Below are 57671 nucleotides of genomic sequence, written 5' to 3'. Positions count from 1 at the left end.
TCTGCTCAATTATCAATGCTAAGTCGGGGCGCTGCTCAGAAAATTGTAGTTTCTGTGCACAATCATCGCACCATCAAACTGACAGTCCTGTTTACCCGTTAAAATCTGTCGCGACGATTGTCCAAGGGGCGAGGCAAGCGCAAGAAGAAGGAAATCACTGTTACGGAATTGTTACCAGCGGGACCCGGATAGAGCCTGGCGAGGAATTTGAAAGTATCCTGACGGCCCTGCGCCAAATCAGGCAAGAGACAAAAATTGCTCCGTCGGCGTCGCTTGGAATTCTTGATGCTGATGCTGCTAAAGCGCTAATGGATGCAGGATGCAAAACATACCACCACAACCTTGAAACCGCCTGTTCCTTCTTCCCGGAGATCTGCACGACTCACGACTATCAAGAAGATATTGATACCGTACGCTGTGCAAAATCAGCAGGGATGGAGGTTTGTTGTGGTGGTATTTTTGGCCTTGGTGAGTCGACAGACCAACGGATCGAATTGGCTCTCACCTTAAAAGAGCTTGATGTCGACTCTGTCCCGTTGAATTTCCTCAACCCGGTCCCTGGCACGCCACTACAGGATGCACAGTTGCTGACGCCGATGGATTGCCTGCGTATAATTTGCCTTTATCGATATTTACTACCGACCAAACGGATTACTGTTTGTGGCGGTCGAGAAAAGAATTTACGCGAATTCCAATCGGCCATTTTCATGGCCGGAGCCAGTGGCACTATGGTCGGTAATTACCTGACCACGACTGGACGAAATCGTGAAATAGATTTGCAAATGCTAAAGGATGCCGAGGTAACGATAAATGCCTGCCACTAACAAGCCCAAAGGACTCTTCATTACGGGGACCGACACCGGGGTTGGAAAAACTTTATTTGCGGCCGCCCTAGCTAGGTTTATCCGCGACCGTAACGTCAAGGTTGGTGTTATGAAACCCGCCGAAACCGGGGTTGATGACCCGCAACAATTGGGGCCGGATGCTAAATTGTTAAAATGGGCCGCAAGCAGCAATTTAACTGACGATCAGCTTTCACCTTATCGCTTGCGTGCACCATTGGCACCGGCGGTGGCCGCCTCAAAAGAGCAAGTCCGCATTGATTACAGCAGCTTGGTAGCGCAAACCCAGCAATTAATAGCAGAACACGAATTCACCATCATCGAAGGCGCTGGCGGCTTGATGGTCCCTCTGGCCGGGGGGCTGCTGATGGCCGACTTTGCGCGTGCGCTAGGACTGCCCTTACTCGTGGTTTGCCGCCCAGGCCTGGGAACCATCAATCATACGTTGCTGACGTTATTTTCTGCCCGCAACATGGATCTGCCAACAGCTGGATACCTCATAAATAACATGCCAAGCAGTAAAAGCCTGGCCGAAGAAACCGTGGCCCACACCCTTGCCTCTTTGACCTCTGATGAATTGTTAGGGGTATTGGACAGCGTTACCGGGGATGAACAGCAGAAGATCGAGCAATTAGCAGAACAACTTGCGGTGCTGCCAACCCTGTCACTGTTGGAAAAATATCTCCCCTGATTCGGCGGGACAGATAAAAAATCGGACCAGTTTTTTTAGCAATTTCGGCCCTGCCCGCATGTCGGGCAGTGATTCCATTGCTTACGCAACAATGCCCCGCAATGACAGTACTGTTGTCGACGTAATTGTTTGTTTTTGACTTTTACGATTAAGAGAAAAACTGCTGCGATAAGGATACCGGCCAGCAACAGCAGTGCCGGAGGACTGAATGATAGTAAAGACGAAATCGTGCAATAGCCGCAACGGAAGGACCAGAAGTTATAACCAATAATGACCAGTAGCAGCATTGACATGAAGAGATAAAAGAATAGATTTTTATGTCGTGCCTTCATTACCCCCCCCCCTGCGCTGACCCACAAAAAGGGCAATATTGATGATTGATCAATTTACCTTTGTGGCATTGGCTACAGGCTTCACGCAAACGTTGCTGACAATACGGACAAACCATCCAGTCAATTTCTGTCGGCCGACGACATGCCGGACAGGACGTCTTTACCTGTTCCTCAGTTTTACTCTCCGGCTCAACTTCAGCTTGTATTGACCAAAGCACCACGGCGAGAATAACCAACAGTAGTAAAATCATTTTTATCCTGCTTCTGCGAGTATCTCGACGCTATCAGCACTGTCGGTATCGATACGTCCGTCACGAAGAATCAGGGTACGACTAAAATAGTCGCGTATTTCATCATTGTGCGTCACCATGACGATGGTCTGCCCTTCCCTGTTAAGATCCTGAAAAAGGTCCATAATTTCTTTACTGGTCGCACTGTCCAAACTTCCGGTTGGCTCATCAGCCAAAATCAACGGTGGGGCATTGACCAGCGCCCTGGCTATCGCGACCCGCTCCTGTTCTCCCCCTGACAGTTGACTGGGCAGATGATTGGTGCGTTTATCCAGGCCGACACGGTGCAAGACATTTAGTGCCATTTCTCGTTTTTCTTTAACGGGCATTTTTTTTACCGCCAAAGGCAACATCACGTTTTCATGTGCGGTGAGGTATGGAATCAGATTGAAGGATTGAAAAACAAAACCGAGGTATTCACGGCGAAAATCAGCACGTTTTTCACTACGGAGAGAATATAGGTCAATATTATCAACCTGCACTTGCCCCATTGTCGGATGACACAAGCCACCCAATATCGACAAAAATGTGCTTTTCCCCGAACCGGAAGCCCCCATCACACCTAAAAATGCGCCTTCATCAATCTGTAAACTGACAGAATCGAGTGCGGACACTTCAACGGCACCATTGTGAAAGGTTTTGCCGAGCTGGGTTGTTTGAATAAATGACATGAAGACTCCTATAAAGCGCGCAGTGCTTCGGTTGGATCGAGCCGACTTGCTTGTAAGGCCGGATAGAAAGACGCCGCGCAACCGATCAACAACGCCAGCAACATCGCAGAACCAGCCAAAATCGGATTCCATGACAAGTGGACCTGGTGTTCGGTCATAAACGGTAAGATGATTTCTGTCGCTGTCATACCAACCAGAAAACCAAGCAAGCCGGCGATCAAGCTGACGACTGATGATTCGAGCAGAATCAAACGGATAACATGGGAGCGTCGAAAGCCGAGAGCACGAAAAATACCGATTTCGCGGGTACGCTCATTGACAGAGCCCATCATAGTGACAAAGACGACCAAAGCACCGATCAGCAGGACCACCCCGGCAATAGCCAGGGAAAAGGTACGAAATTGCTCGAGGGTGTGCATCCGCGTCTTAACGACTTGTTGAATTGCACTTACTTCAACATCCGGCAGCACGGTACTGATCTGCGTGACCATGTCAGTCACCGGACAATCGGCGCATAAGGCTGCCACCTCGACCAAAGAAACCGTATCTTCTTTATGCAGCAGGCGTTGAGCCATTGGCAGGGAACCAATCAGCAATTGATCATCTTGAGAACCGGTCTTGCTGAGGATGCCACTGATATGAAAAGTTTCACCTGCTATATCCAGGGTCGAACCAGTGACGAGACCAAGCTTTGTCGCCACTGCTTGACCGGCAACCAGTTGTGAATCTTCGGTTACCGGTGCGCCGGAGATGTTCCACCACCGTTTAAGGTGAAATTCTTTATCGATATCAACCCCCATAAGCAGTAACCTTTCATTGCCAACAACAACTGCGCCGAGAACTTTCGGGGCAACTGCGGCAATGTTTCGACTATTGGGAATTGTCATAATTTTCGCTAAATCCGACTGTCGGATTTCATCGCTACTGACGGCTACGCCGCCCAGAGTGATGCCACCATAGCTCAACGAAAGAGTGTCGCTCTTTGGGGTGATCAGAATGTTGGCCCCATAATTTTCCATCTTGTGCTGGATGTCTTCAGTTAACGCATTGGACAGTGAAATCAAAGTAACAACTGTGGCAACACCGATCATCAGACCAATCACCAGAAAAGCCATGCGGCTTTTTCGGCGACGTAAATTATTCAAGGCAATCGATTCAAGTTTCATAAACAGAGTTCTCCGTGATTAACCACCAAAATACCAAGCCCCATTAAGGAGATCAGAGTCGGTAATAACCAGTTGCTTGCCTTCGATGCGTCGGTTGAGTGGCGCCGGGTTGCAACCGCCTTTTACCTGATTGATCATGTCAGAACGAAATTTCATATTACAGTTATTGCAAACCATCATGTCCCCTTCCTGCCGATAACCTTTTTTCTCTCGGTAGCAGACATCGCAAGCGTCAAACGCAGCGCGCATCACGCCATCAACACTTTTAATGACGAAAAAAGGAATCTCCCCTGTTGAGGATGCATAACTGAAATAATGCGCTTGTCCGTCGTCTATTTTATTCAAGTCTATTCGGATTTCACCGTTCACACTTTTGAGGCTGGCGTTTCCTTGCGTTGCGCCGCCTGTCAAAAGAAACACGCCTACGCCGCCGAGCAACGCGACGATCGCGAGCAAGGCGAAAACCTTACCGCCAAACTTCTTATGTTTCTGCTCCGAAAATTGTTCTCTTTTGACTTGTCGTTGATCACTCATGCAATTGCTCCTTGATATTTAGACACATAAACCTCAGCCACAACAACCGCCGCCACTACCACATCCACCTGCTGAACTGGCTGTTTGCTTGAGTTGCTGATCGTAAATAATGATCGAGGTATTATCGACCAGTCCCTGAAACCATTTATTGTAATTTTCCTGTCGCTGGCGACCGTCCTTAATCTGCGCAATTACGTTTTGTTCGATATTGCGGTTGATCACCATATCTTCCTTTAATTGCTGGCGAAATTTTTTAGCGGTTCCATAACGGCTGCGAATAAAGTCATCCATCTTTGGCATCCCTTGCTGCATCCTTTGAATCCGCAGGTCAACCTCACCATTTTGCACAATAACCTGATTTCCCGCAGCTGCCTGCAGCAACAAAGTTCTCTGCACAACCGTCTGCCAAACGGAGCCGATCACCCGTACACGGGCTTCTGGACTGTCTTGCTGGCCAGTCGATATGAAATATTTTTCTATCTCTTGATTGAAATGAGTTCGGGAAACTAATTTCTCACCAATACGGGCGACATAATCAGCTGACAACTTGGATTCTTCTGATTGTAGGGAGTGATATTGTTCACTGCTAAGGAGCTGTCCTACTTTTGCAGGAAACCCAATCGACGTAACCTTTGCGGCTAACTTTTCGGCATCGATAAGCTGTGGATCAAAGGTGATCTTACTGGTCCCCGTAGTGACACTGACATCGACCGATTGTACTCCGGATAATGACTTCAATCCCGCGGTGATTTTTGCCACACAAGAACCGCAAGTCATATTTTCTACTTGCAGTTCAGTCATTGCTAACCCGGCGGGATCAACGGTCCGTGTTGTCATCACACCGTAGGCAGTCGCAGCAATAACAGCAGATACGCAACACACAGCAACACACATATTTCTCAAACTCATGGATGGATCCCCTTCATCAATTAGGAATATATTCTTGATTTTTAATAAACAGGATTCGTGCCAACGGTAACTAGCTGATAATTTATAAGATCCTATTGGTAAGATTAAGAAAAGCGAAGAATATCCAACAGTGACGCTGTAGAATTTTCTACACAATGGGAAGCTGGGGGGGGAATTAACAGGCAGTTTTGTCTTGGTTTAGATCGATGGTTTCGCGAATTTTTGTCAGCAATAACAGGGGGGCGATTGGCTTGTTCAGGAGGATAATATCATCACCGACCAGGCCCTGGTCGCGTAGTGTATCAAAGGTGTAACCACTGATAAATATCACCGGGACACCGGTTCTATTCCTGATTTCCTGGTAAAATTCGCTGCCCTTAATCCCTGGCATAACAACATCGGACAGGATCAGATCAATTTTTTGCGTTTTACTGTCGAGAGTTTGCAATGCCGAATCAGCACAATTCCCTGTGATAACCTGATAGCCGACAGAAATTAAAATATTATAGGTAGTCTCAAGGACCTGCAAGTCATCTTCAACCAATAAGATTGTTTCCTTGCCACCGGGAAGCTCTCCCATGACAGGAGTGTGTTTCTGCAGTGGTTTACGTTTTGTCAGTGGTAGGTAAATCCTGAATATTGAGCCCTTGTTGTACTCACTGTCGACCAGAATATAGCCTTTGTGTTGCTTGATAACTCCCCACGCGATCGCCAAACCGAGCCCGGTCCCCTTACCTGTGTCTTTGGTGGTATAAAAAGGATCAAAAATATTATGTAGGATTTCCTTGGACATGCCGATTCCGTTATCTTCTACGGTAATCAAGGCATACTCTCCAGGCTCGCCATATCCATGGGCGGAGCAAAAATCCCGGTCAATTGTTGATCTAGAAGTCTTAATCGCCAACACCCCACCACCGGGCATGGCATCACGCGCATTGGTCGCCAGGTTGACCAGGACCTGTTCTAGTTGGGATGTATCAGCAAGAACAAATAACTTTTGCTCGGAAAGGGTCAGCTGTTTTTCGATGTGTTCACCGATCGCTTTACCGAACAGGTCTTGGACTTGAAGAACCAGCTGGTTTAAATCTACCGGCGTTGAAGGTCCTGATTTTTTACGGCTGTAGGCAAGTAATCCGTGGGTCAGTTTAGATCCGCGGTCGGCAGCCTCGGCAATCTTACTGATTTTCGGTAACAACTGTTTATCATCAATGTAAAGCGACTGTAACAAACCGGCATAACCAGAGATAACCGTTAGGATATTATTGAAATCGTGAGCAATACCGCCGGTCAAGGTGCCGATGGCCTCCATCCGTTGCGAGTGCTGTAATTGCTTTTCAAGGGTCCTGCGGCGAGAAATATCGATAAAGGTAATGACCCCACCGACCAGCTCGCCATCGCGCAACATCTGGTGGCCCCAGTATTCAACCGGTATCTCCTGACCATCCTTGCGCAACAGGACGCCATCGGCTCCTACAACCTTTCCCTCACGTTCAATCGCCGTCATAAAGGGACAATCACAACCAGTGGCCGTCATCTCGCGCAGTTGATCGTTATCAACCAATTGGTAGAAACTTTGACCGATCAATTCTGATTCATCATCGTAACCGAGAATGTGCAACGTTGATGGATTGCAAAAAACACAGTCACCGTTCAGATCGATGCCGACGATGGCCTCGGCAGTTGAGTTGAACAGAGTCCGCAACATCTCTTCGTTGTTCGCCAGTTCACGGACGTAGTTGAGCCGTTCGCATTCAGCCGCAGCCCGAGACGCAATAACAGATAACAACTCTTCAACATGTGGCACCGCACCCATCGCCCGACGGGAAAAAGCGCTGACAACACCCAACACCTGTCCATCGTGTCCGATCATCGGAATCCCGATAAAGCTCTTAATTTTAGTCAACTTGAACTGGCTTAACGCCGGAAACAGCGTCGAAGAGTTTTCTGTGTAAAAACGATACTCTCCAGCCAAAATTTCAGCATAAGGTGTTCCTGTAAGCTGTAACGAAAAAGGTGATTTCAGCTGGCCGTTTAAATAACTGGATTGGATCTGCAAACGATCACCAGCAACAATACCGATGCTGGCGCCATCAGCATCCAACCAATCACAGAGATTCTGGACAATTTCATCCAGGCAGGCCTGTCCCGTCAGTCCGACAGTACTGCGAACCAGAGTTTTGATAGAGGTTTCATATTTCTCACGCAAGGTAATGTCACGCGCTACGGAAAAATAGACTTGCTGGCCATCGAGTTCGAACAACTGGCAGCCTATTTCAACCGGCAGCCATTCACCATCCGCAGAAAACAGTTCCGTTTTAAACAGAGTCTTATCGTTTTGAGATATTTCATCAAGAATCAACTTGAATGCTTGAGGGTCATCCTGACAGATTCGATTGGTGTTATAAGGAGTAAGGGCTTTGAACTGCTCCCGGGAATAACCGAGCAATTGGCAGGCCACATCATTGACTTCGATGAAGTTGCCTGGTGTGCCATTCGGGTTGCGCTTGGAAATCAAAATGGCATCAGCGACCCCATTAAAAAGGCGCGAAAAATACTCTTTGTTCTGTAGAAGCGCTTTCTCCCGTTCGTCAATGGTTTTGCGCATGCTACGGAAGCTGTCAGACAGATTGTCTATCTCAAGGTGATTGCCGTAAGGCAGAGGATAACGATAATCCCCAAGTGCGAAAGACTCAGCGCTTTCTGCTAGGTCCGAGATTGGCCGAACGATTTTTCTAGCTAAGGATCGTGCCCAATAAATACTCAAGAGAAACGCAAGCAGCAGAGAACTGATAAAAACAATTTGCAGGCGGGAAACGATATTCGATAACCCCGAGCGCTCCTGACCAAACAGAACGATCCAGTCAATAGTCGGGATAAGGATGGCGGTTCCTAAGTAGGACTTACCGTTTAATTCATAGCGCGACGTCTCAAGCTTACCGCTCAGCGCCGCTGAAACTGGTTGTAAATGATTCAGATCAACCAATTCCGGAACAGCCATTTGCGGTAATTGAAAAACCAGCTTCCCCTGTTGATCAAGAAGCAATAGATGCGATGGCTGATCGCCAAGCATCGGAACAAAGCGCCGATGCAATTGTTCAATATTTATATAAGCTATAACCAAGCCATCGTTGATTCGGCTGGTGATAGCGAGTGAAATTCGTCCAGTAAGTTTCGAAAAGAAAGCTTTGGACCAATGAACACCGACACGTGTTCGGGCATTTCTAACCTGCGGCAACAACGAGAAATCTTGGCCAAGGTAATCATCATTGCTAACACCAAACTCGTTCGGTATACCCGTTGCGACAACATGGCCACCTTTGTCCAGGACAAAAATCGATTCAATCGAGTTGTTGTCTATAATTAAATCGTTGAGGTAGTTGTTGAACTCTGCCGACGCGGGCGACATGTGCGAGTACATGCGAGTAAGCTCGCGAATCAGGATATGTGCTTCCTGTAACTCCAGAGAGATCTGAGCGACTATCGATTCGGCCGTTGAGAAATTTTCACGAGACAGGCGATGTTCGGTTTCGCGGATAAAGTAATTAAAGGAAACGATGCTAACAATCAAAAGGGGAAGAATAGCGACAACCACAAATCGCCACGCTAATGCATCTTTAAGGCTGAAATCGATTCTCATGGAGACCAGTTATTTCATAGAAAAGTTAGCGGATCGTTTTGGTTAGCATGTCTTTATCAAGCGATTATATGAAGGAATTTAAGACTTTACAATGATTTAATGCAAGGGCCGGCCTAATTATGGACCTTGGACAAAAACTTATTGAAGCGAATTCCGCGGAAGGTAAAAAGAACGTGATCGGGCATGATTTCTACAACATGCGCCCCCTCAATATCAGTTCCTTCCATCACCGGTAAATCGTTGATGACCGCCAGGCGCGATTCTGCTTCCTGGTGATAAACAATTTCATCGACACGAAGCAGTGGAATGTCTATCGGCTCTGATTCGGCTACGGACGCATTTGATAGTGTTTTTTTGTCGGCGGCAAGTCGGTTCTGGATTTCAACTATTTCGCCTTTGGCCGCCACCGATGGCCCGGTCTCAAGCACAACGACCTCTGGTATGGATGGCTGTTGCTTCAACCCAGCCGATTGCTCAGTCGGAGAAGAGACAGGAGCCGCTCGGGGAATTGTTTGTATTTCTACCTGAGAGGCTGACGGTAACGAGGCTGGAACACTAAGACTGGACTGATAAAACCACCAACCACCGACAGAAGCAATAACCAGTAGCGTGAAAATCGTCCCAAGAATTGACCAAGAGAATGTGCGGCGATCATCGTAATTACGTTTAAGGATATCGTGAGCCAAATCAACGCTCCCCTCCCCTAGCGTTGCTTTTTCATTCTCAAGTTTCCGTAACGCTTTGAGTATCGAACTCATAGTCGATCTCCGGTCGTCAGTCGGGGCATGTCTTTTCCTGTCTGACGATAAAGCCAATACAGGGTATGTGCACCAACACGCCCATCCGGTGCCAATTGCATGCGAGCTTGAAAACGGGTAACAATGTTGATGGTTTGCTCGTCGTAGACTCCGCTCGTAACGGAAGGTTCACCCTTGAGACGGGTTAACAGTTGTTGAAGGGCAACAACGTTATTCCCTGATGCCTTAGGTTGATCAATTAAAGGGATGTTTTGATAATTGAGATAAGGCATTAAGGCCCGACCAAACCAGACTTTATTCAATTCAGCTATATCCAGCCAACCGGAATCAGTCAAGGCCGGAACCGTCTGAAATTGTCCATCGCGATAACGGTTGACGCAGAAAAAACGTTTCCCGGTCACATTCGGCAAGTTAATCTCTAGAATGACCGGAGCGTCCAACTTGATTAGATCTGCAGCCGTGCCCTGGATATCAACCAGATCAAACCCGACCCCGATAAGCAGATCCTTCAACCCTTTACGACTTCTTATCGCAGGCATCTTTTCTAGCAGTGGTTGCTGCCAACACTGCGCAATGGTCATTACCGATTGCAAGCCACTCTGCTCGACTGACAATTGAGCGATTGTCTGTTGTAGTTCTTTGATCCTTCCAGCGCTGACATTGTCGTTTACAACGGACGATGACTTTACGGCCAACGGTAATATCTGTTGCAGTTGCCGGTTTACTGTAACAGTCTGCTTGTCATCGGTCTGACCAGAATTGCTCTCTGGGGCATTTAATATTTTCGAACCGACAAAAGAAAGCAACAAGACGGCAAAAAAACCGTAAATAATGGGAGATAATTTTCGTTTTTGAACAGAATTCTGTTGCTGCAGTTCTTTTTGCGCAACCCGCACATCCCGTTTGTCAACAAATTGAGAATCGCGACTGTAGGCAACCAGCAAGGCACGATCACAAAGAATATTGATTAATCGTGGCGTCCCACGAGAAAAACGATAGACCTGCGCCAAGGCCTTGGCTGTAAATAGAGCCGTCTTCCGACAACCAGCAATCTTAACCCGATGCAGAACATAGCGTTGTGTATCATCCATATCCATAGGTTGAAGCCGGTAGCGAACGGCCATTCGTTGACGTAATTGGCGCAAATCGTTGCGCTGCAGAATCTGATCAAGTTCAGGTTGTCCAACTAAAACCATCTGGATTAATTTTTCTGTCTCCGTCTCCAGATTTGAAAGCAAACGCAACTGTTCCAGAACTTTCGGATCAAGATTCTGCGCTTCATCGACCACAAGAACAACGGTTTTACCCATTTCTCTTTGCTCTAGCAGGAAACGATTAAGAGATTCGTGTAAATCAATCAGATGGGAACGCTCCAGATCAACCTCAATGGCAAATTCACGATGGATGGTCTGCAACAGTTCTAGTGACGTCAAACATGGATTGAAAATCAATGCAACACGATATTCGGATTCTGCCAACTGCCCAAGCAAAGTCCGGAGTACCGTTGTTTTACCTGTGCCAACCTCACCCGCAAGGGACAAAAAACCGACCCGCTGTTGGATGCCATAAAGCAGATGAGCAAAGGCTTCCTTATGATTTTTACTCAGGAAGATGAAGCGTGGATTGGGAGTTATGTGGAACGGTTTTTCATCAAAACCGAACATCTCAAGGTACATATAAATTCCTGTCATTAAACATTTTATATCTTAGCCTAATCTTTCACAGCAGGGCCAGTTATTTCAAGTACTAAATCGGTAGACGAGTCAACGCCTTCTGCTAAACTAAAGAGTTGTTACGCTAAATACATTCAGGAGGTTCTGTCGATGGAAAGCTGGAAACGCTTTACTCAGAATTCGCGTATCGCCTATTTTTCAATGGAAATCGGCCTCAAAGCAGAAATCCCAACCTACAGTGGCGGCCTTGGCGTACTTGCCGGAGATACAATAAAAAGTGCCGCGGATTTGAAGATCCCGATGGTCGCGGTCACCCTGCTCTACCGAAAAGGCTACTTCCAGCAACACTTTGATGCGAATGGGTGGCAACAGGAGAGCGATATCTCCTGGAAACCAGAAAAACACATGCAGCGTCTGCCGACAAAAACCTTGGTAACCATCGAAAACCGGGACGTAAAGGTTCAAGCTTGGCTTTACAACGTTAAAAGTCCAACGGGTGGAGAGCTTCCAATCCTGTTCCTCGACACCGATATCCCCGGTAACGATGAAGAAGACCGAACAATTACCCACCACCTCTATGGAGGTGGACTCGACTTAAGGTTGAAGCAGGAAATCGTTCTCGGTATCGGTGGAGCGAGAATTCTACGCGCTCTTAATTTCGACATAAAAAAATATCACATGAATGAGGGGCACGCCAGCTTACTGACGGTAGAGTTGCTCAACAACGCCCGCCTGTCTGCCGAGGACACATGGGACGAACGGAACTCATGGAACACCAAAAAGGTCATGGATCAATGTGTCTTTACGACCCACACTCCGGTCGAAGCTGGCCATGATCGCTTCCCTTTTGATCTTGTCGAAAGGATAATGCCTCCCGAGGCGCCGATCAGTCTTTTAAAGGAAATTTCCGGACCGGACAATCTTAACATGACTATGCTGGCATTGAAGTTAAGTAACTTTATTAATGGTGTTGCAAAAAGGCATGGAGAAGTGTCGCAGAATCTATTCCCCGGATTTGAGATACATGCCATTACAAACGGTATCCATCCGTTTACATGGTGCTCTCCCTTCTTTGTTAACCTGTTCGATAAACATTTGCCGGGCTGGGCAAATGAACCAGAATTGCTTGTCCGCGTAGATACGATCCCAGACGATGAAATCTGGGAAAACCATTGCGGAGCCAAGGCCTTCTTCTTTCAGTACGTGAAAGAACAAACCGGAAAAGAACTTAATCCTGATCTGCTCACAATCGGATTCGCCAGACGAGCGGCAACCTACAAACGGGGTGATTTGATTTTCTACGACATCGATCGTCTGCTGGATATTGGCAAAGGGAAACTTCAGTTCGTGTTTGGTGGCAAGGCGCACCCAAAAGATGAAGAAGGGAAAAAGGTTATCCAGCGGATCATTAAGCAGGTGGAAAGAATGAATGGTGAAATAGATCTGGTCTACCTGGAAAACTACAATATGGATATTGCATCAAAATTCATTCCTGGGGTCGATATTTGGCTAAACAATCCAATGCGGCCCCTAGAAGCGTCAGGAACCAGCGGCATGAAGGCAGCTCTTAATGGTGTTCCGAATTTCAGTGTCCTCGATGGCTGGTGGATTGAGGGGCATATTGAGGGAGTCACCGGCTGGTCGATTGGACCACCGCCAACCGAAATTGATCAAGAAACTGGTCGGGCGGCAGAGGACCTCGATGACATGTATAACAAACTTGAAAAGGTCATCATCCCCCTGTACTACGAAGACCGAAAGGGATGGATTCAGGTCATGAAAAATGCTATTGGGAAAAATGCCTATTACTTTAACACTCACGTCATGATGCGGCGATACGTTACAGACGCCTATATCCATTGATAATATCAGCGGTTTCACAACAAAAAAAGCCACCCTGCAAGTGGCTTTTTTTGTTGAGAAACCGCTTTAAAAAAAATACGTTCTATGTTAATTTGCTGCGGTTCTGGATTACGATTGACCAAAGGAGATACCCTGTATGACCACATTACTGATAACACTTCATGTCACTGTTAGCATTGCACTGATCATCATTGTCCTTCTGCAGATGGGCAAAGGAGCCGAAGCTGGTGCCTCTTTCGGCGCTGGCGGTAGCCAGACTATTTTCGGCGCATCCGGCGGCGGCAGTTTTATGGGTAAAGTCACTGCTGGCGCAGCAGTTATTTTCATGCTGACCAGCCTGACACTCGCCTATTTCTATGGTTCACCAAGCTCGCAAAGTGTCATGCCAAGCTCGGTCGCAGCGCCTGTTAGCGAAGCTCCGGCTCCAACAGTAGAACCGGCTCCAGCTGCTCCTGTCGAGCCGATTGCTCCTACTGAAAAATAATAGTCTTGGCCGTTTTAACAGTTGACAGAACTCAAGGATTTTAAGTATATATACAACCCGCTGCCGAAGTGGTGGAATTGGTAGACACGCACGCTTGAGGGGCGTGTGGCTTACGGTCGTGCGAGTTCGAGTCTCGCCTTCGGCACCAAGTTTTTAAAAAAAGTCTGACCTGATCTGGTCAGACTTTTTTTATTTATCCCATCGGTTCTAGCCTGCCAAAAATCGCTCTGCCGTTTCTCCCAACAAATAATATCAATGACATGACAGGCTCAAAAATCCTGATATCCTAAAGTAAGTATTTTTACCGTTGGAGAACTGTCATGATTCGATATTTTGGCTATACCCTTTTCTTCATTTTTGCTCTGAGTTCTGTTGTTTTGGGGAATGACTCTTCAGGAAAGAAACTATTCAACTCAACAGAATTGGGAAGCAATGGAAAATCCTGCCAAACGTGCCATGCACACGGTGGGAAATTAGACCATATTGATCAATATATGCCGATAACGCTTCGTGGCATCATCAATATCTGTATTCACGATGCTTTAAAAGGCAAGCCGCTGCCAGAAGAAGATGCAAAGTTGTATGACCTGGAAAAGTATATTCGTCAGTTCAAGCATCAAAAATAACCACTGTGCTTTATGAATTAATCACTGCAGAACATAACAACCTTTTATCTATTTGCGATAAATCGTTAAAATATCTTGAATTTGTGCAAGGTTTTAGTTTTAATGTGCTCTAACGTTTACAGGAACCCACGTCTATACCATTAATTTTAGAGAGGGATGTCTGACAATGCCCCTAACTGGCGAACTTGAACATCTGCCGATTGTCGATGTCATACAGTTAATACACTCGACCCGCAAATCCGGAACCCTTAACGTTTATAGTCGCAAGGGTGAAGGGAAATTGGTTTTCAATAATGGCTATATCGTTGGTGCGACCCACTCGAGTGAAAAACTACGTATCGGGCAGATTCTCTGTGAGAGTAAGATTGTTTCAGAAGCAGACCTCGAAAAAGCACTTAAGATTCAGAATGATTCCGCCTCCGAACGTAAACCGCTGATTGCTACCCTCCTTGATCACTGTGGGCTCTCAAAAGATTCGGCTTTTAAAGCATTAGAAACTTTGATTGAAATGACAGTGGTCGAAATGATCAGTTGGACAAAAGGCATCTTCACTCTTGATATGGACAAAATAAACATTTCCGATGATTACCGTTATTTGCCAACCCAGTTGCAGGAGATCAATCTCAACACACAAATGGTCTTGATGGATGCTTTACGCATTTTTGACGAAAAGGTCCATGCCGGCGAGATAACAATTGTTGATGAACCCATGGAAGAAGAACCTTTTTCGCCGCTTGCGACACAAGATGAGCTCGCGATAGAAGCGGATGAAGAGTTGATTGTGTCCGAGGACATACTCGGACTCGCCGATTTAGACAAAGTTGAAAGAAAAAAACCTAAAGTATTCAAAAGCTTGGAAGCATTCGATCCGACTGAAATCCACCGTCAGATTATCAATAAAACCATTCCCGAATTGACCGATGACGAGAAAAATCAATTGGCCGACTTTCTTGCCGAGGTTTCCAAACCGTTATATGACGTTGCTGGCACGACAATTTCGGCAAATGCGCAAGCGATCATCATGTACACAAGTGATGAGTTTATTCAGCACGCGGTCATGACGGTATGTAAAAAAGAAGGAAACCGGGTTTTCACCACAACCGACAGCAAGGAACTTGATAGTTTAATCAATCGGACTCTCGATAAAGGTCTTGAACCTATTTTAGTGTTCGGCTGCCCCGATGACAAAATTGATGGCTTTTCTAGAGAACAGCTGACCGAAGTCCGGGCTCGAAAAATGGCCGTCTATCGGGAGATATCATTTGTCCAGTTGGCTTCAGCGCACGATTATACTTTTTCTTTACAATCCTTAAATGATGGGATTCGTGCCGTCCTGCCAAAACCATTTTTAACAGAACAGCGAGAGACGTATGTTGCGGATATGATTAATTTCCTCGACACATTTCAGACCTACATTCGTAGCTGTTTTAACGCAGAACGTCGACAATACTTCGCAAAGCTTCGTAACAGTTTGTCCGGCTTAAGACTCATCAACAAGGCTCCTGATATTTCACTTTCTGTGCTGCAGTTTGTGGGTGAGATTTTTGAACGTTCGGTCACCCTGATCGTCGACAAATCAGATTTAATTGCTGAGCGCAGTATCGGGATATTAACCGATAAAAAGCAAGGAGTCGCTGCTGCGCAGAAGTTTCGCCTGCCATTGGATGGTGACTCTATTTTCCGGCAAGTTATTGCCGACGGTAAAGCATTCTATGGCCCGGTAAAAGACAACTGCCTGGAAACTTCTCTGTTTTCTGAAATTGGCGCGCCATTGGAATCGACAATCTTCTTGATCCCGCTTAAATGTAATGACCGAATCATCACTTTGACCTATGCTGACTTTGGTAAAAATAAAACCAAACACATCCCTCTTGATTTTATTGACTTTTTTGTTGCCCAAGCCGGAGTCGCAATGGAAAATGCGCTTTTCCGTAAGCAATTAGGTAAATCATCCCAACCACCAAAAAAACACTAAGGTACTTTTATGGACCTAAAAACCCTCAATCAAATTCTGGAGATAGCTTTCGCTAAGCGGGTCTCGGACATCCACTTCGAAGTGGACAACCCCCCCTTTTTCAGAGCTCACGGCCAACTACTGCGTTCTAAGCTTCCCAATTTAAAATCAGAAGATACAGAGTTTATCGCGTCAACGATCATGGAACACAATAAACGCGATCTTCCAGAAGATTTTAAAGAGTTTGATGCCTCCTACGCACTGACCAACAGCGGTCGTTTTCGTGTCAGCATTTTTCGACAACGTGGCAATATTGGCATCGTCATGCGGGTTATCCCACCAGAGATTGGGGGATTCCAAGAGCTGAAATTACCCGCGGTTCTTTCTGAAATTGTCAAAGCGCCCAATGGTTTGGTACTTGTCACCGGGCCAACTGGCAACGGAAAATCAACTACTTTGGCTTCGATGATCAACCACATTAACGAAAAATACGCATTTAATATTATTACGATTGAGGATCCGATTGAATTTCTCTTTAGTTCAAAAAAGAGTTGTATTATTCAGCGTGAAGTCGGAATTGACACAGATGACTTTGGCTCAGCATTAAAAGCATCGCTACGCATGGATCCTGATGTCATTATGGTTGGAGAAATGCGTGATCTTGAAACGATAGATGCCTGCATTAAAGCCTCGGAAACAGGCCACCTCGTCTTTTCAACCCTTCACACCCAAAATGCCTCGTCAACGATTAACCGCCTGATCGGTAACTTTCCACCCGACTCGCAGGAAATCATGCGGCAGAGACTTGCAGATATTCTGGTAGCGACAGTTTCATTACGATTAGTCGAGGACAAGACTGGAGAAAATGTCATCCCGGTTGTTGAGGTCATGCGCTCGACGACGACAATTCAGGCATGTATACGCGAAGGCAACCTGGATGAGATAGAGGGGCATATCGAAAAAGGCAGTGCTCAATATCAGATGCAATCAATGGATCAACACCTGATACAGCTATGCAAAAATGGCATGATAACCATGAAGGAAGCCAAGCGGGTTTCCAGTTCGATGGATCTTGAACGTAAACTCAATTTTACCTGAGTATGTGTGACTCTAGACAACAAAGGGCTGCTGAATAAATTCTGCAGCCCTTTGTTGTGCAAATTATTTGCTCATATTTAGCAACCGCAACCACAATCGTGGCACACAACTTTATCGCTGCCAGCTGGCTCTACAGTTTCTGGCGCAAATGCCACGCGATTTATTCCTCGGCGCAGGTCTTCAATGATGTCGAGGTTTTTACTTGCCCCAATGATGTGGCCAAGACAATAGCTTCCGACTCCAGCAGAAGGACAGCAAATGCGGATGCTATTCAACAACTCACCATAACCTTTAATGTCACTGGTCAATTCTTCTTCAATAAAACGCAACGTAATAGAAAATTTCTCAAGTTCGTCTTTAATCTCTACATAAAAAAGATTCAGAGAAACTTCAAGGTTCTTATACAACTCATACTTCCAACCATCAGCAGACCAATTTCGTTGAAAGAAAATAACATCCAGAACTTTATCCATAGTCTTAATCGCCTTGTTCTATCCAGGAGATATCGCCACTTCCCTCACGTAATACTTCAATCTTATCATTAACTAGGCTAATAACTGTCGAAGCTTCAGACAGGGAAATACCGCCATCAATCACTATATCGACCATCCGTCCAAAGGAAGCGTTAATTTCCTGAGGGTCCTGCGGAGTTTCATCCCCGGAAGAATTGGCACTGGTAGTGACCAGAGGGTGGCCTAGCAGCTTGACGATTTCTTGGCAGATTTTATTATCAGGAATCCGAACGCCAACAGTTTTTTGTTTGGTGCTTAAGGAATCGGGAACGATCTTGGTCGCATCAAGAACAAATGTATAGGGTCCGGGCAAATGTCGCTTCATGATTTTAAAAGCGAAGTTACTTACTTGCGCATAATTGGAAATTTCCGCAAGGTCGCTACAGATAAAGGAAAAAGGCTTACGGCTATCTCTTTGTTTTATCTGAAAAATCTTTTTAATGCCTTTGCGGTTAAAAATATCGCAACCAATTCCGTAGGTCGTATCAGTTGGGTAGATGATTACGCCACCTTGGCGAAGGCAATCAACCACCTGAGTGATATGTCGGGAATGTGGATTTTCTGGATTGATTGACAGAATCATGGCTGGCCTCACTCCTAAAGAAATATCATTACAGCATTGGACAATATTACGTGCATATCGCACTTAAAGCAACATCTTCAAACCGTCAATCGGTCGCAACTCTGTGTAGATACTCGTCAACTGTTCATAGCTAGAAAGAGTAACTAATACGGACACCGATTGATAATTTCCCTTGCCACTGGGTCGGGTGAGCACTGAATCCGTAATAACTGTAACGTGCTGAGAGATTGCCGCAACGACAGAATCCTCAAAAACATTACCAGCAACACCGACCACTTTGAACTGATATTGACATGGAAAATCTAGAAGATCTTCGGGATTAGTCTTCTCGGTCACTCCAGACCTCCATTGTGCCCAGTATGTCCAAAACCGCCATCACCACGATCCGTTTCAGTCAGAACTGAGACCTCAACCAGCTCCGCCTGACAAACCGGGGCGACGACAAGTTGCGCAATGCGATCTCCTGATGAAATTTTAAAGTCATCCTGACCGTGATTAATCAAGATTATGCCAATTTCCCCGCGATAGTCGGCATCGATAGTACCCGGTGAATTAAGCAACGATATTCCATGCTTGATGGCTAAACCGGAACGTGGTCGAACTTGGATTTCATAGCCTGGTGGAATAGCGACGGCCAGTCCAGTTGTCACCAAATAGCGCTCACCAGGAGCTAAAACAATTTCCTCTGTCGTACAGGCCTGAATGTCTAACCCTGCAGCCAAGGAGGTCATATATTGCGGGATTTGTGCTTCGGAGCGAAGTTTTTTGAATTGTATGGTTGGATTTGTCATAGTTTTCATTTTAAGAGATAGAGAGCATGCTCAACGGTAATATGTTTTCGTCGACAGAACCAACGACTTGTAGATTCAATGAATCATCAGCCAATAACTGACTCGCTAAACGTTGTAGCGATTCGATCGTTACCTTGTCAATTTCAGCAAGAATCTCATCTATCTGTGGTTGGCAACCGAGAAAGATCTCATTCTTGGCCAAACGCGACATTCGATTATCAGAGCTTTCCAGCGACAGAAGCAAGGTCCCCTTCATTTGCTCACGCGCCATATAAAGCTCTTCACTGCCGATAAAACCGTTCTTCAATGCCACGAATTGTTCTAGAACCAGATCCAGTGTTTCCCTCAAATCATCAGGTCGGGTGCCGCCATAAACGATCAGCGAACCAGCATCAGAGTGAATGTTGAGATAGCTGTAAATTGAATAAGCTAATCCTCTCTCTTCACGTATTTCCTGGAAAAGCCTTGAACTCATGCTGCCGCCGAGGATGCTATTTAAAAGATGTAAGATGAAGCGATCTTCGTGGTTCTGCGGTAAGGCTTTGCAGCCGAGGCAAAAATGGGCCTGTTCTAGTTTTTTGTTCACAACCTGAACACCCGGACGATATTCCGGTAGCGTGCAGAGATTATCAGGAGCACCAGGGATAACGACAGAAAAAGCTTGCTCAATCTGATCAATAATTTCTTGGTGCTTAAGATTGCCGGCAGCGACAATCAAAATATTGTGTCCCAGATAACGCTTTTTAAGCATTTGCAAAAGATCAGCCTGAGAAATAGCGCCAACTGTTGATGTATTGCCAAGAACCGGTCGACCAAGAGGATGACTGTGCCAGATAGATTTACAGAACAGATCGTGAATCTGATCGTCTGGGGTATCCTCGACCATCGAAATTTCTTGCAAGATGACCCTGCGTTCTTTCTCGATTTCTTTATCGTCGAAAGTCGAATTCAGGACCAGGTCTGAAAGTAGGGAGATAGCGTGGGGAAGTTTATTGCCGAGAACTTTGGCGTAATAACAACTGAACTCTCGGCCGGTGAAGGCATTTAGCACCCCACCGACCGAGTCAATCTCTTTGGCAATTTGTAGCGAGGAACGGTTTTTTGTTCCTTTGAACAACATATGTTCAATGAAATGAGAAATGCCGTTTAAGGGCTCATCCTCATGCCGAGAACCGTTCTGTACCCAGAAGCCTATTGTTGCTGAATGAAGTCCCGGCATCCGTTCAGTTACGACACGGATGCCGTTTTGCAGGGTCGACTTCTGCAACATGAAGCTTCCGTCTTACCCTTCTTCTGGAAGTGTCTGACCAAGAGCCTCTTTACGCGACAGCTTGATCTTACCCTGACGGTCAACGCCGATACACTTAACCAGCACGTCATCGCCTTCGTTCAGAACGTCAGTGACATTACGTACGCGCTCCTTGTCCAACTCGGAAACGTGAACCAAGCCGTCAGTACCAGGGAAGATCTCGACGAATGCGCCGAATTCCATAATCTTCTTAACCTTGCCAGCGTAGAGTTTGCCGACCTCGGCAGATTGAGTGAGGTCACGGATCATCTTGATTGCAGCCTTGGCAGCAGCGCCATCGGTAGATGCAATTTTAATGGTTCCATCATCTTCAATGTCGATGGCACAACCGGTCGCATCAATGATGCCCCGAATATTTTTACCACCAGAACCGATAACGGTACGCACCTGGTCTTGCTTCACCTGAATACTGGTAATTTGCGGTGCATATGGGGAAAGTTCAGCACGCGGAGCTTCGATCGCCTTGGCCATCTCGCCGAGAATGTGAATACAACCTTCACGCGCCTGATCCAGTGCTTGTTTCATGATTTCTTTGGTCACACCAGTGATTTTGATATCCATCTGCAAGGCAGTGATACCTCGAGCATTACCGGTAACCTTGAAATCCATGTCGCCCAAATGATCTTCGTCACCGAGGATATCGGAGAGAACAGCAACATTTTCGCCTTCCTTAATCAAACCCATGGCAATACCAGCGATCGCTTCGGAAATCGGCACGCCGGCATCCATCAGCGAAAGGGAGGCACCACAGACGGAAGCCATGGAAGAGGAACCATTTGACTCCAGGACATCAGAAACAATCCGGATCGTATAAGGGAAGGCTTCTGTGCTCGGTAGAACTTGTGCAGCACTGCGCTCGGCAAGCATGCCGTGACCGATCTCGCGACGACCTGGGAAGAGACGCATGCTAGTTTCACCAACACAGAATGGAGGGAAGTTGTAATGGAGCATGAATTTCTTAAAATCCATCCCCTGTACATTATCCATCCGCTGCTCATCAGTCCGGGTTCCGAGGGTCACGGCGACCAGCGCCTGAGTCTCGCCACGGGTAAACAGAGCACTACCGTGCGCACGTGGCAACACGCCAACTTCACAGCTGATCGGACGTATGGTGGTCATATCGCGACCGTCAATACGAATCCGGTCATTGGTCACCATAAGGCGAACAATTTTCTTTTCAATAGAAGCGAGGGCCGCGGAAACTTCTTCTTCGCGCCCTTCATATTCTGCTGCCAGTTGCTCCTTAGCTGCGGTGCGGATGTCACCAAGAGCGGCGTAACGTTCTTGCTTAGCGCGGATTTTTACCGCTTCGACAACCTTCGACTCAACCAGACCAAGAGCCTTGGCAGCCAACTTTTCATCCGCCTGAGGGACTTCATAGACGCGCTTTTCGGTGCCGACCAGCTTAGCCAATTCTTCCTGAACAGCGATCAGTGGCTGCAGGGCATCGTGACCAAAGAAGATGGCCTCAAGAATCTCTTCTTGCGAAAGAAATTTCGACTCACCCTCAACCATCATAACCGCAGTTTTAGAACCAGAGACGACTATCTCTACATCGCTCAGCTCCATCTGTTCTCTGGTAGGGTTAGCGATAAGCTGTCCTTCAACACGACCGACGCGAACAGCTGCAATTGGCCCTTCGAAAGGAATGTCAGAAATCGCTACTGAAGCTGAGGCTGCAACCATAGCCAAGGTGTCAGGATCATTGACCATGTCGGTAGAAATGACAGATGGCATGATCTGGGTTTCGAACATGTAGCCCTTCGGAAACAAGGGACGCATTGGGCGGTCAATAAGCCGGCAGATCAGGGTTTCACGCTCAGTCGTACCGCGCTCACGACGGAAGAAAGAACCGGGAATCTTGCCTGCTGAATAGAATTTCTCAGCGTAGTTGACGGTCAGGGGGAAGAAATCCTGACCGGCACGCATTTTCCGAGCTGAAACCACGGTACAAAGAACCTTGGTTTCACCGTAAGTCACAATAACTGCACCGTCAGCCTGACGGGCAACTTTACCAGTTTCAATGGTCAATGGCTGACCGTTGAATTCAATTTCTACCTTGTTAAAGGCCATACGTTTCTCCTTTATCTGTTTTCCAGCCATCTGGAAAGCATTACAGCTTGATACAATAGCCGTTGGAGGTTGGCCTGAGACAATCCTGTTTAAGTAACAGAGACTCTCTCCGGACAGCCTCCAGAGCTACAACAGTTTAATGACAAAAGCAGCATACCCGGTAAAGGCATGCTGCTTTTATTTAGCGGCGGATCCCGAGAGCTTTAATAATCGTCCGGTACCGCTCGACGTCCTGCTTGATAAGATAATCAAGCAGTCGACGACGTTGGCCGACCATTTTCAGCAATCCACGACGGGAATGGTGATCCTTTTTGTGGGTTTTGAAATGACCTGTCAGATAGGTAATCCGTTCGGTCAGAAGTGCAATTTGAACTTCTGGGGAACCGGTGTCACCTTCGTGACGCTTATACTCATTGATGATATCTAGTTTACGTTCTGTACCGAGCACTGCTGTCTCCTTTTTTTAGTTACAATAAAGCCAGTGGCGTGGCTATTTTCAGTGATTTACAACCTACGCTATCTACCATAGTTGGGTTGCACTGTAAAGAATAATCAATCTTTGCTTATTGTCCAACGAATACCCTGATTAATTCAAAATCTCCGCGTTTTTCTTCCATGCGTCGTGGCGCATAGCGTGCCATTGCTGCAAGGGATTGTGCTATCCGCAAACGAACCAATTGTCCGTCCTCTAAATCAATTGCAACGTCGGTCTGATCTGCCGCAGGAGGAACGCCACACCGTAAAGTTCCAGCAGCCTCATCGTTGACCTGAATAGCTGGGTAGTTTGACAATGCACTATCGAGACTGAGCAAGCCTGGGACCTGGCCATCAGCCGCCTGCAGTTTATCCAGTGGAACACAGTCCTCAATTTTAAAGCATCCACTTTGGGTACGGCGCAATTCGGTCATATGTGCGCCACATCCAAGTGCTTCTCCGATGTCATCGATAATCGACCGGATATAGGTCCCCTTAGAGCAATCAACTTCAATGGTCACGTACGGCAAATCGATATGAACAATGTCCAGACGACTGACGCTCACTGGGCGAGCTTCCCGCTCGACAACTTCACCCTGACGAGCCAATTTATACAGTGGCACACCATTTCTTTTTAATGCCGAATACATCGGTGGAGTCTGCATGATATCACCACGAAACTGATCACAGATGGATTCAAGCCGTTGCTGGCAATCTAAAGGCACGGGACGCTCAAGCAGGACCAGCCCTTCTGCGTCGAGGGTGTCTGTGGTTTTGCCCAGCAGTAACGTTGCACGATAACTTTTATTGTCCGCCAGCAAAAATTGCAGAATCTTTGTCCCATCGCCTATGGCGACCAGAAGAACGCCGGTGGCGAGTGGGTCAAGAGTACCGGCATGGCCAACTTTGCGCGTGTGACAGGCCCGTTTGACTTGACGCACGACATCAAACGAGCTCATTCCGGCAGGCTTATCTATCAGTAATAATCCGTGCACTTAAAAAATCAGGTCGACAAATGATCGAGGAGGGAAGAAACTTTAGCTCTGGCATCTTCGAGGCTACCGGTAATCTGGGCACCGGCAGCATTATGATGACCACCACCGCCAAGTTTTCGCGCCATGGAACCAACGTCAATTTTACCACGAGAGCGGAAACTGATTTTGTAGCTATTGGCGTCAACCTGGCGGAAAAAAAGAGCAACTTCAACACCCTGAATAGCGCGTGGATAGTTAACGAAACCATCGGTGTGCTCTTCGGAAGCTCCAGACTTTTTTAGTATTTCATCGGTCATGGCAACCGAGGCGTAACAACCGCAGGAAGAAATATCCAGGGTCGGCAAAACCAAGCCGAGTAAACGCATTCTTTCCGGAGCCAAGCTTTCATATAGACAGCTGGCAATATCCCAGGGATCGACCCCCAAACCGACTAAACGTCCCGCAACCGTAAAGGCTTCCGGATTGGCACTCGAATAACGAAATGAGCCTGTGTCAGACAGAATGCCAAGATAAAGACATGTTGCGACATCGAGGCTGATTTCGTAGTTGCAGCGACTAAGGATACGATCAATAAGAACAGCAGTTGCGCTGGCAGTCGTATCAAGATAGCAAATATCGCCAAAATCTGAATGCGGATGATGATCGACATTGATCAACGTCCGACAATGATCCTGCGTTGCGATTCCCGCGCGCACCAGATCGCCGGCGTCGAGGACAAAAGCGACATCAAACTGTGCATCGGCAGGTAAGGTTGTAACTAATTGCTCGCAACCAGGAACAAACTGCATAATCTGAGGAACGCCATCAACATTAAGAGCAACAACTTCCTTGCCCATTTCGCGCAATGCGTTTGCCAATCCCAAGGTCGATCCAATCGCATCACCATCAGGATTTTCATGTGAGACGACAAGGAAACTATGATTTACTTCAATCTGTCTAACGATCTGTTGAATCATCTTTAAAATTATCCTTTACCTGGCGCAACAGACCATCAATTCTTTGACCGTAATTAATCGAGCTATCATACTCAAAGCGTATTTCTGGGATAAAGCGCAAACGCATAATCTTACCCAATTGACGCCGCACATAGGGAGCAATGCTTTTAAGCCCTCGTTCAGCTTCCTTACGTTCGTTTTCCTCATCACTAACGGTGAAATATACACGCGCCATACTGAGGTCGCGGGATACCTTTACACCGGTAATGACAACCGGAGAAACTCGCGGGTCTTTGATGCCTTGCATCATCAGGTGAGTGATCTCCTTATGGATCTGTTCTCCCACCCGTTCTGGACGATAACTACTCAACTAACATCTTCTCCGTAGTGCAGGAACTCAACATCACTGTTGAGTAATTCGGCTGAACCGGAACTGTAGATTTCCTCTTCAACCTTTTTAAAAACTGAATCCAACTGCGCCTCTGTTCCGGCGGTCATACTCAGACCAATAATAACCCGTTGTAGTAGATCGTTACAACCAACCTCAGCAACGGATATGGGATACCGGGACCGCAATCGAGCAAGAATGCGACTAACTTGCGATCGCTTTTGCTTTAGGCTCTGAACATCATACAATCGGATATCAAGTCGCTGAACTCCAACAATCATATTCAGAGCCTATCGCGTAATGGCTAGAGCGTGGTTTTAATCTCTTCCATCTCAAAGGCTTCGATAATGTCACCAATTTTGATATCGTTGTAATTCTCTAGACCGATACCACACTCGTAACCACTGGCGACCTCTTTTGCATCATCTTTGAAGCGCTTCAGCGAACTGAGTTTGCCATTCCAGATGACAACATTGTCGCGAATCAAGCGGACCTGAGCATTACGAACGATTTTTCCATCGAGAACGTAACAACCGGCAATCGTACCGACCCGCGAGACGTGGAAAGTATCGCGAACTTCGACGCGACCCAATTCTTTCTCTTTAAGGGTCGGGGCCAACAGCCCCTCCATCGCATCGCGGATGTCGTTAACGGCATCATAGATAACGCTGTAAAGACGGATATCAACCTTTTCACTCTCAGCCAAAGATTTGGCCTTTGTTTCCGGGCGCACATTGAATCCGAGAACGATAGCGTTTGAAGCTGTTGCCAGGGTCACGTCACTTTCAGAGATACCGCCAACACCGGTATGAATGACGTTCAAACGGCAAGTGTCGGTCGTGAGTTTCTCCAAGGCATCGCGTACGGCCTCTACCGAACCCTGCACATCGGCCTTGATGATGACAGCCAGTTCTTCAACGACACCTGCCTCCATTTTGGCAAACAGCTGCTCAAGAGACACCTTGCTGCTCTTGGCCAGATCGATTTCCCGTTGTTTGTGTTGACGATGCTGGGCAACATCCTTAGCGGCCTTCTCATTTTCTACCGCATGGAAATTTTCTCCAGCGTCAGGAACGCCAGCAAGGCCGGTCACTTCGACGGGGAAGGAAGGTCCAGCTTCTTTAACCTGAACCCCGTTGGCAGCTGTCATCGAGCGAACCCGACCGTAATGCAGACCAGCAACAATCGAATCCCCAATTTTTAGCGTTCCATCCTGGACCAACACGGTAGCCACGGGACCACGCCCCTTGTCAAGGCGGGCTTCTACGATTGAACCCTTGGCGCGCTTACTCGGACTTGCCTGCAGTTCGAGAACTTCTGCCTGCAACAGGACCATCTCCAAGAGAGAATCGAGGTTAGTCCGCTGCTTAGCTGAAACCTCAACAAAGATCGTCTCACCGCCCCACTCTTCTGGAACCAGTTTAAACTCAGTCAACTCCTGCTTGACCTTCTCAGGATTTGAGTCCGGCTTATCAACCTTATTCACGGCAACGATAATCGGAACACCGGCAGCCTTGGAGTGATTGATCGCTTCCTTGGTTTGCGGCATAACGCCATCATCGGCAGCAACCACAAGGATAACAATATCGGTCACACCAGCACCACGAGCACGCATAGCGGTAAAGGCTTCGTGACCCGGGGTATCGAGGAAAGTAATCTTGCGGCCATCCAACTCTACATCGTAAGCACCGATATGCTGAGTAATACCCCCGGCTTCGCCTTCAGTAACATTCGCTTCTCGAATGGCGTCGAGGAGACTGGTCTTACCATGGTCAACGTGACCCATGATGGTGACAACTGGCGGACGGGGTGACAGATCTTCGGGGTTGGCTACCTGCTCCTTGGTCGCTTCCACTTCGAGGAGCATTTCCTCATCGAAAGCAACGTTTTCAACTTCATATTTAAATTCAGTCGCCAAAAGAGCGGCAGATTCATAATCGAGAGGATGGTTAATGGTTACCATCGAACCCTGTCGCATTAACTCAGAAATTAATTCCTTTGCCTTGACCCCCATACGCTTGGCAAGTTCGCCAACGGTAATGGAATCACTGATACGAATGATCCGCTTAATCGCCTTACTGATGGTGACCTCAGTCTGCTTTGACTGTTTGCTATTTTTTCCGGTACGGCGTTTTTTGCCACCCATACGACCAGGCTCAAAAACTTCAACGCGCCGTCCGCGCCGTGAAACGCGTCCATCCTTCTCCGCAGTATCGTTCTCATCCTTCCGGGTACCTTTTTTGCGCTTTTTATTGCGACCCTCTTTTTCCAGACCCACGGGCGCTTCAACCGGCCCCAAACTTGGGCGAGCACCTGGACGGGCTGGACGGGCTGGAGCACCTGGACGGGCTGGAGCACCTGGACGGGCCGGAGCACCTGGACGGGCCGGAGCACCTGGACGGGCCGGAGCACCTGGACGGGCCGGAGCACCTGGACGAGCAGGACGGCTGCCTGGACGCTCAACGCGGCCTCGAGATCGATCTGGCTTGGGAGCAGGTTTTGGCAATTCAACACGACCAAGGATTTTTGCCTTGTCCGCGGTTGCCTTTTCTACCGGAGCCCTCGTGATTGGTTTTGCTGCCTCAACCGGAGTGGACGCTTTCACAGCCTTCTCGACTGGAGTCTCAACCGAAGCGGACGCTTTCACAGCCTTCTCGACTGGCGCCTCAACCGGAGCGGACGCTTCCACAGCCTTCTCGACTGGCGCCTCAACCGGAGCGGACGCTTCCACAGCCTTCTCGACTGGAGTCTCAACCGGAGCGGACGCTTTCACAGCCTTCTCAACTGGAGTCTCAACCGAAGCGGACACTTCCACAGCCTTCTCGACTGGAGTCTCAACCGGAGCGGACGCTTCCACAGCCTTCTCAACTGGAGTCTCAACCGAAGCGGACACTTCCACAGCCTTCTCAACTGGAGTCTCAACCGGAGCGGACACTTCCACAGCCTTCTCGACTGGCGCCTCAACTGGAGCAGGTTCTTCAACCGGCTTAGCCACAACGGTGCGACGACGACGAATCAGGCCGGGCTTAATCCGGGATTCTTCTATTTTTTCTTCAGGCGGCTTGCTGGCGGCCTGAAACTTTTGCATATCTTCATCGCTGAGAGAACTGGCATGGGATGCCACTTCAATTCCGGCATCAGCAAGCTTGGTCAACAGCTCTTTATTTTCGAGCCCAAGATCTTTTGCCAGTTCATATACCCTTAACTTGCCCATCAATTCTCCCTTACCAGTTGCGTATATCTTTGCAGTTCAATCAGTATCGCATCTGCCAGAGCACCTGCCTGTACGGCAACAACACTCCGTTCGCCTTTACCGAGTATTTGTCCCAACAGGTTTTTACTAAACAGCTGCCGGCATTCAACTTGATGCCTTGCCGCCAAGACCTTGATCTTCTCGGCAATAGCAATCGAAATATCATTTGTTACAATCACCAGAGACAATTCTGTGTTCTGGCGCAGTGCAGCAATAATCGCGTTACTTCCAGATGTTACTTGTCCTGACTTACGTCCCATCCCGAGCAGATTGATAATTTTCTGCTCCACGGAACGGGTTAATTCACTACTTAACGAGTTGAAGTCAACCTCACCACAGCGGCCACGAAAGGTTCGTTGGAACTGATTACGATCAATAGCAGCCTTCAGGCAGTTAAAATCAATACAAGTATAAGCTCCCCTGCCAGGCAAGCGATGCCTATAGTCAAGCACAAGCTCACCATCAGGAGCAACGACATATCTGACAAGTTGGTCCTGTTTTTTACTTTCTCGACAAGCAACACAGGTCCTCTGCGGACCTTTACCCACTTTAGTCACAATTATTCCTGGGGTTGTTCCCCGTCATCGTTGTTAACTTGATCAGCGGCTTCAACCTCGGCGGCTTCAACCTCAGTGGCCTCAACCTCAGTGGCCTCAACCTCAGTGGCCTCATCCTCAGTGGCCTCAACCTCAGTGGCCTCAACCTCAGTGGCCTCAACCTCAGTGGCCTCAACCTCAGTGGCCTCATCCTCAGTGGCCTCAACCTCAGTGGCCTCAACCTCAGTGGCCTCAACCTCAGTGGCCTCATCCTCAGTGGCCTCAACCTCAGTGGCCTCAACCTCAGTGGCCTCAACCTCAGCGGCAGATTCTTCCTGCTCTTCTTCCTGAGCCCGCGACTCACTCTTGATGTCGATCTTCCAGCCGATCAATTTAGCGGCCAAGCGAACATTCTGTCCCTTTTTGCCGATTGCCAGCGAAAGTTGATCATCAGGAACGATGATTTCCATCGTTTGACCTTCATCGTCAATGTAGACTCGTGACACCTCTGCTGGAGCCAAGGCCGCGCAGGCAAAACGTGCAGGGTCGGCACTCCACGGAATAATATCTATCCGCTCGCCGCGCAACTCAGTAACCACGTTCTGCACACGGGAGCCGCGCATACCAACACAAGCACCAACCGGATCAACATCCATATCGTGAGACTCGACTGCAATCTTAGCCCGACTGCCTGGCTCACGTACAGCATTCTTGATTTCAACGATCCCCTCAGCGAGTTCTGGAACTTCCGATTTAAACAGGGAAATCAACAGACCAGGATGAGTTCGGGAGAGGATAATTTGCGGACCCTTAGCCGACATCTTGACTTCTGAAATATAAGCTCGAACGCGGTCAGACTGGCGATAGTTCTCGCGTGGCACCTGCTCACGATTCGGCAGCAAAGCCTCTGCACGCCCCAAGTCAACAATTAGGTCACCTCGCTCGTAACGACGCACGATACCGTTGACAACCTCTCCGACCCGATCCTTAAATTCGTTAAAGACCCCTTCGCGCTCAGCTTCGCGTACTTTTTGGATGATAACCTGCTTAGCGGTCTGGGCTGCAATCCGACTGAAGCTACCTGCTTCCATCATCATACCGAGGGAATCGCCGACTTCAACGTCGGGATCAACCTCACGTGCTTCGCCGATATCGATTTCCTTATAAGAGTCGACTACTTCATCAACAACAGTGACAAACTCGAAAACCTCTACCTCACCAATCTCTTCGTTAAAATGCGCCTCAAGATCTCGGGTGTTGCGAAACTTCTTATTTGCAGCCGAAAGAACTGCTGACTCAAGCGCCTCGACCAAGACTCCACGATCGATGCCTTTGTCCTTAACGACTTGATCGATGATGTGATTCAGATTGCCCACCATCCTGCCATACCCCTTTTACATGTGTGTATCAGCCGCTGTTTTGACTGAAAGAAACCTATAGATTTCGGTTAAAACTCATATTCCAGATTTGTACGTTCAATCTGATCGAGTGGAATTCGCAGCTGGACAGCGTCCTTCTCTTTAAGAGTCAACAGGATGTCATTGCCATCCAAACCATCCAATCTGCCAACAAAGGTTTTACGCTTGCGGCCGCGCTCATCAGGATCAACTGCAAGGACAGTTTTAATCTTGACTTGCTGACCTGAAAAACGTTCAAAATCCTGTGGCTTTTTCAGCGGACGGTCAATTCCAGGCGACGACACTTCGAGTGTGAACACGGTATCGATAACCTCTTCAACATCGACAATGGCGCTTATTTCTCGACTCGCAGCAGCACAATCATCAAGATTGATACCACCCTCCTTGTCGAGCAGGAAGCGTAGAACCCAACCACGGTCTTCGCGTTGATAGATCAGATCAACTAATTCTAAACCCAAATCGTCCAGAATCGGCTGAACAAGCTCTTCTAGCCGTTCGGATAACTGCGCCAATTTTCAACCTCGCGATAATAAAAAAAGTGAGCCGGGGCTCACTTCAAGGTGTTACATCAGGAAACTCAGATTAAGTAACACTCTGGTCTGAAAAAGGCAAGATAATAATTAAAACTTACTGCCCCGCATAAAGATGGGATTCTTTTTTTTCAGTTGAATTTTTGCCAGCAACTGTTGTGGAAATCCCGGTTTCTCCAGATAGGGCCTTGATGTTGTCAGGAACGCGTCAATCAAGGCCTGTCGCTCCCGATCGAGTGCTGCAGTAGTTACTCCCATCCGTTCAAGAGACCGCTCGTAGCATGGAATTTCCTGCAAAGAATCACCCGACTTCTTAGAGTCGCTTGGAAATTCGACTTTCACAGCAACGCAAACACGATGAAAATCACCAAAATAACGGTTGGTCTGATCAAAAAAACGGATCAGCAAACCATTTTCAAGCGGGACCGAGAGCAATTCGTCAGTCATCAGCACAGCTCCTGGTTTTGAGGTCCTGCATTTGCGTGTCCATAAGGTCAATCTGGCTGAACAATCCATGTAAAATCCGCACCTCTCGATCATTTAGGCCAGCACGACCGAGAATCCGTCGAAATGCACGCAGGATGTGATCAGGGTTCTGCGGATCAAGAAAGCCAACGCTGAGCAAAGTCTGTTGCATATGTTTGAACATGTGCTCCAGATTATGATTGGTCGCCAGCTGTTTACGACCGTGATCGACTCCACTCAACGCCCCCTTAACCTTGTTGACCTCGTAGAGGCAAAGAGAGACCGCCTGCGCTAGGTTCATCGAAGGCAGGCGATCGTCGGTCGGGATGGTGACAAGACGCTGACAGAGATCAAGCTCAGAATTATGCAGTCCCTTGTCTTCGCGACCGAATACCAGCGCGACTTTAGATTCAACAGTTTCCGGCAGCAGCAGCTTCGCAGCTTCATCAGGATGAAGCAGATCTTCGCGATACTGGCCAAAACGACGCGTCGTCCCGACACTCAAGGTACAATCAGCAAGCGCCTCGGCCAAGCTGGTATAAATCTGCGCAGACTCTAATACTGTCGTCGCCTTAACCGCCATCTGCCGTGCTTCGTGTATGAGATGGTCGGTCTTCGGATTAACCAGTCGCAGGTCAGTAATTCCGAAATTAAGCATCGCTCGACAGACCGATCCAATATTGAGCGGCCCCTGCGGTTCAACGAGAACGACTGTGATATTTTCCGTGTTCAAAAAAACTCCTTAAAGACATGTCCTGGTAAGGCAAAACCAGATAACTCCAGCAACAGATGTCGCTGGAGTTATTATCCAAACCAATTCTATTTTTTAAGTTGCAGACAGTGATACTTACTGGGCCACTTTCTGACACTTAGTACATCTGTGGGTTGAAGCCATTCTCCCGATATTGACGGAAACGCTGACGTGATAACTCAGCTAGCTGCTTATCGTAAACTTCAGCAAAATCGATCACCAATTCAAACTTGCCAACATAATCCAAGGAGCACGGTTGGCCCATAATTAAAATCGAAGCGCCGTTTGGGTTGTCTTCACGCACGGTGATGGCAATCGGCTCTTCGAGGCAGTCAACCGAACCATTATTAAAGGCGTGCGGCAAAAAGGCCCCCTTCTCCCATGTCCACATAAAACGGTCAAGTGAAATAGCCTGATTTTCATCCTGCGCCAGGACGAGAACCTTCTTGCCCATGTTGAACTGCTCTTCGGCCAACTGGCAAAGTAAATGAATTTTTTCCTGGCGTTCCAGCTTGGCAAATTTAACAACTGTCATCGGCTGTCTCAGCTGCGATCCAACAACATCGGCAAGAGCTCATGGCCAGCAACCGTATTGCCACAACGTTTCGCCTCTGCCTCACTGTAGCAGTGAGCTTTCGATTCAACAACCTGACGCGAATCAAACAGTACATATGGGACGGGGTCAGAAGTATGGGTTCTTTTTTCAACCGGAGTCGGATGGTCCGGCAGAAGCAAAATACGACAGTCGCCAATTGTCGGCAGGTTCTCGATAATGGTGCCGACAACCTCCCGATCGAAATCCTCAATGGCGGTAATTTTCTCTTGCAGCAGGCCACCGTGTGCAGCCTCGTCCGGCGCCTCGACATGAACATAAATAAAGTCACGTTCCGCAAGTGCAGCAACTGCGTACTCAGCTTTGCCGCGATAATTTGTATCGAGATAACCGGTGGCTCCCGGGACATCAATAATTTTCAACCCGGCGTTAACACCAATCCCCTTGATTAAATCAACGGCGGAAATAACTGAACCCTCAAGACCATATAACTGCTGGTAGGTCTTCATTTTCGGTTTGCGGCCATGCCCCCAGAGCCAGATCGAATTTGCCGGCAACTCGCCACGTTCGGTGCGCTGTTGATTGACAGGATGGTGCGCCAAGACCATCTGTGCAGCGTTGGTCAGATTGAGCAACAGATCGGCACCATCACCTTTGGGGAGATGATCCTCGATACTGTAAGTGGTGATATCGTGCGGCGGCGTAAACTGTAATTGATCACGGCCGTTTTTCCAGACCAACAGATGACGATAGGAAACGCCGGGATAGAAGGTGAACTCGTCATCTCCCAGTTCCTCCTGCAGCGTTGCTATCAACTGTGACGCATCTTCAGTGGCAATATGTCCGGCGGAAAAATCCCCCATGTACATTTTTCCAAAATGGGCCTCAAGCCAGACAAAATTGAGCCGAAAAGCGACATCGTTTGGCCCCAGCTCAACGCCCATGCTGGCAGCTTCCAATGGAGAGCGACCGGTGTAGCAATCCGCCGGATCGTAGCCGAACACCGAGAGGTTAGCGACATCACTACCTGGGGGGAATCCATCCGGAACCGTAGCCGCCAAACCAATACTACTCGTTTTAGCCAGCTGATCCATATTGGGGGTCTTGGCGGCTTCCAGCGGGGTTTTCCCACCGAGAGCAGCAATAGGTTCGTCCGACATTCCATCACCTAACAAAACAATATATTTCATCGAATCCTCTAAATTTGTTCAAATTAGCCACGCGGATGATACCGCTGATGCAGCTGTTTCAATCGTTCCTGAATGACATGCGTATAGATCTGCGTAGTCGAAATATCGACATGCCCGAGCATCGTCTGAACCGCTCGCAGGTCGGCCCCGTTTTCTAATAAGTGGGTGGCAAACGAATGACGCAACATGTGTGGATAAACGTCAAAGGTTATACCGGCCAACTGTGCATAGCGCTTTAAATTCTTCCAAAAACCTTGCCGCGACATCTGCCTGCCAAGACGGTTTAAAAAAACCTGATCAACAACCGTCTTCTGTATTTTCGGCCGCCCATTCTGCAGGTAATCGCGCAATTTTTCAAGTGCCACCTCACCAAGAGGGATCAAGCGCTGCTTTCCTCCCTTGCCGAAAGCGGTCACACAACCAATATCAAGCTTAAGATCGGCGAGAGTTAAGCCCACCAGTTCAGAAACTCGCATGCCGGTGGCGTAGAGCGTTTCAAGCATGGCCCGATCACGTAGATGCAGAAGGCCTGCTCCGCCCGGAGCCGCAAGAATAGCCTCAACCTGTAACGGAGAAAGCATCTTTGGCAGCGCCTGTTGGTGTCGCGGAGAATCTATCAGCGCGGTCGGGTCGAGTTGCGCATATTTCTCGCTCAACAAAAAACGGTGGAACATCCTTACGGAACTCAGTGCACGAGCTCGGCTTCGCGGAGTTAGGCCGTTTTTTTTTAACTGCCCCAGATAGGCCAGAACCTGAGATTGTCGAACGTCAGACAGCGTGTCGACTTCTTTCGTTTTCGTCAGAAAACGAATATAGGTTGTTAAGTCGCGACTATAGGCGGACAAGGTATTTACTGCCAAGCCGCGCTCCACCTGGAGGTAATTAATAAAATAATCGAGATACTGATCCACTTAATTAACCCCAAAGACCTATTTCAAACGATCCAACATGGCAGTTCTGATCGATTCAATTTTCTCCGGGTCAGTGATCTTTTGATTAAAAATATCACTGACATAAAAAACGTCTGCCGCCTGGTCAACCTTGGTCGAAATCTTTGAAACCGCAATATAAAGGCCGAGCTCATTGAGAGTACGGGTTATATCATAAAGCAGTCCGACCTTATCATTGGCAAAGATATCGATGACTGTGTAGCGATCAGAGGTCTCGTTATCAAATTCAACTTTGTTTGGCCGCTTCGGCTTTTCTCTGGTTCCGCTCAGATAGGCGGGCACCTGGCACTTTTCGACAAGATCCTGAACGTTTAAGCGTCCCTCAATGGCTGCAATCAAATCAGCTTCAACCCGGCCCAACTTGGCGGGGTTAGCAACCACATCGCCAATCGCGCTGTTAACTTGCAGAACATCCAGAACTGCTCCGGTTTTGCGGGTATGGATTTGCGCACCTAAAATGTTGATCGAATGGCCAGCCATAACTCCGGTAATTAGAGAAAATAGACCTGGAGAATCAATCGTTGCCATCGTCAACTCGGTATATCCCTGGTCCGGGTTCTGCTCCACCTGCATGGCAAGCGGCCTATCACCCCTCCCAAGAGCGAGTCTTAAATGCGGAACAATCTGCCTCGAACGGTAATTCATCAGATAGCGATTCGACAAACTATTGATAGCGCGATTGATCAGCCGTTCAGGGTAATCATCTGACAATGCCGCGCGGATTTTGCGTTTACGATTACGTACCTTTTCGGAGCGCATCTCCTGGAAGAAGTCTTTCTTCTCCAGCACATCAAAGGTTTTTTCGTACAGCTCCTGGAGTAACTGTCCCTTCCATTCGGACCAGACATCAGGGCCAACAGCTTTTAGGTCGGCAAAGGTCAGCAAATAAAGCATTCGCAGATTTTCACTCATACCCATCAACTCGGCAAACTGCGAAATCATTTTCATGTCATGCAGGTCACGCCGCTGTGAGATATGGGTCATCTTAAGATGATGTTGAACGAGAAACTGCAAACGATGGCTGTCCTCACGGTTTAAACTGAGTCGCCGCGCAATAGTCGGAACCATCGACGCGCCCTGACTACTATGATCCTTCCCACTGCCCTTACCGATGTCGTGAAACAGAATCGCCAACAGCAGCAACTCGCGTTTTTCAACATTATTGGCGACCTCAGTTAACAGAGGGTGCGTTTCGACATATTCACCATCCCACAATTTAACCATCTGCTCGACAGCGAACAGCGTATGAATATCAACGGTATAGATGTGATAAAGATCGAACTGCACTTTGCAGAAGATATTTTTAAATTCGGGAATAAAGGCGTTTAGAAAATGAAGGTGATGCATCTCTCTGAGAGTCTTGCCAACGTCCTTGGGATGACGAAGAATCGCCATAAATGACTCATTCATCTGTCGAGAGCGACGAACCTTATCATTTACCAAGGGTAAACTTTCACGAATCAGGGCTTTTAGCTTCAGATTGAGGGTGACCCCGTGCTTCTGTATCAGCTCAAAGGCTTTCATCAGCAAGGCAGGATTGTTCTTAAAAACATTTTCGTCACTACAGCTCAGTTCACCACGGCCAACATTGAATCCATCTTCAAGATTGCGTCTGACCAGAAAGCCGAAGATGCTTTTTTGCACCTTGTCACGTTGCGTCGCTTCAGTGATCAAGGTTGAAGAGAGATGCTCGACATGAGCCGCATGCTTGTAATAATCCTGCATAAACTGTTCAACCGCGGAACCTTTGCGTCCATCCCGGTAGCCAAAGGCATCAGCGATCTGGCGTTGCAGATCAAAAGTGATCTGGTCACTTTTGCGCTGTCCTAAAAAGTGCAGATGGTTGCGAACATGCCAAAGATAATCGAGGGCAGAATGATACTCTTCGACTTGATCTTCATTCAGCACCCCCTTAATGACGAGTTCACGGATATTCGCCGCTTTGAACTTGACGCGAGCAATCCATAAGGCTGAATGTAGATCGCGTAGACCACCCTCCCCTTCTTTTAAATTCGGCTCGAGGACATAGACGGAAGATCCGTATTTTTTGCGTCGCTCGTTATTTTCCTCCAGCTTCAGCTTGATAAAAGTCTGCGAATCATGATTAAGAACGTAATGACCGACCTTCTTGACAAACAGCTCATAAAGATCGTAATTGCCGGACAGCAGGCGGGCATCTAGCAGCGAAGTGCGGACCGTCGTGTCCTGGGATTGCTCAATACAGTCCTTGCTGGAACGAACGCTATAACCAACATCAAGATTGAGATCCCAGAGCAAATAAAGCATTCGATCGGAGATAGTTTTTGCCGCTTGCTCTCCCGCCGGTTCATAAAAAAACATCAAATCAAGATCCGACTTCGGATTCATTTCGCTCCGACCATACCCACCTAAAGCAAACAGCGCGCAGCTTGCGACGGCATCCGGGTCGAGGTCGGCACTGACAACTTGAAAAAGGATATCGTTTAACTGATCAAACGCCGCCGTCAATTCCTGCACAACGACACGTCCAGACCCATGGGTGTCAGAGATTTGCTGAATCCGCCCGAGTTGTCCGTTGATGAAATCACGAACGGCATCAAGGATTGCATCGCGGCGCTGCTCGTAGGGTTCACCGTTAAGCAGTTGCATGGCTGTCAAACCCGTATGGTGCTGATCGGCTGATTCAACCTTCATCGTTTTGCCACCTTTTTTACCGTTGCCGCATAATCCCTGACGCCCTGAACGACGGCATCAGCGACACGTTTTTGATATGTTTTATTAACCAGCCGCTTCTCTTCCCGTGAATTACTGATAAAAGCCGCCTCAACTAACACGGAAGGCATGGTTGCCCCAAGCAGGACATGGAATGGACCTTGCCGAACCCCAAGATCTTTAATCCGACTGTAGTGAGGGCGTAATCCAGAGATGAGAGCTTTCTGTACCTTGGCCGCCAAGCGACTCGATTCGTTGATTTTCGCATTGGCCATCAAATCGAACAGGATCGCCTCGAGATTACCGACATCCTGCAGGGTGGTGCCATTTTCCCGGGCAGCAACCTCGGCGGCCTGATTGTTTTTCGACAGATTAAGAAAGTAGGTTTCCAAGCCATAGACCTTACTTGTCTTGCTGGCGTTAGCGTGCAGGGAAATGAACAGATCCGCTCCGACTCGATTGGCGTACGCCGTCCGTTCGCGTAACCCAAGGTAACGGTCATCGGAACGGGTCAGCAAAACCTTGACGCCCAGCTGTTTACGTAGCGCTGCCGCCAGCGCTTTGGCCATTCCGAGGGCGACATCCTTTTCCATGACTTTGCGCGGGCCAACAGCACCAGGATCTTTTCCGCCATGTCCGGCATCGACAACAATCAGGTGAATGCCTTCATCCTTACCTTGCTGGGGAACATGCAGAACCGACTGGTGTGTGGGGATCTTATTGAGGATATTTGCAATCGAGTCGTCAGCCCCACCCTGTTGCGTTGCTTTATGGGTCGGCTTGTTCGCTGGTTGCCGAGACGCACCGAGCAGATCGACAACCAGACGATACGGGTTTTCCATGCTGACAACTTTATAGTCGGTTTGCCGATAGAGATCGACAACCACTCGCGTGCGCTGCTCATCAAAATAGTTGGCCCGAACACGCTGCACCAAACCGTTAAGGATTGGCACCTCTTGCTGCAATTCCGGGGCAAGTTCTGTGTAGGGCAAGTCAAAATACAGGCGTGGTTTGTCCCCTTTTAATAGATGAGGTTCCGTCGCCACCGGTGCGGACAAGTCAAAAACTACGCGCGTATAATCAGGGCCACTCCAGTAGCGGATATTTTCCAAACGGGGAGAATCTGCTCTTGCTGAGTAGGTCGTTTCCTTAACTTTCGGGGCGACTTGCAGGGGAGGTTCAGGCAAATGAACTAAGCGTGCTTTTGCCTCTTTTGCCATATCACCATCAGGTAACTGCTCAAGCAACCATCGGTAATAGCGATAGGCCGCAGAAGGGTCATTCAAGCGATTTTCAGCAATTTGACCCGAAGCAAAAAGGGCATCATCGGCTAATTGACTCTTGGGAAATTGATCAACCATGTGTAAATAATGACTGATCGCCTCGCGGGCATCCTCTTGTCCACCAGAAGCCTGTGATAAACCGTCCCAGGTTCGGGCCTTTAAAAACAACGCTTTATCGACGTTCTCCGCCGCCGGATTTTTTAAATAACGATCAAAGCGTCTAATCAATTTCTCCCAGTTGACACGCTGCCGCTGTAACTGAGCAGATTTAATCAGAAGCCGATAGTCGCTGCGAATCTCAGAATAGGATTCCGCTGCCACTGATGGCACCTGAGTGACAGACAAAAACAACAGCATGAGAAAAACGCTTAAACGTCGTAAAGACATAAATTAGAGCAATTCTTTTAGTTTGTTTAACAAATTCATAGCCTCGATCGGAGTCATACAGCTTAAATTCGCCGCTTCCAGCTGAGTGCGGATCGCACTGTCCGGGTCAGTGTTAAACAGCGACAACTGTGATGAGGGTTGCTTCTTTGGCTGATTACGGCTTTCCCCCAAACGAGGTTCACCGGAACGACCAAACTCCCCCGCTTCTAAGTTGTGTAAGATTTCCTTGGCCCGATTGATAACAGCCTCCGGCAATCCCGCCAAACGGCCGACCTGAATGCCGTAGGAACGACTGGCGCTGCCAGAGATGATCTTCCGTAAGAAAATAATCTGATCGTTCCATTCTTTAACCGCAATGTTGTAGTTCTGCACCCGATCGCGGGTCAGCGCCAAGTCGGTCAACTCATGGTAGTGGGTAGCAAACAAGGTCTTGGCAGCAACATCCTGGTTGTCATGCAGGTACTCGGCAACAGCCCAAGCGATACTGACACCATCAAAGGTTGAAGTCCCGCGACCGATCTCATCCAAAATAATCAGACTGCGATCAGTCGCATGGCGAAGAATGTTGGCTGTCTCATTCATCTCAACCATGAACGTCGATTCACCCTTAGCCAGATTATCACTTGCGCCGACCCGAGTAAAGATACGGTCCACAACGCCAATTCTAGCTTTTTCCGCCGGAACAAAACTGCCGATCTGCGCCATCAGCGTTATCAACGCAACCTGGCGCATAAAGGTCGACTTACCAGCCATATTCGGGCCGGTAATGATCAGCAACTGATTCTTTTCGTTATCAAGTTCCACGTCGTTGGGAACAAAAGCCTCTTTAAGGGGCATCCCTTCGACAACCGGATGTCGACCGCCTTCAATTTTAATTACCCCGGAATCATCAATTTGAGGGCGAACGTAATCTCGATCATGGGCTAAATCGGCCAATGCCATCAATGCATCGAGCACCGCCAAGACGTCGGCACTTTGTTGAATCCGTCGTCCCTCCGCAGCAGTTTGCAGGCGAACTTCCTGAAAAAGGTTGTACTCCAACTCAACCATCCGCTCTTCAGCGCCCAATACCTTGGATTCATAAACTTTAAGCTTCGGCGTAATAAAACGTTCAGCATTGCTCAAGGTCTGTTTGCGTTGATAATCATCCGGAATACGATCGAGATTGCGGTTGGTGATTTCGATGAAATAGCCGAAAACTTTATTGTATTTAACTTTAAGAGTCGGGATGCCGGTTCGCTCGCGCTCTTCCTGCTCCAGTCGCGCAATCCAGCCCTTGCCCTCGCGACTGATGGTGCGCAATTCGTCCAGTTCGAGATTATATCCGTCGCGGATTAAACCACCGTCGCGCAGAACGAACGGTGGATCTTCAATTATTGCGGTTTCGAGCAACCCCAGCAAATCAGGCATCAAATCAAGCTGACCGCGTAATTGCTGCAGATAGGGACTTTGAAAATGGCTGAACTGGTCATCAATTTGCGGCAATCGACTGATTGAGGCGCGTAACGCCGCCAAGTCTTTGGCATTGGCGCTGGCCATAGCAATTTTACTGTTTAACCGTTCAAGGTCATAAACACCATCGAGGGCCTCTATGATCTCGATCCGCACCAGACTTTCATCAACCAGTTCGGCTACGGCGTCCTGCCGTTGTAGAATTTGTCCTTGATCGATCAGCGGATAGTGGATCCAGTGACGTAAGGTTCGCCCTCCCATCGCCGTGACGGTGCGATCAAGAACCCCGAGCAGAGAACCCTTCTTTTTGCCTTCCTGCAAGGTTGCTGTCAATTCCAGGTTGCGGCGGGTCGCGTCGTCAAGAACCATGAAATGCCGAGTATGATAGGTCTGCAAAGGGCGGATGTGCCGCAGTTCGTCCTTTTGTGTCTGTTGCAGATAGTACAGAACCGCTGAAGCTGCCTGTTGTGCCGCAGATAAATCCTGACAGCCGAATGACTGCAGTCCAGAGACACCAAAAAAAGTGGTCAATTGCTCTGTAGCATAATCGGTTTCAAAGACCCAATCCGGCAGCAGGTTAATCATCATCCCATCGAGTAATGACGACAAGCCTTCCTGAAGCTTGAGTCCACTTTCAGAGTCAACAAACAACAACTCTCGCGGCCGCAATGAACCGAGTTCGCTTTCGACCTGAGCGATGCCATTGACCTGAGTTACGCGAAACTCACCAGTGGTGATATCAACATGAGCAATCCCGTATGAATCATCATCCCCGGCGATCGCCAGCAGGTAATTATTTTCCTTCGGCTCTAAGGTGTCGGTATCGGTCACCAGCCCCGGCGTAACCACGCGGACAACTTCGCGTTTTACGATTCCTTTGGCCGTTTTCGGGTCTTCAACCTGCTCACAAATTGCGACCTTGTGTCCGTTAGCGACCAGCTTGGCTATATAGCCCTGACTGCTATGGAAGGGAATGCCACAGAGAGGAATCGCATCATCATCCGCCTTGTTACGGGAGGTGAGAGTTATCCCGAGAACTCGCGAAGCAAGGACTGCGTCCTCCATGAACATTTCATAGAAATCGCCTAGTCGGAAAAAAAGGACTGCGTCCTGGTAGTTAGCTTTTATCTCCAGATACTGACGCATCAGGGGGGTTGCTGCAGACATTCTATCTTCCTATTATTATTATGAAATTCGTAGACATCTTGGATTTTATCAGCGAAACTTTCCAAACCGAATCATCGTAACAAAGCACCTAGCGGAAGTAAACAAATGATCGCCAGATAGACAACCACCATCTTGACCCGTAAGAAACGGAATGTTAAATATCCGGCAGCATCTTTTGTGCTCACTCCATCACGAGGTACAATCACTGAATGAACAATTTTCAAGAGAATTATGAACTATCGACACTTCACGATAAAAACAACTATCAGGTCACTGACCTTGACAGTGAAATCGATGTGGATCGACTGTGCGCTGCACTGCTAAAAAACTTCCACCAATATCTCCTCAGCGACGCTAAATTTGAGACTCTCGAAGCTGGCTCGCAGGCTGCTGGCGCTGATTATTTTTTACGCGAATTCATGGTCGGCCATCGACGTGACAATATCTTTAATGGCACTGCGGAGCTGGTCAGACAATTTGCCGGACACTGGTACATTATCAGTACCCTGGAACCGAATATGGACGAATTGGGTGCTGTTTTAAATGGGACCATCAGTTTTTACCTCTACTGCGCACAAAACAAACTGGTTGCCGAAGCAACGGCAGAACAGATAAAGCTGACCTGCAGCCAGCTGGACTATTATCAGCAGCGGATCGAAGATTTTCACGACATCACCGGCGACGGTTTCAGTCACTGGAAAAGCAACTGTCCGCTTGATTGAGTCAAACATTGATATTACCCAAAAACCCTAAAATACGTGCGGCAGCACTCTCAATAGCGGGCGCATTCGGCCTGGCCGTTATTAAATTATTTATCGCCTTAACCAGTGGTTCTATGGCTGTTATGGCCTCTGCGATCGATTCCTTACTCGACATTCTCATGTCCGGCGTCAACCTGATGGCAATCCGCCACGCAGAACAACCACCGGATCAGTGTCATCCTTTTGGCCATGGTAAATTCGAAACACTCGCGACTCTCTTTCAGGCACTTATCATTACCTGCTCCGGTGGCTGGATTATCTATGAAGCATCTACACGATTATCCGAAGGTAAAGGGCTAGAAAATCTCGACCAGGGAATTGGCATTCTGGCTTTCAGCGCTGTCGTTTCGTGGTTCATCGCCCGCAATCTGCGAAAAGTAGCAAAGCAAACAGACTCAACCGCATTAGAAGCCGATGCACTTCATTTCCGTATGGATATCTACAGCAACTTGGGACTAATGGCGGGATTAATGCTGATTCGCTGGTTCGGAATTGCATGGCTCGATTCAGCCCTGTCGATTCTGGTTGCTTCTTACATCCTTCATGAAGCTCTGCAGTTAATCAAACGTAGCCTGACCGACATTCTGGACCATGAACTGCCGGATGAAATCCAGCAGCAGGTACACGAGATTATCAGTTCTCACGAAGGTCCACTCGGTGGTTATCACGGCTTAAGAACCAGACGTGCAGGATCACTGAAGATCATGGATTTCCATTTAGAGGTATGTAAAGAAATGAGCGTCGATGAAGCTCACAAAATTGCCGATGGCTTAGAAAAACGGATCGAGAAAAACATTCCAGGAGCTGACGTCATTATCCATATCGAGCCCTGTGATAAAGGCGACTGCCAGGGCAGACCCGCTTGTGAAATTTCGAAATCCCGCGCTGCCAAACAATAAAAGCCCCCGCATGCGGAGGCTTTTTTTATTAACAAACCACGATGTTTCTGGAGAAGCTACTCGGTCTCTTTAAGCTGATTGAGCTGCTTGATAACCGAACGACTCTGTTCGCTGCGTGCATCCATTTCACCAAATATCTGATCCGCCATATCGGCAACTGATTCGACCGCCGTCTCAATATCCCTGCTGTCCTGACGCTGCTGAATGGCAACATTTGCCATCTCATCAGCCATCTCCCGGATATCTTCTATTGAGCGGACAATTCCATGCGTTCCGTGGGCCTGTTCGCGAGACGCAGTGGAGACTTGATCGGTCATCTCACCCAACTCTTCAATCGAATGAGTGACAAATTCTGCGGAGCGTGAGACCTCGCGGGTTGCGTGACGAATGTTCAGCGCCATATCTTTTGCAGAAGTCGAACTGGAAAGGATCTGCACCAATGACTTTTCTGTTTTACCCCCCAAAACAACGCCCTGAGATACCAAGGATTCAACATTGCGCACCTGAGTAACGACGTCTGCTGTATTGTTATGCATATCACGAATCAACTGAGCAATCGCCTCCGATGAGAAGGCCGTTTTTTGCGATAAGCCACGTATTTCTTCGGCTACAACGGCAAATGATCGCCCCTGTTCCCCCGCCTGAGCAGCAATAATCGCAGCATTCAAAGCCAATAAATTGGTTTTTTGCGCTATCTCGGTAATAACCGTCGTTATCGTACTGATTTCATCTCCACGCGCTGACAACTGATCGATTGTCTTGGCTGCCTGAATAACGCCCTTGGTAATCCCATCGAGTCCAATGAGTGTTTCCTGAACAGAGGCAACTCCGCCCTCTGCTTGATCCAGGACCTGTTCGGTCATTTGGTGCGAACTGACACTGTTATCATCAACCTCTTTAATGGTTGCGGCAATTTCAGTCATCGCAGAAATAGATTTGTCCATAAATTCAGACAGCTGATTGATATTGCTTCCAACCTCGTCAATAGATGCTGAAATCTGAGTTGAAGCGGACTGCGTAGAATTGACCGCGTCACGAACAACGTCAGCGGAATTGGCAATATCAACAACCAGCTTAATCGTTGAAGATGAAGCTCGTTTTAAAGTTTTCAGCAGAATTTGATAGTCCTGGCGGTATTGTAAAAACTGACTGAAAGTTCGTTCCAACTCTTTGGTCAGGCTACCCACCGCGCTGAATAGTCGCAGACGGATAATACTGGAAGATAACTGTGCAGCGAATAACTTCAGGGTATCTGCGTCATCATCTTCAAGGGGACGCCCCGTCAACTTATTATCGACAGCCAAAACCATTTCCACGATGCCATTCACAACAACCGGACAAACCAGGAAACTGTTAGAACGTAAAGCGGAAATTCCGTCACAAGGGGGTTTAAGTTTGAAATCCGGTGGCATCAGCCTAATATCGTCAACCAGATAATGGCGCTGTTCAACGACCGTTTTGTAAATGACACCGGCGCGGCTATCGAGCGGCAAGGAGGCAGAAACATTCGAAACGCCCTTCTCACCACGACTGACCAGCATGCGCAATTCACCCTGTTCATGATCGACCTGCAGAATATTGACGCGGTCAAAATCGATAACTTCAAAAAGGCCATGTCCGGTCAGGGTGATTAACTCTTCCATATCCATGGTTTTTTGAATTCGCGCACTGATAGTGTGAAAATTTGTAATCCGACTGTTCAGCTCGCGATATTTTCTTTCGGACTCTTCTTTCTGACTTGCAACGGTCAGGTTCATCTCGTTTAGTCTGGCCGCCCGTAAATGAATTTGTTCTGCCGCGCGCCCGATAAAGTAACCGAATGTCCCAAGAACAACCGCTGTGCCACCACCCATATAGGCAAACAAGGCCAGGCGTTGATTGTCGAGAACAAAATGACCAATAGTTTGTTCCCATAGCGATAGATGTGGCTCATAAAATAAAAACAGACGAACTATCATCCAACCGATGGGAGCAGCAACCCCCAGTAAAAAACCGGCAAGGGCGTACAGAACGCTGCGGTCGAGAGAGCCCGTTTTTCCCTGCACCCCGCCAGCACTTTTTTCTATAACCAAAGAAAAAATGTTTTTCATTGAAGTCCCTGTATTTCAATCATCAGAATCATTAATTTGCAGAAACCCACGTACTGAATTAAGGGGCAATTTCCGCCAGCGCATATCGACGACTAAACCCTCAAAACCATCCTCTATCCCAATGACCCGCCAACCATGACGCCCAACGGCATATCGAACGCCCCCCCCCCCTAATGACGTCATTAAAGCCAGGGCTTTTATTGTAATCCCCAAAACCTTCAATTTCTTAAGCGTGCAACCTTGTTAGATTATCTCCAATTATAATGGAACGTGTAATATATACGCGGCATTTTATCGGCGCAAAATGTCAGGATGGGAGGCTTAATGTATTGCAAACAAAAATCAATTGTTCAAACCATACCTGTAGACCATAATAATAATTTAAAGATAGCCGATTTAGGTTAATATGTAAAACAGTTAATATATAAAATAAAATCGACAAATCATAGGAGGACATATGCCAAAACGAATGAAGATTTGTGTGAATACCGGTGGCGGTGACGCTCCGGGCTTGAATGCGGCGATTGAAGCAGTCACTATGGCCGGATACAATCGGCAATGGGAGGTATACGGCATCAAAGGTGGCTATTCAGGCTTGATTAACACCGACGAGATCATCCGCCTGACCCCCGAAAAAGTTGATGGAATAGCTAGCCTTGGAGGAACCATCTTAGGCACCACCAACAAAGGCAATCCCTTCAAAATGCCAGTAAAGAATGCGACTGGCGAAAGTGAGTTTCGTGACATATCTGACAAGGTAATTGATAATTTTCAACGACTCGGATTCGATGCGCTTGTTGCCATTGGTGGTGACGGAAGCCTTGAGATCGCTCACGAATTTGCAAAAAAGGGAATGCCTGTAGTTGGTATTCCGAAGACGATAGACAATGATATGGGCGGAACTGTGGTCACGTTCGGTTTTGACACTGCTATCAGCACAGCCACAGACGCAATCGACCGCTTACATTCAACAGCAAAGTCACATGAGCGTGTCATGGTGGTTGAGGTTATGGGGCGCAATGCAGGATTCATAGCCCTGAACAGCGGAATATCAGGTAATGCTGATGTAATTCTCATCCCCGAGATTCCATATGACATCGAAAAAGTCTGTGACAAAATCATGGAAAATGAATTACATGGCCGTAAACATGCCATCGTTGTTGTTGCTGAAGGAGCAATCGCCAAGGGCGGAAAAGAGATAATCAAAGCAGGTGCCGAGCCTGGTCGTGAGCATGTTATATTAGGCGGAAGTGCCGAAATTATCGCAGCTGAAATAACTCAGCGCACAGGCAAAGATTCTCGTTCTATCGTTTTAGGGCACCTTCAGAGAGGTGGCTCCCCTACTACTTTCGACCGCCTACTTGCCCTTCGGTTTGGCACAGCCGCTGTACGAGCTATCGAAGATAAGAAGTTTGATCATATGGTATCACTCTTATCTCCGTCCATTGGATTCGTCCCCTTAGAAGAAGCACTGAAAATCAATAAAAGAGTTCCAGTCGATGGAGATACTGTCTTGACTGCCCGCGATCTTGGAATTAGCTTTGGAGACTAACTCTCTGCTTACTGAATCGACCCAGGTCCAGTAGACACTCAGGACCATAGGTGCTTCGCAAAAAAATTCACCATTTTCGGAACAAAAATGCCCCAGCCTGCTTATGCGGACCGGGGCATTCCTAAATGTTATGCCATAGTGGGGATACTGCTTTACCTTAGGATTAATAGCACACCCATCGATAGCAAAAGCCGTTTCAAGTGTAGTAATTTCATAATCAGCTATCTGCGGTATGGATTTTGCGCTTAAGCATACCAGGAGGATAGTGTAGGCAACTGACGATATGGCAGGGGCCGTCACAGGGACCGGCACACTTCCCGTAGGCTCCACGAACAATTGCACAGGCTGAATTGAACTCCGAGTTGTAACCACAAATGGGATACTGGCATCTCCGTCCCTTATTATTCGCGATCATAGTTCCCTCCACTGGTGATTAGGTTCCTATTTGGGCACGGTCTTATCTGCCTGAATTTTGCTGTCCCCTTTCAGGTTGAGTTAGTCATTGCCTTTCTTTTGTCAGGATCGTCACTAACATGGCCGAATTTTTCTGATCTCACGATTTAAGTCTATCTTGCTGACAAGGTGAAGCAAGTGAAAATCTAATGAAAATGACCGGCTCTAAATTCCCAAAATTCGCAGCGCAAATACCCCCACCCCGTACGAAACTGGCCGGAGCCTTCCTGTTAGTGGTATCTGTTAATGTGATTCTTCTTTGGCTTATGATTAAAGACGCACCTACCGACAGAAAACAGTCACAAATATTTAAATTTACGTTATTTTTCTATCCGGACTCCTGTAGAAATGTACACCTTGACAGCGCTTTTGCTTGCGCTAACGTTTAGTTATCATCACGATTCAAATGTGGGGGTAGGCTATGTTAATACCGGTGGTACTTAAAGGTGGCAATGAAGAGATAGTAAGCAAAGATGAGTTACAGTATCTGATGGCTACTCAACAGATACTGCTTTTTAAGCGGTCGGATGGGTGGGCTGATGTCGAACGCGATAAAATGCGCGACCATAAGACACCTGTCGTAGAAAAGGACCGAAGAGAGCATGACGTTTATGTAACAGATTATCAATAGCGTACGTTTAAGTCCCCATCTCCAGTTCGAAGGAAAACCCCAACTTGTTATCGACTGGGTTTTTCTCGTTTTAGCAAAATGGAGCCCCGATCATAGCTGGGGCATCTTCGTTTCTACGTCTTGAATATAGTGAGTTTTTGATGAACCGCCACCTGTTAATCTGTTTTAGGAGTAGAGTTATCTGTCGCAATCGCCAACTTTTCAAAACCGGCTGTTTTTGCTAAATCCATCAACTGAATGACTTTGCCGTGCAGCGCATCCCTATCTGCCATCAAAAGAAAAGTCGTGTGTTTCGCAGAAGCACCGAATTCAGTCAACTTTTGTGCAATTTCCGGCAAGGAAATCGGTTGGCGCTGATAAAAAATTTCCCCTTCAGCGGTCAGGTAAAGCTGAACTTCCTTCTCGTGCTGATCTAACTTATATACCGAGGATTCTGGCAGATCTATTTTCAGCCCGGGTGTTTCGACAAAGGTGGTTGATATCATAAAAAAGATAAGCAACAAAAATACTACATCTATCATTGGTGTCAGATCAACCCGAGGAGCCTCTGCCACACGGCGCTGAAACCCCACCCTGCTACTCCCCAACAAGATCGACGATCTGCATCGTCGATTCTTCCAGTTCAAGAATTAAATGGTCAGCGCGACTCGTCAGGTAACGATGAATCAAAATCATCGGAACGGCCACGGACAAACCGGCTGCCGTAGTAATAAGTGCTTCCGAAATCCCACCACCCAAGGTCATCGGTGTCCCGACACCAACAGTCGCGATGACATTGAAAGCCTCAATCATTCCTAGCACCGTCCCGAGCAATCCAAGTAATGGAGAAATATTGGCAATTGTTCCAAGCAGTCCGAGATAACGTTGCATAGCAACGGATTCTCGCTGGCCGACTTCCTCCGCTAAAGTTTTTATATTTGCTCGTTCAGCCCCCCGGTTAAACAACACCACTAACAAGATCCGTGTTAGTGGTGTTGTTTGAGCCTGACAATAAGAGATTGCCTCTTCGATTTTGTGAGCATTGAGAAAGGCCCTAATTTCCGCCATCGCTGGAGCGATGGCGCGACGAATACGAAAAAAGGTCCTCAAACGTTCGAGAAAAATTGCCCACCCGATCACTGAACAGATCAGAATCGGGTACATCAGAGGGCCACCTTTTAGAAAAATTTCAATCATTTCAATCAATTCCCAAGATTATCAAAATATTCTAAAAAAGATAACACAAAGATGAAGAGCTACCAAGAGTAGAATCACCAGTTTATTGGTATTATCTCACCAATGATTTTACTGGTGAGAGTCAGAACGCCAACGGTATGTTCTGCGGCATTACGTTTATCAGTCGCGCTGCCGGGATTAAACAACAGAACTGAGTCGTCCATACGACATATAGGCCAATGGCTATGGCCAAAAACTAACGCATCCAAGTCTTCCCCGTGAAATGCAGAAAGCACACGATCCTCAATACCCTCGCGGCCACCCCAGCCATGCACTAACCCAATAGTTTTGTCTGCAAATCTAAGTCGTCGACTAATTGGTAGATCTGCAAGTTGATGATCCATGTTTCCTCGAACTGCATAAAATGGCAAAGGGTAAAAATAGCTTTCCAATTCAGGGATTACTGCGTCTCCGGCATGCAAAATAGCATCAACCTCCGCGAAAGGGCCTGTCAATAACATTTCAGACAATCTTTGAGCTGTTGTATTGTCTTGGATATGCGTATCAGACAGAACTCCCAATTTCATTTAAAGTCTCCGTTTGCTGTTTAACCTAATTTAAAAATAGCCTGACAATCAGAGCTCTGGCCAATAATCGCCACAATATTCTTCTTTTCAACTAAAACACGATCTCATTTATTACCAGATGGCTCATACCGGCAATCTATGTATCTGAATTAAAAGGGCTAGTCAACCATTGTTTATTTTTGGCACTACCATTGCGACAGCACAAAAAACAGCTATATTTTTACAGGTATAAGTTTGTGTTTGACTTTTTTTTAGTAAAACTATAAATTTTTACTTTAAGTATAGCTAAAGAATTACTCATTATTTTCAAATGGAGCTAAACTAACAAAGAGAGCAGCTCATTCATCTCTAACCAAATGCTCTCAAAACTGGAAATTTCCCGCTACAGGAGGACTCACATCAATGTCTAATCGTCAAGATGCCCTTGATTATCACAGTATGGGGCGCAAAGGTAAGATCGAAGTTATCACCACTAAGCCATGTGCGACCAGCCGCGACCTTTCGCTGGCCTACAGTCCCGGTGTAGCCGAACCCTGCCTGGAGATTGAAAAAGACCCTAACATGGCCTACGAATATACCGCCAAAGGCAATCTGGTTGCGGTCGTGTCCAACGGGACCGCCGTACTCGGTCTTGGCGATATCGGTGCCCTGGCTGGCAAGCCGGTCATGGAAGGCAAAGGCGTACTGTTTAAGAGCTTCGCCGATGTTGACGTTTTCGATATAGAACTGAACACCAAGGATTCGGATGAATTGATCCGCACCGTCAAGTTGCTGGAACCGACCTTCGGTGGCATCAACCTTGAGGACATCAAAGGCCCGGAGTGCTTCTACATCGAAGAAGAGCTGCAGAAGATCATGGACATCCCGGTCTTCCATGACGACCAGCACGGCACGGCGATTATTTCCGCAGCTGGCATGGTTAACGCCCTGGAGATTGTTGGTAAAGAAATTAAGGATGCAAAAATCGTCGTCAATGGTGCCGGGGCGGCAGGAATTGCCTGTGCGAACCTAGCAGTCACCATGGGAATCGACAAAAACAATGTCATTCTCTGCGATACCAAGGGTGTTATCTTCAAAGGTCGCACCGTGGGGATGAACCCCTACAAAGAGCGTTTGGCGGCCGAGACTGACGCCAGGACTCTGGAAGACGCCATGGTCGATGCCGATATTTTCTTCGGTGTTTCCGCCAAGGGCGCCCTGACCACTGATATGCTCAAATCGATGGCCAAAGACCCGATCGTTTTTGCCATGGCCAATCCTGATCCGGAGATCACTCCTCCCGACGCTAAAGCCGTACGTGGCGATGTCATCATCGGTACCGGCCGTTCTGATTACAACAACCAGGTCAACAACGTACTCTGCTTCCCGTTTTTGTTCCGTGGCGCCCTCGATGTGCACGCCAGCGCCATCAATGCGGAGATGAAGCTGGCCGCGGTTCACGCCCTCGCCAATCTGGCTAAAGAAGATGTGCCCGATTCGGTTCGCCGGGCCTATGCAGGCGAAGACATCAAATTCGGCCGCGAATATATTATCCCAAAACCATTCGATCCACGCGTGCTGTTGCATGTTGCGCCGGCGGTTGCTCAGGCAGCGATGGATTCCGGAGTTGCCCGCCGTCCGATTCAGGACATGGACAAGTACAAAGAACGCTTAGAGGCGATGCAGGGGCGCTCCAAAGAGATCATGCGCACTATGATCAACAAGGCCAAGGCTGATCCAAAACGCCTGGTCTTCCCGGAAGGTGACGAGGAAAAAATTCTGCGCGCCGCACAGATCCTCATCGACGAAAACATTGCCAAACCGATCTTGATTGGTAATGAGCAGGAAATTCGTGAAAAAATCGCCGAATACAAATTGGAACTAAACGGTGTGGAAATCATTGATCCCGACACCCACCCAAAACGTGGTGACTACATTGATGAGTTGTTTAGAAAGCGGCAGCGCAAGGGTGTTACCCGAGCTGAAGCCAAAGGTAAAATCAAAAACAACCGCCACTACTTCGCCTCAATGATGGTGGAGATGGGCGACGCAGATGTGGTTCTAGCCGGCATCAACCACCACTACCCGGAAACCATCCGGCCTGCACTGGAAGTAATCGGCAGAAAAGAAGGTCTTTCAAAGGTCCATGGGCTGTATATGCTGGTCACCAAGAAAAAGACTGTTTTCTTCGCGGACACCACCGTCAATATGGACCCGACAGCTGAAGAAATGGCTGAAACTGCCATTTTGACAGCAGAAAAAGCCCGACAGTTTGATGTTGTGCCGAAAGTAGCCATGCTTTCTTTCTCCAACTTCGGTAGTTCCGATCATCCACTCTGCCAAAAAGTGAAGAAAGCGACCGCATTGGTCAAGGCCCAAGCTCCAGACCTGATTGTAGAGGGCGAAATTCAAGCTAATGTGGCTCTTGATCCTGAGTTGACCGCAGAGCAGTTCCCCTTTTCACAACTCAAGGGCGACGCCAACGTCTTCATCTTCCCAGACCTCAACTCGGGGAACATCAGCTACAAGTTGCTCAATAAATTGGGAGAAGCAGAAGCTGTTGGTCCGATCCTGATGGGGATGAAAAAACCAGTACATATCCTGCAACGCGGGGATGATGTTTCCGATATCATCAACATGGCAGCCGTTGCCGTGGTCGATGCGCAGGAAGCAGCCGAAAAATAAGCAATCTGTTTGATCTAGAAAAAGAAAAAAGGGAGTACTCTTAGATTGAGTACTCCCTTTTTCTATTGGAGATGACTTCCCATCGATCAAGCTTCCTGATAAGATGCCGCTCCGAATATATCAATAAGGAGAATCGATGAAATACTGTAGCACTCGAGGCAAGGTACACGGACTCAAATTTACCGAAGCAGTCATGATGGGCTTGGCGGACGATGGAGGCTTGCTGCTACCGGAGGAGATTCCGACATTGTCAAAAGAAGAGCTGGCCAAACTCAGCCAGCTCCCCTATCCCGCCTTGGCCTTCCAGATCCTGTCTCGTTTTATCGACGATATTCCAGCAGACGATCTGAAGCTGCTAGTCGATCAATCCTATGCCAGTTTTGACCATCCAGAGACGACCCCGGTTGTAAAGCAAGACGATCTTTACATTATGGAACTCTTTCATGGGCCAACACTGGCCTTTAAAGATGTCGCCCTACAGTTTCTTGGCAACCTGTTCGAGTATCTGTTGGATAAATCGGGTCGACGGATGAATATTATCGGCGCGACCAGCGGTGATACTGGCAGTGCCGCCATTTATGGCGTCCGCGGTCGGAAGAATATCAATATTTTCATCCTGCATCCCAAAGGTCGTGTTTCACAGATTCAGGAACTGCAGATGACCACCGTCACCGATGAAAATGTTTTCAACCTTGCCATCGAGGGGAGTTTTGACGATGCCCAGGCGATCGTCAAGGAAATTTTTGGTGACCTCGACTATAAACAGCAACACGCGCTAGGCGCCGTAAACTCCATCAACTGGGCACGCGTTCTGGCTCAAGTTGTTTATTATTTCTATGCTTGGTTTCAAGTCAACAAGAAGACCGGAGCTAAAGAAATTGAAGTGTCAGTACCGACCGGAAATTTTGGTGATATTTTTGCTGGTTACATCGCAAAGGAAATGGGTGTGCCGATTCGACGCCTAATCCTCGCGACCAACTCCAATAGTATCTTGAGCCGCTGTGTCGAAAACGGCGATTATTCGACAGCCGATGTGCACCAGTCGTTGTCACCATCGATGGATATCCAGATTGCCAGCAACTTTGAACGCTACCTTTTCTACCTGTACAATAAGGACACTACTGCGGTCTGCAACGCAATGGAAAGCTTCAAGCAAACCGGCCGACTTGAGTTTTCTGCAGAGCAAATCAAAACAGTACAACAGACCTTTGCTGCATCAGCTGTCGATGATTCAGAAACCCTGCAGACGATCAAGAAATTCTACAAGGAAACCGGCTACATTCTCGACCCTCACACGGCAGTAGGAGTAGAAGCAGGCCGCAGGGTTCGGGATAGCAAGCTGCCGCTCGTATGCCTATCGACGGCACACCCTGCCAAATTCGGTGAGGCAGTTAAGTCAGCAATCGGCCGTAACCCCGACATACCTGCAGCATTAAAGGGAATAGAAAAACGTCCCAAGAGAATGAAAACGATTGCTGCAGATACCGAGTTAATAAAGAATTTTGTAGCTAAGAATTCTCTTTAATCTCTTTTATGCAATCACTGGAAAATAAAAGTTTTTCTGTTAATATTTAGCTCCCGATAAACACTGGTCGGGAGCTTTCTTTTTGACTATTAAATTAATGGAGGCACAGTTATGGAAAACATCTCAACTGAGAAGATTATTGATCTTGTTCAGAGTTACGGGTTGCCCATCATTTGGGCGATTGGCATCTTCATCATCGGACGGATTGTCGCTAGGGTTGTCTCTAACGGTGTCGGTAAAATGATGATCAAGAGCAAGGTTGATGAAACCTTGGTAAAGTTCGCCAAAAGTATGATTTACATTGCCCTGATGGTCTTTGTTATCCTTGCGGCCATCGATAAAATTGGCGTCGAAACAACCTCTTTCGCTGCGATTATTGCCGCTGCCGGTCTTGCAATTGGGTTCTCACTCCAAGGGACCCTCGGCAATTTTGCTGCCGGTGTCATGCTGATCATGTTTCGCCCCTTCAAAGTCGGTGATTTTGTTGAAGCTGGAGGCACTGCTGGGGTTGTCGAAGAAATTCAGATTTTCAGTACAAAAATGAAATCAGGCGACAACAAAGAAATCATCATCCCCAATGGGCAAATTATCGGCAATATTATTACCAATTATTCGGCCAAAGAAACACGTCGCATCGACCTGGTCATTGGAGTTGGTTATAGTGACGACCTGAAGAAGGTTCGCTCAGTGTTAGAGGATATCCTCAGCAATGAAGAGCGGGTTCTGGCTGAACCAGAGTCAACAATTGGCTTGCTCGAACTCGGCGAAAGTAGTGTTAATTTTGCCGTTCGCCCCTGGGTAAAAACTGGCGATTACTGGCCTGCCCTGTTCGCTCTACAGGAAGAGATCAAGTTGCGTTTTGACCAAGAAGGGATTTCAATTCCGTTCCCGCAACGGGACCTGCACATTGTCAACGAAGTCGCAGCCTAGCCGATCCCCTAAAAAGCCGCTGAAAATCTGATCAGCGGCTTTTTTTCAATTACAAATCCATGCATACAGTATACAAAACTAACAACAATTCCCAAGCCTTTCGATCTATGACGTAGACATAAAAATATCCATATAAACAATATGTTACAAATGACTGGAAAAGACTTGAATTAAGCCTTGAGCCTTGCTATAAACTGCCATTATATTTGTTATCTAAGACGCTATAAGTGGACACAGTACCCGCTAGCTCTTACTGATATATTTGTAGCAATTTCTACATTGTCATGTTGTACATGACTTAATCCAATTAAAACCAGGAGGCACAATGCAAAATCAATCGGTTACCATTTTGACAACCCTGCTGGCAGTCATCTTTTGTGGGATACTGCTTGCGTCCGGAACAGCATTCGCACAACCAATGCTCAGCGTTGACGATTGTGCAAAATGTCACGAGCTGCAACCGCGTGAAATTGAAGAAGCTGGTGCCGCCCACAAGGAACAGATCAACTGTCAGGAATGTCACACCGGCCACCGCCCGACCAGTGCGGCAAACATCCCAGCCTGTAGCGTATGCCACGATGGCTCCGACCACTACACCTTGGAAGATTGCATGCGCTGTCACAACCCGCACCAACCGATGCGCGTCGTTCTCGAAGGCGATCTTAAAGCCGAGTGCCTCACCTGCCACACCGATCAGAACGAGCAACTGGTTGCCAATCCGAGCATGCACACAGAAGTTGCTTGTAACCTGTGTCACGCTGACACCCACGGCAACATTCCAGAATGTGCTGTTTGCCACGAGCCACACGCAGAAACGATGACTCAGACCGATTGCGCAATCTGCCACGAAGTTCACCAACCGCTGGTCCTCAACTACCCAGACACAACCCAGAACGTTCTCTGTTCTGCCTGTCATGACGGCGCCTACGATCTGCTCATGGCAACCAACACCAAGCACCGTGACGTTGCCTGTGTCTCTTGCCATGCGACCACTCACAAAACCGTCCCAGCATGTAGCGAATGTCACGACCTGCCTCACGCTGAAGGCATCCATGCGAAATTCCCCGAGTGCGGCAGCTGTCACAATACTGCTCACGATCTGAATAACTTCAGCGGGAAATAACTTAAATACAGGACAAATAAATGAGTAGCTACATTCATCTTAAATACAAGATAGTGGCACTTATTGCAGCCTTACTGCTGGTCGCCGGGGTGGCAACTGCCACCCTGGCCCAACAGGCTGCAACACGGGTAACGCTTCCACCGCAGGATGCAACCCTGTACGCCACGGACCCACAGCCGCTGACAATTGCTCAATGCGGCCAATGCCACACCAAGCATTTTGGCGATCTCAAAAATGCAGGCGGCAAACATCAATTTGACTGCCGTGAATGCCACGAAGTCTTCCATGCGTACAATCCGCTAAAGAAAAATTACGCGGAAATAATGCCATTATGCGCGACCTGCCACGGACAACCACACGGCGACAAGCATGTGCAATGCATCAATTGTCATGAGAATCCACATGCGCCGAAACGGGTACCGATGACTCACATGCTCGCCGGTATCTGCGCTGATTGCCACAGTTCGGAAGCTGCAGAACTTCAGCAGTTTCCAAGCAAGCATACAGAGCAAGCCTGCAATAGCTGCCATCACAATCGGCACGGTTACATTCCGACCTGTTCGGAATGTCATGAACCGCATTTTGAAGCGCAGGCACAAGCGACTTGCATGCAATGTCACCCGGTTCACCAGCCGCGTTCAATTGCGTTAAGTACTGACGTTGACCTTAAAACCTGCAACGCCTGCCATGATGGCGTCTATAGCAAGTGGCAAGGGACCGTAAGTAAACACGGTCAGGTTGGCTGCGCTGAATGTCATACCGAGCACGGTATGATCCCTGAGTGCAGTAACTGTCATGAACCACCAGATTCACATGCGGCTAAACTGCTGGAGATGTTCCCCAAATGTTTAACTTGCCATTTGGATGTTCACGATCTCCCAGTTAAAAAAAGTAGAAACAAGTAATATTTGATAAACGCAAAAAGGCCCCATCGAAAACGATGGGGCCTTTTTGCGTGCAACTATAAACCGTTTACTCAAATACACCCAGCAGTCACAGCAGCGACAGTTAATAACCTGCCGTACCAAATGATTTGTAACTGATATTGACTTATTAATTTTCAACAAAAAAAGCCCCCAGCTAATGC

At 47.7% G+C, this 57671-nt stretch carries 50 protein-coding genes, 1 tRNA gene and 2 pseudogenes (1 of these 53 running past the window's edge); 18 read left to right on the top strand and 35 right to left on the bottom strand.

Translation table 11 applies throughout. The features are described 5' to 3' along the window. Together bioB and bioD are read left to right on the top strand one after the other, a co-directional pair. Nucleotides 1-824 carry the 3' portion of a biotin synthase BioB gene (gene bioB / locus ACZ5PT_RS14715; protein WP_464263785.1) on the top strand. It extends 163 nt beyond the left edge of the window, so only the last 824 of its 987 coding nucleotides appear in the window; its start codon lies off the left edge, out of view; its stop codon occupies nucleotides 822-824. Then, on the top strand, nucleotides 811-1533 hold the full coding sequence (bioD, locus tag ACZ5PT_RS14710) for a dethiobiotin synthase (protein ID WP_464263784.1): 723 nt from the start codon (nucleotides 811-813) through the stop codon (nucleotides 1531-1533). The genes bioB and bioD overlap by 14 nt, the downstream gene beginning before the upstream one ends. 331 nt (nucleotides 1534-1864) lie before the next feature. Here the strand turns inward: bioD and ACZ5PT_RS14705 are convergent, their stop codons facing one another. The 8 genes from ACZ5PT_RS14705 to ACZ5PT_RS14670 all read right to left on the bottom strand — a co-directional run bounded on the left by ACZ5PT_RS14705 (nucleotide 1865) and on the right by ACZ5PT_RS14670 (nucleotide 11506). Then, on the bottom strand, nucleotides 1865-2116 hold the full coding sequence (locus tag ACZ5PT_RS14705) for a double zinc ribbon domain-containing protein (RefSeq protein ID WP_464263783.1): 252 nt from the start codon (nucleotides 2114-2116) through the stop codon (nucleotides 1865-1867). A 2-nt stretch (nucleotides 2117-2118) separates the two neighbouring features. Continuing rightward, a complete protein-coding gene (locus ACZ5PT_RS14700; RefSeq protein ID WP_464263782.1) occupies nucleotides 2119-2826 on the bottom strand; it encodes an ABC transporter ATP-binding protein in 708 nt (235 codons plus the stop codon). An 8-nt stretch (nucleotides 2827-2834) separates the two neighbouring features. After that, entirely contained in the window at nucleotides 2835-3992 is a 1158-nt protein-coding gene (locus ACZ5PT_RS14695; protein ID WP_464263781.1) for an ABC transporter permease, read from the bottom strand. An 18-nt stretch (nucleotides 3993-4010) separates the two neighbouring features. Next, complete coding sequence (locus ACZ5PT_RS14690) at nucleotides 4011-4526, bottom strand: Fe-S-containing protein (RefSeq protein ID WP_464263780.1); 516 nt, start codon at nucleotides 4524-4526, stop codon at nucleotides 4011-4013. Nucleotides 4527-4559: 33 nt separating this feature from the next. After that, a complete protein-coding gene (locus ACZ5PT_RS14685; RefSeq protein ID WP_464263779.1) occupies nucleotides 4560-5435 on the bottom strand; it encodes a cation transporter in 876 nt (291 codons plus the stop codon). Between the two features lie 175 nt (nucleotides 5436-5610). Next, nucleotides 5611-9072, bottom strand: coding sequence for a PAS domain S-box protein (locus ACZ5PT_RS14680; protein ID WP_464263778.1), 3462 nt, complete (start codon nucleotides 9070-9072; stop codon nucleotides 5611-5613). Between the two features lie 113 nt (nucleotides 9073-9185). Continuing rightward, nucleotides 9186-9830, bottom strand: a complete 645-nt coding sequence (locus tag ACZ5PT_RS14675) for a general secretion pathway protein GspB (RefSeq protein ID WP_464263777.1) — start codon at nucleotides 9828-9830, stop codon at nucleotides 9186-9188. Continuing rightward, on the bottom strand, nucleotides 9827-11506 hold the full coding sequence (locus ACZ5PT_RS14670; RefSeq protein WP_464263776.1) for an AAA family ATPase: 1680 nt from the start codon (nucleotides 11504-11506) through the stop codon (nucleotides 9827-9829). Before ACZ5PT_RS14670 ends, ACZ5PT_RS14675 begins: the two co-directional genes overlap by 4 nt. A 147-nt stretch (nucleotides 11507-11653) precedes the next feature. Here ACZ5PT_RS14670 and glgP point away from each other — a divergent pair, with 147 nt between their 5' ends. The 6 genes from glgP to ACZ5PT_RS14640 all read left to right on the top strand — a co-directional run bounded on the left by glgP (nucleotide 11654) and on the right by ACZ5PT_RS14640 (nucleotide 17528). Beyond that, a complete protein-coding gene (gene glgP, locus ACZ5PT_RS14665; RefSeq protein WP_464263775.1) occupies nucleotides 11654-13366 on the top strand; it encodes an alpha-glucan family phosphorylase in 1713 nt (570 codons plus the stop codon). A 136-nt stretch (nucleotides 13367-13502) separates the two neighbouring features. Then, nucleotides 13503-13850, top strand: a complete 348-nt coding sequence (gene secG, locus ACZ5PT_RS14660) for a preprotein translocase subunit SecG (protein ID WP_464263774.1) — start codon at nucleotides 13503-13505, stop codon at nucleotides 13848-13850. 62 nt (nucleotides 13851-13912) lie between these two features. Continuing rightward, nucleotides 13913-13998: transfer RNA gene (locus ACZ5PT_RS14655), tRNA-Leu, on the top strand. A 172-nt stretch (nucleotides 13999-14170) separates the two neighbouring features. Next, the gene (locus tag ACZ5PT_RS14650; RefSeq protein ID WP_464263773.1) at nucleotides 14171-14476 is read left to right on the top strand and encodes a cytochrome C; all 306 of its coding nucleotides are present in this window, start codon (nucleotides 14171-14173) and stop codon (nucleotides 14474-14476) included. A 166-nt stretch (nucleotides 14477-14642) separates the two neighbouring features. Then, entirely contained in the window at nucleotides 14643-16451 is a 1809-nt protein-coding gene (locus ACZ5PT_RS14645; protein WP_464263772.1) for a DUF4388 domain-containing protein, read from the top strand. A gap of 9 nt (nucleotides 16452-16460) precedes the next feature. After that, the gene (locus ACZ5PT_RS14640) at nucleotides 16461-17528 is read left to right on the top strand and encodes a type IV pilus twitching motility protein PilT (protein WP_464263771.1); all 1068 of its coding nucleotides are present in this window, start codon (nucleotides 16461-16463) and stop codon (nucleotides 17526-17528) included. A gap of 77 nt (nucleotides 17529-17605) precedes the next feature. Here the strand turns inward: ACZ5PT_RS14640 and ACZ5PT_RS14635 are convergent, their stop codons facing one another. The 13 genes from ACZ5PT_RS14635 to ACZ5PT_RS14575 form a co-directional block, all read right to left on the bottom strand. Further along, the gene (locus ACZ5PT_RS14635) at nucleotides 17606-18001 is read right to left on the bottom strand and encodes a hypothetical protein (RefSeq protein WP_464263770.1); all 396 of its coding nucleotides are present in this window, start codon (nucleotides 17999-18001) and stop codon (nucleotides 17606-17608) included. 4 nt (nucleotides 18002-18005) lie between these two features. Beyond that, nucleotides 18006-18623 (bottom strand): L-threonylcarbamoyladenylate synthase, encoded by a 618-nt coding sequence (locus tag ACZ5PT_RS14630; RefSeq protein WP_464263769.1) that lies wholly within the window; start codon nucleotides 18621-18623, stop codon nucleotides 18006-18008. A gap of 63 nt (nucleotides 18624-18686) precedes the next feature. Next, nucleotides 18687-18959, bottom strand: a complete 273-nt coding sequence (locus tag ACZ5PT_RS14625; RefSeq protein WP_464263768.1) for a YbeD family protein — start codon at nucleotides 18957-18959, stop codon at nucleotides 18687-18689. Beyond that, nucleotides 18956-19414: a dUTP diphosphatase gene (gene dut, locus ACZ5PT_RS14620; RefSeq protein ID WP_464263767.1), complete on the bottom strand. Its 459-nt coding sequence runs from the start codon at nucleotides 19412-19414 to the stop codon at nucleotides 18956-18958. The genes ACZ5PT_RS14625 and dut overlap by 4 nt, the downstream gene beginning before the upstream one ends. Before the next feature lie 10 nt (nucleotides 19415-19424). After that, a complete protein-coding gene (locus ACZ5PT_RS14615) occupies nucleotides 19425-20684 on the bottom strand; it encodes a M16 family metallopeptidase (RefSeq protein WP_464263766.1) in 1260 nt (419 codons plus the stop codon). A gap of 12 nt (nucleotides 20685-20696) precedes the next feature. After that, nucleotides 20697-22796, bottom strand: coding sequence for a polyribonucleotide nucleotidyltransferase (gene pnp / locus ACZ5PT_RS14610; protein WP_464263765.1), 2100 nt, complete (start codon nucleotides 22794-22796; stop codon nucleotides 20697-20699). 181 nt (nucleotides 22797-22977) lie between these two features. Beyond that, nucleotides 22978-23244, bottom strand: coding sequence for a 30S ribosomal protein S15 (rpsO, locus tag ACZ5PT_RS14605; RefSeq protein WP_464263764.1), 267 nt, complete (start codon nucleotides 23242-23244; stop codon nucleotides 22978-22980). Nucleotides 23245-23359: 115 nt separating this feature from the next. Beyond that, the gene (truB, locus tag ACZ5PT_RS14600; protein ID WP_464263763.1) at nucleotides 23360-24265 is read right to left on the bottom strand and encodes a tRNA pseudouridine(55) synthase TruB; all 906 of its coding nucleotides are present in this window, start codon (nucleotides 24263-24265) and stop codon (nucleotides 23360-23362) included. An 8-nt stretch (nucleotides 24266-24273) separates the two neighbouring features. Further along, nucleotides 24274-25221, bottom strand: coding sequence for a DHH family phosphoesterase (locus ACZ5PT_RS14595; RefSeq protein WP_464263762.1), 948 nt, complete (start codon nucleotides 25219-25221; stop codon nucleotides 24274-24276). Then, on the bottom strand, nucleotides 25202-25570 hold the full coding sequence (gene rbfA / locus ACZ5PT_RS14590) for a 30S ribosome-binding factor RbfA (RefSeq protein ID WP_464263761.1): 369 nt from the start codon (nucleotides 25568-25570) through the stop codon (nucleotides 25202-25204). Before rbfA ends, ACZ5PT_RS14595 begins: the two co-directional genes overlap by 20 nt. Then, nucleotides 25567-25869 (bottom strand): DUF503 domain-containing protein, encoded by a 303-nt coding sequence (locus ACZ5PT_RS14585; protein WP_464263760.1) that lies wholly within the window; start codon nucleotides 25867-25869, stop codon nucleotides 25567-25569. Before ACZ5PT_RS14585 ends, rbfA begins: the two co-directional genes overlap by 4 nt. Before the next feature lie 23 nt (nucleotides 25870-25892). Further along, nucleotides 25893-28802, bottom strand: a complete 2910-nt coding sequence (gene infB / locus ACZ5PT_RS14580; protein ID WP_464263759.1) for a translation initiation factor IF-2 — start codon at nucleotides 28800-28802, stop codon at nucleotides 25893-25895. Then, nucleotides 28802-29398 carry a DUF448 domain-containing protein gene (locus ACZ5PT_RS14575; RefSeq protein ID WP_464263758.1) on the bottom strand — a complete coding sequence of 199 codons (597 nt, stop codon included), beginning with the start codon at nucleotides 29396-29398 and terminating at the stop codon, nucleotides 28802-28804. The genes infB and ACZ5PT_RS14575 overlap by 1 nt, the downstream gene beginning before the upstream one ends. Nucleotides 29399-29412: 14 nt before the next feature. On the opposite strand from ACZ5PT_RS14575, the pseudogene ACZ5PT_RS14570 reads away from it, so the two are divergent. Continuing rightward, nucleotides 29413-29649, top strand: a pseudogene (locus ACZ5PT_RS14570) (pentapeptide repeat-containing protein); the annotation flags it as partial. On the opposite strand, the pseudogene nusA reads toward ACZ5PT_RS14570, so the two are convergent. The 10 genes and pseudogenes from nusA to mutS all read right to left on the bottom strand — a co-directional run. Next, a pseudogene (gene nusA / locus ACZ5PT_RS14565) lies at nucleotides 29611-30756 on the bottom strand (transcription termination factor NusA); the annotation flags it as partial. The pseudogenes ACZ5PT_RS14570 and nusA sit on opposite strands and share 39 nt — an antisense overlap. 68 nt (nucleotides 30757-30824) lie before the next feature. Continuing rightward, nucleotides 30825-31307, bottom strand: a complete 483-nt coding sequence (locus ACZ5PT_RS14560) for a ribosome maturation factor RimP (protein ID WP_464263757.1) — start codon at nucleotides 31305-31307, stop codon at nucleotides 30825-30827. A 108-nt stretch (nucleotides 31308-31415) separates the two neighbouring features. Then, nucleotides 31416-31772 carry a hypothetical protein gene (locus tag ACZ5PT_RS14555; RefSeq protein WP_464263756.1) on the bottom strand — a complete coding sequence of 119 codons (357 nt, stop codon included), beginning with the start codon at nucleotides 31770-31772 and terminating at the stop codon, nucleotides 31416-31418. Next, the gene (locus tag ACZ5PT_RS14550; protein WP_464263755.1) at nucleotides 31765-32523 is read right to left on the bottom strand and encodes an RNA methyltransferase; all 759 of its coding nucleotides are present in this window, start codon (nucleotides 32521-32523) and stop codon (nucleotides 31765-31767) included. The genes ACZ5PT_RS14555 and ACZ5PT_RS14550 overlap by 8 nt, the downstream gene beginning before the upstream one ends. A 136-nt stretch (nucleotides 32524-32659) precedes the next feature. After that, nucleotides 32660-33076: a DNA polymerase III subunit chi gene (locus ACZ5PT_RS14545; RefSeq protein WP_464263754.1), complete on the bottom strand. Its 417-nt coding sequence runs from the start codon at nucleotides 33074-33076 to the stop codon at nucleotides 32660-32662. Between the two features lie 8 nt (nucleotides 33077-33084). Then, nucleotides 33085-34284: a cofactor-independent phosphoglycerate mutase gene (locus ACZ5PT_RS14540; RefSeq protein ID WP_464263753.1), complete on the bottom strand. Its 1200-nt coding sequence runs from the start codon at nucleotides 34282-34284 to the stop codon at nucleotides 33085-33087. Nucleotides 34285-34307: 23 nt separating this feature from the next. After that, complete coding sequence (gene xerD, locus ACZ5PT_RS14535) at nucleotides 34308-35195, bottom strand: site-specific tyrosine recombinase XerD (RefSeq protein WP_464263752.1); 888 nt, start codon at nucleotides 35193-35195, stop codon at nucleotides 34308-34310. Nucleotides 35196-35213: 18 nt separating this feature from the next. After that, nucleotides 35214-37907, bottom strand: a complete 2694-nt coding sequence (glnD, locus tag ACZ5PT_RS14530; protein ID WP_464263751.1) for a [protein-PII] uridylyltransferase — start codon at nucleotides 37905-37907, stop codon at nucleotides 35214-35216. After that, entirely contained in the window at nucleotides 37904-39595 is a 1692-nt protein-coding gene (locus tag ACZ5PT_RS14525) for an N-acetylmuramoyl-L-alanine amidase (protein ID WP_464263750.1), read from the bottom strand. The genes glnD and ACZ5PT_RS14525 overlap by 4 nt, the downstream gene beginning before the upstream one ends. Before the next feature lie 3 nt (nucleotides 39596-39598). Continuing rightward, nucleotides 39599-42214, bottom strand: coding sequence for a DNA mismatch repair protein MutS (gene mutS, locus ACZ5PT_RS14520; RefSeq protein ID WP_464263749.1), 2616 nt, complete (start codon nucleotides 42212-42214; stop codon nucleotides 39599-39601). A gap of 209 nt (nucleotides 42215-42423) precedes the next feature. Between mutS and ACZ5PT_RS14515 the strand changes: the two genes are divergently transcribed. Together ACZ5PT_RS14515 and ACZ5PT_RS14510 are read left to right on the top strand one after the other, a co-directional pair. Continuing rightward, nucleotides 42424-42936 (top strand): hypothetical protein, encoded by a 513-nt coding sequence (locus ACZ5PT_RS14515; RefSeq protein WP_464263748.1) that lies wholly within the window; start codon nucleotides 42424-42426, stop codon nucleotides 42934-42936. 8 nt (nucleotides 42937-42944) lie between these two features. Beyond that, nucleotides 42945-43874 carry a cation diffusion facilitator family transporter gene (locus ACZ5PT_RS14510; protein WP_464263747.1) on the top strand — a complete coding sequence of 310 codons (930 nt, stop codon included), beginning with the start codon at nucleotides 42945-42947 and terminating at the stop codon, nucleotides 43872-43874. 56 nt (nucleotides 43875-43930) lie between these two features. Here ACZ5PT_RS14510 and ACZ5PT_RS14505 read toward each other — a convergent pair whose 3' ends face one another. Then, entirely contained in the window at nucleotides 43931-45964 is a 2034-nt protein-coding gene (locus ACZ5PT_RS14505) for a methyl-accepting chemotaxis protein (protein WP_464263746.1), read from the bottom strand. Nucleotides 45965-46421: 457 nt separating this feature from the next. Here ACZ5PT_RS14505 and ACZ5PT_RS14500 point away from each other — a divergent pair, with 457 nt between their 5' ends. Continuing rightward, on the top strand, nucleotides 46422-47516 hold the full coding sequence (locus ACZ5PT_RS14500; RefSeq protein ID WP_464263745.1) for a 6-phosphofructokinase: 1095 nt from the start codon (nucleotides 46422-46424) through the stop codon (nucleotides 47514-47516). Between the two features lie 874 nt (nucleotides 47517-48390). Next, nucleotides 48391-48600 (top strand): GSU3473 family protein, encoded by a 210-nt coding sequence (locus ACZ5PT_RS14495; protein ID WP_464263744.1) that lies wholly within the window; start codon nucleotides 48391-48393, stop codon nucleotides 48598-48600. A gap of 155 nt (nucleotides 48601-48755) precedes the next feature. Here the strand turns inward: ACZ5PT_RS14495 and ACZ5PT_RS14490 are convergent, their stop codons facing one another. The 3 genes from ACZ5PT_RS14490 to ACZ5PT_RS14480 form a co-directional block, all read right to left on the bottom strand. Then, nucleotides 48756-49172: an ExbD/TolR family protein gene (locus ACZ5PT_RS14490; RefSeq protein WP_464263743.1), complete on the bottom strand. Its 417-nt coding sequence runs from the start codon at nucleotides 49170-49172 to the stop codon at nucleotides 48756-48758. A 4-nt stretch (nucleotides 49173-49176) separates the two neighbouring features. Beyond that, nucleotides 49177-49743 carry a MotA/TolQ/ExbB proton channel family protein gene (locus tag ACZ5PT_RS14485; RefSeq protein ID WP_464263742.1) on the bottom strand — a complete coding sequence of 189 codons (567 nt, stop codon included), beginning with the start codon at nucleotides 49741-49743 and terminating at the stop codon, nucleotides 49177-49179. A 107-nt stretch (nucleotides 49744-49850) separates the two neighbouring features. Further along, nucleotides 49851-50342, bottom strand: coding sequence for a metallophosphoesterase family protein (locus ACZ5PT_RS14480; RefSeq protein WP_464263741.1), 492 nt, complete (start codon nucleotides 50340-50342; stop codon nucleotides 49851-49853). Between the two features lie 402 nt (nucleotides 50343-50744). Between ACZ5PT_RS14480 and ACZ5PT_RS14475 the strand changes: the two genes are divergently transcribed. From ACZ5PT_RS14475 to ACZ5PT_RS14455, 5 genes are all read left to right on the top strand, one after another. Then, nucleotides 50745-53006, top strand: coding sequence for an NADP-dependent malic enzyme (locus tag ACZ5PT_RS14475; protein ID WP_464263740.1), 2262 nt, complete (start codon nucleotides 50745-50747; stop codon nucleotides 53004-53006). Nucleotides 53007-53142: 136 nt separating this feature from the next. Then, entirely contained in the window at nucleotides 53143-54531 is a 1389-nt protein-coding gene (thrC, locus tag ACZ5PT_RS14470; protein WP_464263739.1) for a threonine synthase, read from the top strand. Between the two features lie 111 nt (nucleotides 54532-54642). Next, nucleotides 54643-55461, top strand: coding sequence for a mechanosensitive ion channel family protein (locus tag ACZ5PT_RS14465; protein ID WP_464263738.1), 819 nt, complete (start codon nucleotides 54643-54645; stop codon nucleotides 55459-55461). A 325-nt stretch (nucleotides 55462-55786) separates the two neighbouring features. Continuing rightward, on the top strand, nucleotides 55787-56584 hold the full coding sequence (locus tag ACZ5PT_RS14460; protein ID WP_464263737.1) for a cytochrome c3 family protein: 798 nt from the start codon (nucleotides 55787-55789) through the stop codon (nucleotides 56582-56584). 20 nt (nucleotides 56585-56604) lie between these two features. Continuing rightward, complete coding sequence (locus tag ACZ5PT_RS14455) at nucleotides 56605-57489, top strand: cytochrome C (protein ID WP_464263736.1); 885 nt, start codon at nucleotides 56605-56607, stop codon at nucleotides 57487-57489. Nucleotides 57490-57671 lie beyond the last annotated feature (182 nt).

This window comes from Desulfuromusa ferrireducens (assembly GCF_055389805.1).
The sequence above is the reverse complement of the archived record's forward strand: the minus strand, read 5'-3'. Positions and strand labels throughout refer to the sequence as shown.

Bases quoted from the DNA above. Each gene is read 5' to 3' on its own strand.
- ACZ5PT_RS14545 (WP_464263754.1), bottom strand. From the start codon at position 33,076: ATGACAGTTGTTAAATTTGCCAAGCTGGAACGCCAGGAAAAAATTCAT.
- thrC (WP_464263739.1), top strand. From the start codon at position 53,143: ATGAAATACTGTAGCACTCGAGGCAAGGTACACGGACTCAAATTTACC.
- ACZ5PT_RS14670 (WP_464263776.1), bottom strand. From the start codon at position 11,506: ATGTACCTTGAGATGTTCGGTTTTGATGAAAAACCGTTCCACATAACT.
- ACZ5PT_RS14515 (WP_464263748.1), top strand. From the start codon at position 42,424: ATGAACAATTTTCAAGAGAATTATGAACTATCGACACTTCACGATAAA.
- ACZ5PT_RS14540 (WP_464263753.1), bottom strand. From the start codon at position 34,284: ATGAAATATATTGTTTTGTTAGGTGATGGAATGTCGGACGAACCTATT.
- bioD (WP_464263784.1), top strand. From the start codon at position 811: ATGCCTGCCACTAACAAGCCCAAAGGACTCTTCATTACGGGGACCGAC.
- ACZ5PT_RS14595 (WP_464263762.1), bottom strand. From the start codon at position 25,221: ATGATTCAACAGATCGTTAGACAGATTGAAGTAAATCATAGTTTCCTT.
- ACZ5PT_RS14685 (WP_464263779.1), bottom strand. From the start codon at position 5,435: ATGAGTTTGAGAAATATGTGTGTTGCTGTGTGTTGCGTATCTGCTGTT.
- pnp (WP_464263765.1), bottom strand. From the start codon at position 22,796: ATGGCCTTTAACAAGGTAGAAATTGAATTCAACGGTCAGCCATTGACC.
- glnD (WP_464263751.1), bottom strand. From the start codon at position 37,907: ATGAAGGTTGAATCAGCCGATCAGCACCATACGGGTTTGACAGCCATG.
- ACZ5PT_RS14700 (WP_464263782.1), bottom strand. From the start codon at position 2,826: ATGTCATTTATTCAAACAACCCAGCTCGGCAAAACCTTTCACAATGGT.
- ACZ5PT_RS14705 (WP_464263783.1), bottom strand. From the start codon at position 2,116: ATGATTTTACTACTGTTGGTTATTCTCGCCGTGGTGCTTTGGTCAATA.
- ACZ5PT_RS14505 (WP_464263746.1), bottom strand. From the start codon at position 45,964: ATGAAAAACATTTTTTCTTTGGTTATAGAAAAAAGTGCTGGCGGGGTG.
- ACZ5PT_RS14695 (WP_464263781.1), bottom strand. From the start codon at position 3,992: ATGAAACTTGAATCGATTGCCTTGAATAATTTACGTCGCCGAAAAAGC.
- glgP (WP_464263775.1), top strand. From the start codon at position 11,654: ATGGAAAGCTGGAAACGCTTTACTCAGAATTCGCGTATCGCCTATTTT.
- ACZ5PT_RS14525 (WP_464263750.1), bottom strand. From the start codon at position 39,595: ATGTCTTTACGACGTTTAAGCGTTTTTCTCATGCTGTTGTTTTTGTCT.
- ACZ5PT_RS14500 (WP_464263745.1), top strand. From the start codon at position 46,422: ATGCCAAAACGAATGAAGATTTGTGTGAATACCGGTGGCGGTGACGCT.
- ACZ5PT_RS14690 (WP_464263780.1), bottom strand. From the start codon at position 4,526: ATGAGTGATCAACGACAAGTCAAAAGAGAACAATTTTCGGAGCAGAAA.
- ACZ5PT_RS14585 (WP_464263760.1), bottom strand. From the start codon at position 25,869: ATGATTGTTGGAGTTCAGCGACTTGATATCCGATTGTATGATGTTCAG.
- ACZ5PT_RS14455 (WP_464263736.1), top strand. From the start codon at position 56,605: ATGAGTAGCTACATTCATCTTAAATACAAGATAGTGGCACTTATTGCA.
- ACZ5PT_RS14465 (WP_464263738.1), top strand. From the start codon at position 54,643: ATGGAAAACATCTCAACTGAGAAGATTATTGATCTTGTTCAGAGTTAC.
- mutS (WP_464263749.1), bottom strand. From the start codon at position 42,214: ATGTCTGCAGCAACCCCCCTGATGCGTCAGTATCTGGAGATAAAAGCT.
- ACZ5PT_RS14480 (WP_464263741.1), bottom strand. From the start codon at position 50,342: ATGAAATTGGGAGTTCTGTCTGATACGCATATCCAAGACAATACAACA.
- ACZ5PT_RS14645 (WP_464263772.1), top strand. From the start codon at position 14,643: ATGCCCCTAACTGGCGAACTTGAACATCTGCCGATTGTCGATGTCATA.
- ACZ5PT_RS14635 (WP_464263770.1), bottom strand. From the start codon at position 18,001: ATGGATAAAGTTCTGGATGTTATTTTCTTTCAACGAAATTGGTCTGCT.
- ACZ5PT_RS14650 (WP_464263773.1), top strand. From the start codon at position 14,171: ATGATTCGATATTTTGGCTATACCCTTTTCTTCATTTTTGCTCTGAGT.
- ACZ5PT_RS14675 (WP_464263777.1), bottom strand. From the start codon at position 9,830: ATGAGTTCGATACTCAAAGCGTTACGGAAACTTGAGAATGAAAAAGCA.
- ACZ5PT_RS14630 (WP_464263769.1), bottom strand. From the start codon at position 18,623: ATGATTCTGTCAATCAATCCAGAAAATCCACATTCCCGACATATCACT.
- ACZ5PT_RS14460 (WP_464263737.1), top strand. From the start codon at position 55,787: ATGCAAAATCAATCGGTTACCATTTTGACAACCCTGCTGGCAGTCATC.
- infB (WP_464263759.1), bottom strand. From the start codon at position 28,802: ATGGGCAAGTTAAGGGTATATGAACTGGCAAAAGATCTTGGGCTCGAA.
- dut (WP_464263767.1), bottom strand. From the start codon at position 19,414: ATGACAAATCCAACCATACAATTCAAAAAACTTCGCTCCGAAGCACAA.
- ACZ5PT_RS14495 (WP_464263744.1), top strand. From the start codon at position 48,391: ATGTTAATACCGGTGGTACTTAAAGGTGGCAATGAAGAGATAGTAAGC.
- ACZ5PT_RS14615 (WP_464263766.1), bottom strand. From the start codon at position 20,684: ATGTTGCAGAAGTCGACCCTGCAAAACGGCATCCGTGTCGTAACTGAA.
- ACZ5PT_RS14640 (WP_464263771.1), top strand. From the start codon at position 16,461: ATGGACCTAAAAACCCTCAATCAAATTCTGGAGATAGCTTTCGCTAAG.
- ACZ5PT_RS14555 (WP_464263756.1), bottom strand. From the start codon at position 31,772: ATGACTGACGAATTGCTCTCGGTCCCGCTTGAAAATGGTTTGCTGATC.
- ACZ5PT_RS14485 (WP_464263742.1), bottom strand. From the start codon at position 49,743: ATGTACCCGATTCTGATCTGTTCAGTGATCGGGTGGGCAATTTTTCTC.
- secG (WP_464263774.1), top strand. From the start codon at position 13,503: ATGACCACATTACTGATAACACTTCATGTCACTGTTAGCATTGCACTG.
- ACZ5PT_RS14475 (WP_464263740.1), top strand. From the start codon at position 50,745: ATGTCTAATCGTCAAGATGCCCTTGATTATCACAGTATGGGGCGCAAA.
- ACZ5PT_RS14680 (WP_464263778.1), bottom strand. From the start codon at position 9,072: ATGAGAATCGATTTCAGCCTTAAAGATGCATTAGCGTGGCGATTTGTG.